This window comes from Mesorhizobium sp. A623 (assembly GCF_054489405.1).
This window is the reverse complement of the sequence record NZ_JBTMXB010000001.1, coordinates 335228-392082: the sequence shown is the minus strand read 5'-3', so window position 1 is coordinate 392082 and position 56855 is coordinate 335228. Positions and strand designations below refer to the sequence as shown.

Genomic DNA, 56855 nt, shown 5'->3' with positions numbered 1-56855 from the left:
TGGTCGTTCTTCAGCGTGGCGAGATAATCGCCGGCGGCAGCGCTGCTGCGCGCGCCCTGCTGTTCCACGATGGCGGCCAGCGCCGAATGCACGTCCGGAGCCAGCCTGGCGCCGTCGCCGCAGACATAGACATGCGCGCCCTCCTCCAGCCACGCATAGACGTCGCGCGCCTGTTCGGCGAGGCGGTGCTGAACGTAGGTTTTCGTGGCGGCGTCGCGGGAGAAGGCGACATTCATGCGCGAAAGAACACCGTCCTTCCGCAGTTCCTGCCATTCGGTCTGGTAGAGGAAATCGCTGTCGAAATTGCGCTCGCCAAAGAACAGCCAGGATTTTCCGGACGCTCCCCTCGCCTCGCGCTCCTGCAGGAAGGCGCGGTAGGGCGCAACACCGGTGCCGGCGCCAATCATGATGATCGGCTTGTCGTCGTCGGGCAGGCGGAAATGCGGATTGGCCTGAATATAGACCGGGATCGCGGCATTCGGCGCGGCGCGGCTGGCGAAATGGCCGGAGGCGACGCCTTCGCGCGGTTCGCCATGCAGATCGTAGCGCACCGTGCTGACCGTCAGATGCGCCTCGTCCGGCGCGTTGCTGAGGCTTGAGGCAATCGAATAAAGGCGCGGCTGCAGCGGACGCAGGCCGGCGGCAAACGTTTGCGCATCGACGCCCGTGACGGGAAAACGCCTGACGATATCAATGATATGACGATCGCGGAGAAAGGTTTTGCGCGCTTCGGCATTTTCCGCGCCGCGCAAGGCTTGCAGTTCCTTGGCCTCGCTCACGCCCGCCCAATGGTCGAGGAAACGCGGCGTGGCGGCCGTGATTTCAAGCGTATCGACCAGCGCCTCGCCGAGCGTCGTTGCCTGTTCCTTGATCGTCAGGGGCGCACCGGCATCCAACGACAGCGCTCCAAGCAAGGCCTCGACCAGCGCCGGATCGTTGCGCGGCATCATGCCAAGCGCATCGCCGGGCTCGAAGGTCAGCCCGGAACCGGCCAGCGACAATTCGATATGCCGCGTCTCCTTGCTGGAACCGCTGCCGGTCAGGACAAAATTGTCGATGACGGTCGCGGCGAACGGATTTTTCTTGTCGAACGCGGCTATGGCACCGGGCGTCGCGGCAGCGGCTTGTGCCGGCACGCCCGCCTGCGCGGAAGCCGGCGCAAGCAGTTCAAGCGCGGCCCTGGTCCACGCCACAGCGGGCTCGTCATAATCGACATCGCAATCGATGCGCTCGGCAAGGCGTTCAGCGCCCAATTCCTCCAAGCGGGCGTCGAGCCGCTTGCCCGCGCCGCAATAATGTTCGTAGGTGGAATCGCCCAGCGCCAGAACGGCAAAGCGCACGCCTTCCAGGCGCGGTGCCTTGCGTCCCTCGACGAATTCGAAGAAGCCGACGGCCGAAAGCGGCGCATCGCCCTCGCCATGGGTGCTGATGACGATCAGCAAATCCTGCTCATCCTTGAGCTTTCGCGGCTTGTAGTCGACCACATCGACCACGGTCGGCGACCCGCCTTGCGCGCGGGAAGCCTCGGCAAGAGCCTTGGCGACACCGGCGCTGTTGCCCGTTTCGCCGGCATAAAGGATGGTCAGCGTGCGCGACGCGACGGCAACGGGAGCAGCCACGGCCGGCTCGCTCAAGCGCAGCGGGATCGCGGTTTCGCCGTGCAGCGCACGCGCATGATCGATGCCGGCGAAATAGCCGCTGATCCACAGTGCCTGCCCCGGTTTCAGCGTGGTCGCCAACCCGTTCAGGCGCTCCCACTGTTCTGCGGAAAACCCAGGTCCGGGAAATTCTAGTGCCGTCATCTGATCGCTTCCTCCGGGCTCAAAGCGCGGTGCGTTTCATCTGGTTAGGCAGGTTTTTCAATTGCTTGGAAGGCGCGCTCTAACCGCTGCGGCGCGACCTTTGCATCGCAGGTTAGAGCGTTTCAAATGAATGATATTGCTAGATACCAATAATAAATTTGCACTGAGAAAATGTTGAAACGCCCATCCTAAAGGCTGGCGAAAGCACGAAACGATCCTTCCAGGAATGGCTGAGACCGTGGTTGAAACGTGCGATTTTGCGAGTACATTTTTTTGTCGGGGCAGCGGCCAAATCGGCCGATGCTACGCGGGACGACGGCCTCCGAACGACAATTCCATGCGGAATTCGGGCTACCGCCGAGAATGAGTGCCCCGACGTAGGCGGCTCAGCCTCTCACTCCGGCAAGCCTAGCCGAGCGAGAACGGCCACCGTGAGGCGCTCGCACCGCTTGCCGGCGAAGGGAAACGCATCGAGCATGACCGGGCCGATCTGTTCGTCCAGGCATCTGCGGATAAGCTTGCGGGCGCGGTGCAATCGGGTCTTCACCGTCTCGGGCTTGATGCCCAGCAGATCGGCCGTCTCGTCTATGCTCAAGCCTTCGATGACACGGGCGACGAACACCGTTCGGTAGAGGTCGGGAAGACCATCGGTTGCTCGCTCCACGATTTGCAGGATTTGCCTTTGCGCCATCGTACGCTCCGGATCGTTGGTGTTTGCATTGAGGGGGAATCGAATGATCTTGGCCTGCAGCACGGGATCATCGGACATCGACACTTCGACGGCCCGGCGCTTCTTGCGCAGCCGTCCGAGCGCCTCGTTGATGACGATGCGCGAAAGCCAGGTGGAGAGCGTGGAATCGCCGCGAAAACTGCCCAGATGCGTGAATGCCTTGACATAGCCTTCCTGGACGATGTCTTCGGCCTCGCTGTCGTTGCGCACCACGCCGCGCGCCAGCCGGTAGAGCCGCTGGTTATGCGCTTTCATGATCGCTCTGAATGCACCGCCGTCGCGCGCCAGCGCCCTGCGCACGAGTTCCGCATCGCCCTGAGGCAGGGCAATCGCGGTGGCACTGTTTGCAGCATCGACCATATCATTACTCCCGGGGCCAGGACCTACACCCACGATAGGATGCCGTCCAAGATTAAAGGTTCCCGAAAGGGAGAAGAAAGAGCGTAGGTTCGAAGCCACCGGATGGAACCTTTTCGAACCTGGCGCATCAGATTGGGCAACAGGCCTTGACCTGCGAGGATCGCCAACCAACCCAGGGAGAGCATGAATGGCCACGCATGACACTCAGGATACCGGCCCCGACCTGACCGGCGGCATTCCCGTTTCCGCTTTCGGCCGCCGAAACCTGCTTCTGGGCCATGTCGGCGACGAGCCGGTCGTGCTGGCGCGCGTGGGCGACGAGATTTTGGCGGTGGCAGCCACCTGCACGCATTACAGCGGGCCGCTGGCACAGGGCCTCGTCGTCGGCGATACAATCCGCTGCCCCTGGCACCACGCCTGTTTCAGCCTGCGTACCGGCGAGGCGCTCGGCGCGCCGGCTTTCGACCCCTTGGCGAAATGGAAGGTGGAGCACAGGGACGGAAAGGTCTTCGTCACCGGCAAGGCGGAAAAACAGGACGCTAGCTCCTCACGGCGCGACACCGCAAAAGACCCCAAAAGGATCGTCATTGTCGGGGGCGGCGCTGCCGGCTTCGCGGCAGCCGAAATGCTGCGACGGCGCGGCTTCGACGGGGAACTGACCATGTTCAGTTCCGACGAGGACGCACCCTACGACCGCCCCAACCTATCCAAGGACTATCTGGCTGGAGCCGCCGAAGAGGCCTGGATGCCCCTGCGTTCGCCCGATTTTTATGCCGACAACAGGATCGACCTGCACCTGCGCACCACCGTCTCCGGCATCGATGCCAAGGCCGGAAGCGTCGCCACCGACGACGGGCGCTCCGTTTCCTTCGACCGCCTTCTTCTGGCGACCGGCGCCGAACCGGTGCGCCTTAAAATTCCGGGGGCCGAGCGCGGCCATGTGTTTACCCTGCGGTCGATGGCGGACAGCCGCGCCATCATCGAGCGGGCGAAGGACGCGAAAACGGCGGTCGTGCTGGGTGCCGGCTTCATCGGCCTCGAAGTCGCGGCATCGTTGCGCGAACGAGGCATCCGCGTGCATGTCGTGACGCAGGATGCCCGCCCTTTCGAGACGGTTCTCGGCCCCGACCTCGGCGACTTCATCCGTTCCGTCCACGAAGAACACGGCGTCGAATTCCACCTGAACACCACCATTGCCACCGTCCATGACGACAAGGTGCTGCTGGCCAATGGCCGCGAACTCGACGCCGACCTCGTCGTCATCGGCGTCGGGGTACGCCCGCGCGTGGTGTTGGCGGAAAAGGCGGGTCTTGTCACCGACCGCGGCATCGTCGTCGACGAATATCTGGAAACGAGCGTGCCAGGCATCTTTGCCGCCGGCGACGCCGCCCGCTGGCACGATCGCAACAGCGGCGAACGCCGGCGCGTCGAGCACTGGGTCGTGGCCGAGCGACAGGGACAGGCGGCGGCCGACAACATGCTCGGCGTGCGCCGGGCTTTCCTCGATACCCCGTTCTTCTGGAGCGCGCATTACGACACGACCATCCGCTATGTCGGCCATGCGCAGGCATGGGATGCGATCGAGATCGACTGCAGCCTTGCCGCCCGCGATTGCGCGGTGACTTACAAAAAGGGCGGCAAAACCGTCGCGGTCGCCACGATAGGACGCGATGTGCAGGCGCTCGAGTGCGGAGCCTCGCTGGAGGCCGCGCATCGGGGATAGGCCTTTGCCACATACCCATCCCGGCGCGCGGATGAAAGCGCACGTCACCCGGTCGGCGTTGCAGCGTTGCGACATCGGTTGACGCCTCGCGCCCTTTTCCATGTCCTTATTTCGTGCATTGTGCCGCAAACGAACGACTGCCTGCGAGGTGGCGTGCCAATTTGCAGAGGAAATTGCCGTGACGATTGGCTGGAACGACCTGACGAAAGACGAACAGACCGCGCTCAAGCGCATGAACCGCGGTCCCTATCCCGAGCTTGATGCCGAGATGGCGCAGCGGCTGATTGAGCTTGGCCTGGCTGAAGACCGGCCTCGCGGTGTCGGCATCAACCGCACCGGGCGCGACCTCGTCATCACGACGCTGCTTGCCGCGCGCGACAATGTGAGCGGCTAGACCACCACTTCCTTCAAGCCGCGCAGAGCGTGCATGACGTCCGGCCGCGCGCTGCTTGCCTCCGGATAGATCGCATAGGCTGGATAGGTGAACTCAGGCGCGCCTTCCACGATCTCCAACTCGCCGCTTGCGATATGAGGTGCGACCGCGCCGCGCCGGAAATAGCCCATGCCGCCCGCCCGCAGAATATAGCTCAGGCCGAGCGGCCCCAGCCCAACCAGCAGCCCCGGCTCGCCGAAGGCGGCGGAACTGACATCATGCTGCGCGGCAAACAGCGGCCCCCAGTCGACATAGACATAGTCGTCGGCGTCCGCCGTCTCGGTCTCGCTACGCCGGGTTTTCACCAGAACCAGTTGCTCTTCCTGAAGCAGTTCCACCCTGAAGCCGGGCAGCAGCTTGGGCGCATAAAGCACCGCGACGTCGAGCACGCCGGTCCTCAATTGGTCGATCAGCTGGTCCGGCACGCCGACATGCGCGTGGATGGCGATTTCGGGCTGGGCTTTCTTCATCCAGACCAGCCAGTCCAGCAGCAGCGGATTCCACAGGCTCAGTTCGCCGCCGAGCGCCACCACGCTTGTTCGGCCGGCGGGAATTGCCAGTTGATGCCGCGCGCGCTCCCATATCTGCACGAGGGATTGCGCGAAGCGCTCGAACTCCCGGCCTGCCGGCGTCAGATGGGCGCCATTGCGGTTGCGCACGAACAACTGGCGGCCCAACTCGTCCTCCAGCGTGCGGATGCGGGCGCTGACCGTGGTCTGGGTAACATGCAGGCGGTCCGCTGCGCGCATGAAACTGCCGGAATGAACGATTTCAAGAAACGTGCGGGCGCGGTCGATGTCCAAGGCTGCCTCCTGGTTTAATGCAATAATATTGCACCAATAGAGCATTTAATTCCGTTTGCCTTCTTCTTTCAAGCGGGTCACCCTTTGCGGCACACAAAGCAATGGCCGCACAAGCCGCAGGACAGCGCAAGCGATGTCTGACGAGAACGATTCACAACCAAAACCGCAGGAATACGCGTCGCCGCCCTGCTTCATGCACGAACTCGATGCCGGCGTCATGGCCAAGCCCAGCCTGCAGGACGGCTGGGCCGACGTTGCCCGCTGGCGCAAGGCGGAACGGAAGCGGTTGCTCGGCGCGCGGCTTGCGATGACCCCACAGGCCCGCCAAGCGAGTTCCGAGCGCATCGCCGCAACCCTCGACCGCACCATAGGCAAGGTCAGCGGCCGCATCGTCGGGAGTTATTGGCCCTTTCGCGGCGAGCCGGACCTGCGCAACTGGTCGATCCGCGTCGTCGAACGCGGCGGCCGGATAGCGCTACCCGTCGTCATCCGGAAAGGCTGGCCGCTCGAATTCAGGGTGTGGTCGCCGGGCGAACCGCTGGAGCGTGGGATCTGGGACATTCTTGTCCCCTCGCGCGGCCCCTCCGTCCAGCCCGACGTGGTGATCGCGCCGCTGGTGGGCTTCGATGAGGCGAATTACCGCCTCGGTTATGGCGGCGGCTTTTTCGACCGAACCCTTGCGGTGCTGCCGAGACGAGCCTTCGTCGTGGGCGTGGGCTTTGCCGCCGCACAGGTCCAAACCATCTACCCGCAACCCCACGACATCCCGATGGACGTAATCGTCACGGACAAATGAAGATCCCATAGGCAAGGCCGCGTTCCCCCTTGCAACGACAATCGGCCGTTCAGCACCGGAACCGTAGCACACCTAAAACAAGAGGCAGGGCACGACATGTCGATTTCCACAACCGTCCCGGTAGATCACAAGCCAAGTTTCATCAACCGCTGGATGTTCTCGACCAATCACAAGGATATCGGAACGCTTTATCTGATCTTTTCGATGATGGCCGGCATCCTGGGCACCGCGTTGTCGGTGCTGATCCGGATGGAGCTTCAGGAACCCGGGCTGCAGCTGTTCGGCGACCCCGCCGTCTACAACGTCGTGCTCACCTCGCACGGCCTGGTGATGATCTTCTACGTCATCATGCCGGCGATGATCGGCGGCTTCGGCAACTGGTTCGTGCCGATCATGATCGGCGCGCCCGACATGGCCTTCCCGCGCCTGAACAACATCTCGTTCTGGCTGCTGGTGGTGTCGTTCGTGCTGTTTATCACCTCGCTGTTCGTGCCGGGTGCGCCGGGCGTGAACGGTCACGGCGGCGGCTGGACCATGTATCCGCCCTTCGCGGAATCCGGCCAGCCCGGCCCGGCGGTCGATCTCGTCATCTTCGCCATTCACCTGTCGGGCGCTTCGTCCATCCTAGGCGCGATCAATTTCATCACCACCATCTTCAACATGCGCGCGCCCGGCATGACGATGCACAAGATGCCGCTGTTTGCGTGGTCGATGCTGGTCACGGCCTTCATGCTCTTGATGGCGCTGCCGGTGCTTGCAGGCGCCATCACCATGGTGCTGACGGACCGCAATTTCGGCACCACCTTCTTCATCCCCGACGGCGGCGGCGATCCGATCCTTTATCAGCATCTGTTCTGGTTCTTCGGCCATCCGGAGGTCTACATCATGATCCTGCCGGGCTTCGGCATCGTCAGCCACGTCATCTCGACCTTCTCCAAGAAGCCGATCTTCGGCTATCTGGGCATGGCCTACGCCATGGTGGCGATCGGCCTGATAGGCTTCGTGGTGTGGGCGCACCATATGTTCACGGTCGGCCTGACGGTCGATACGCAACGCTATTTCGCCTTTGCCTCGATGGTCATCGCGGTGCCGACCGGGGTGAAAGTGTTCTCCTGGCTCGCCACGATGTGGGGCGGATCGATCACCTTCAAGACGCCGATGCTGTGGGCGACGGGCTTCGTGCTTCTGTTCACCATCGGCGGCGTCACCGGCGTCGTCATCGCCAATCCCGGCGTCGACCGCATGATGCACGACACCTACTATGTCGTCGCCCACTTCCACTACGTACTGTCGCTGGGTGCGGCTTTCGCCATCTTCGCCGGTTTCTACTACTGGTTCCCGAAGATGACCGGCTACATGTACAATGAAGCGCTGGGCAAGCTGCATTTCTGGCTGATGTTCGTCGGGGTAAATCTCGTTTTCTTCCCGCAGCACTTCCTCGGCATGGCCGGCATGCCGCGCCGCTACGCGGACTATCCCGATGCCTTTGCCGGCTGGAACTTCGTCTCCTCGATCGGTTCCTACATTTCCACCGTCGGCCTGCTCGTCTTCTTCATCATGATAGCGGAGGCGTTCGCTCGTAAGCGCGTGGCCGGGGCCAATCCCTGGGGCGTCGGGGCAACGACGCTGGAATGGACGCTCCCGTCGCCGCCGCCCTACCACCAGTTCTCTTCGTTGCCGCGTATCCCGTAACGCGTTTCATGGCGAACGAAAAAGCCCGGCGACAGCCGGGCTTTTTGTTGAGCAAAGAACAGGCTCAGTCGAAGCGATCTCCGATCAGACGGGACCAGGATTCGCCCGCATAACCGTTGAAGAAGGCCCTGCCGCTCACGAACGGCTCCACCAGCGTCGGGTCCTGCGCATGGACGGCGGTCGAGCAGGTATGAAGAAACATGAAGCCGCGGCCGAGCATGGCTTCCAGCAGGGCAGGCATCGTGCGGCCGCGCAACGCCACCATGCCGCGCTCGCCGGCATGAACGAGCAGGCTGTCGATTACCGCGCCGGCCTGGCCGGGTGCCGACAATATCTGCATGACGCGGCCGATCCGGCCTGGGTCGCCATGATAGACGAACATCCCGACCGGATGGCCGTCGCGCCCCGTTACCATCCGGCGCACCATGGTTCCGTAAAGCGACTTCTGCCCCGACTCGATCACCCTGTAGCGAAGGCCGGCGGCGCTCCACAATGGCCTGGTCGTGAAATTTTCCGTCAATTGCGCGATCAGCGCGGCTGCCGCATCGTCGTCTATAGCCTCGCTTGCAAGCGCCCTCGCGGGCAGTTTGTGGCCGACATTGAACCATCGCGGCTCAGCAGTGCTGCGCCGGATCAACGCATCGACGGGCCGGGCCAGCGGTGCAAGCAGGCGCGCCGGACCGGCCGCATAGGCGGCCAGTTCCACCGTCAGGCCAACCGGCCTGATGATACGAAGCCATTCGAGGCTGTAGGACGGTAAAATGACAGCGTTAAGCTTGCGCAGCATGGCCGTCGAAACGTGATTGGCGGTTTCGGTCAGCGAGATGTCCTGCGGGCCGGCAAGAAAGGCCCGCATCAGCCGCGCACCGGCAAAGGGATCGTCGGCACGGTCCGCCATCAGCGCCACGGCGATGGCGCCGCGCACCCGCCTGCCCTCGATCAGCATCGGCAAGGGCAGCGCGCCGATGAACCCGGAAACGGCACCGCTTTTTCCGACATGGACCTGGGAATTTATCTCAGAGTCGTGGTCCGGCCCATCGAGAAAGAGGCTTGAAAGATAGGCCTCAAGTGCTGGCGTGGCTGGTCGGCGCGAGTTCCGCAAAAGCCGCTGAAACAGGCTGGCTACGGTCGCAATATCCGCTTTTTCAAACTGCCGAATTTCACCCATGCGCGATTGCCGGGTTCCCCGGCAGTTCTCCCCCCGTGCTTTCCAGAGCCCGACAAGCCGTCGCCGGCCTGACCGTACCCGTGTAGAAAGCCTGCTTCTCCCTCCTCGCTGATACCGTATTTGCGCGGAGGTTGCATCGAATTTCAGCCTTAACCTTACTCACCCGTTCCTGGCTCCAGGTGGTGGGCTCAGTTCGGCGGCGTGCCGTTCTCCGCCAGGACCAGACCGGCCAGATAGAGCGAGCCGCAGATCAGGATGCGGGGCGGCGCTTCCCTGTCGTCCCATGTATCGTGCAGCAGCATGAGCGCGCTGGCGACCGAACTGACAGGCTCTGCCGACAGACCGGCTTCGACCGCACGCACCGCCAGTTCGTCATTGGATACACCGGCATCGCTGAAGCTGCCCGGCACAGTGTAGACATGGCGCGCCAGTCCCTTGAAGGCGCTGAAATAGCCGCTCTGGTCTTTGGTATTGATCATGCCGGAAATGAGAAACAGCGGCCTTGGATTTTTCTCCTCCTGCTCGGCCATCGCCTCGGCGACGACCAGGCCGGCACCCGGATTATGGCCGCCGTCCAGCCAGATTTCGGCGCCCTCAGGGGCCATATCGACCAGCCTGCCCAGGGTCAGCTTCTGCATGCGGCCCGGCCAGACGACCTTGGCCATCGCTTTTTCTGCCGCACGCGCGTCAATTTCGAAGCCCGCCGCCTTGACTGCCGCAATCGCCGCCGCCGCATTGGCGAACTGGTGGCGGCCGGGCAGGCGTGGCGGCTGCAAATCCATCAGTCCGTCCTCGTCCTGATAGACCAGGCGGCCATTTTCCCCGTAAGCAAGGAAATCCTGTCCATAGACCGATACCGGGCAGTCCAGCCGCTCGGCTGTCTCGACCAGGACAGCGAGTGCCGTCTCGCTCTCCTGCGCGCCGACGACGACCGGGCAGCCGCGCTTGATGATCCCGGCCTTTTCCGTGGCAATCAGTTCCACGCGGTCGCCAAGATAGGCCTGATGATCGAGCGACACCGGCATGATTACCGATACGGCCGGATTGGAGACGACGTTTGTAGCATCGAAGCGCCCGCCGAGCCCGACCTCGATGACGGCTGCATCGGCGGGATGTTCGAAAAACAGGAGAAAGGATACCGCCGTGAGGATTTCAAAGACGGTGATCGTCTCGCCGCCATTGGCCCTGGCGACCCGCGCGATGGCGTCGGCGAACACTGCGTCCTCGACGAAACGGCCGCCGCCATCGGCCGCAAGCCTGTAGCGCTCATGCCAGTGGACCAGATGCGGCGACGTGTGGACATGCACGCGGTAGCCGGCTGCTTCCAGAAGCGCGCGCGAGAAGGCGGCGCAGGAACCCTTCCCGTTGGTGCCCGCAATGTGGATGACCGGCGGCAACCGGTCTTGCGGATTGCCCAGCCTGTCGAGCAGGCGTGAAATCCGGTCAAGCGACAGGTCGAAGCCCTTCGGATGCAGGGTCAGCAGATTTTCGATCTCGCGGTCGGCGGCAAGCGTTGTCATGATGCAGTCCTATGCGCGCCGCGTCGCGCGCAACGCGGTTCCAACCGCGCCGTTTCGTGTCAGGCTTGCGGCCGGCTTTCGGGAGCGGCAGCGGCCGGGGGCAGGATTTCCGGCGCCAGCGGCTTTTCTTCTTCTGGCAGCTTGAGCAGGATTTTCAGCAGCCGCGCGATGGTTGCGCGCAGTTCCAGCCGCGACACCACCATGTCGACCATGCCGTGCTCCATCAGATATTCGGAGCGCTGGAAGCCGTCCGGGAGCTTTTCGCGGATGGTCTGCTCGATGACGCGCGGTCCGGCAAAGCCGATCAGTGCGCCGGGCTCGGCAATGTGCACATCGCCCAGCATGGCATAGGAAGCGGTAACGCCGCCCGTGGTCGGATTGGTCAGGACCACGATATAGGGCAGGCCCGCTTCCTTCAGGCGGTCGACGCCGACCGTGGTGCGCGGAAGCTGCATCAGCGACAGGATGCCTTCCTGCATGCGCGCGCCGCCGGAGGCCGCGAACAGGATCAGCGGCCGCTTGCGCTGGCGCGCCACCTCGAAGGCATGGACGATGGCCTCGCCGGCAGCCATGCCCAGCGAGCCGCCCATGAAGGCGAAATCCTGCACGGTCGCCACCACCGGCAAGCCCTCGACGGAACCCAGCGCGTTGAGGATGGCGTCTTCCATGCCGGTCTTGGACTTGGCGTCCTTCAGCCGGTCGACATAGCGCTTTTCGTCGCGGAATTTCAGCGGGTCCTGCACGACCTTGGGGTTTTCCAGCGTCTCGTATTTGCCGTCGTCGAAGAAGAATTTCAGCCGCTCCTTGGCCGAAATCTTCATGTGATGGCCGGAAGCCGGAATGACATACTGGTTTTCTTCCAGATCCTTGTGGAAGACCATCTCACCGCTCTCGGGATCCTTGATCCAGAGATTTTCGGGCATGTCGCGCCGACCCAGCATCGAATTGATCTTGGGGCGGACGTAGTTGGTGATCCAGTTCATGACTTCGCTTCCCGTTTGTACGGAAGATGGGGAATTTATTCGACGCCAGCAAGGCGGGCGGCGCGGACGCCTTGCGCCAGCCCGGTGACCAGCGTGGCGACGGCCTCCGCCGGGTCGGCGGTGCGCTCGCCGTTCGGGCCCAGCACATTGGCGACGGCGTTGACGATGGCCGTGCCGACGACCACGCCATCGGCGGACGCCCCGATGACCCGCGCCTGCTCGGCGGTCTTGACGCCGAAGCCGACGCAGACCGGCAGGTCGGTGTGGCCCTTGATGCGTTTCACCGCGTCGGCGACCTTGCCGGTGTCGGCGAGAGCCGAGCCGGTGATGCCCGTCATCGACACGTAATAGACGAAGCCCGACGTATTCTGCAGCACCTTGGGCAGCCGCTTGTCGTCGGTGGTCGGCGTGGCAAGACGGATGAAATTGATGCCCGCCTTCACGGCCGGAATACACAGTTCCTCGTCCATTTCCGGCGGCAGGTCGACGACGATCAGCCCGTCGATGCCGGAAGCGACGGCATCTTTCAGGAAACGGTCGACGCCGTAGATGTAGATCGGGTTGTAGTAACCCATCAGCACGATCGGCGTCTCGTCGTCGCCCTGGCGGAAGTCGGCCGCCATTTTCAAGGTTTTAACCAGCGTCTGGCCGGCTTTCAGCGAGCGCAGGCCAGCCGCCTGGATCGCCGGGCCGTCGGCCATCGGATCGGAAAACGGCATGCCTAGTTCGATGACGTCTGCGCCCGAGCGGGCCAAGGCCTTCATGATCGACAACGAGGTGTCGTAATCCGGGTCGCCGCCCATGAAATAGGTGACAAGCGCCGGACGGCCTTCTGATTTAAGCTTCGCCATGCGGCGGTCGATGCGGGTGTCGGTCATTTCAGATCTCCATGCCCATCATCGAGGCCACGGTATGCACGTCCTTGTCGCCGCGGCCGGACAGGTTGACGATCATGATCTTGTCCTTGCCCATGGTCGGCGCGATCTTCATCGCATGCGCGATGGCATGCGCCGATTCCAGCGCCGGGATGATGCCTTCGACACGGGTGGTCAACTGGAAGGCTTCCAGCGCCTCGTCGTCGAGGATCGGCACATATTCGACGCGGCCGCTATCGCGCAGCCAGGAATGCTCCGGGCCGACGCCGGGATAGTCGAGACCGGCCGAGATCGAATGGCCGTCCATGATCTGGCCGTCGTCGTTTTGCAAAAGATAGGTGCGGTTGCCGTGTAGCACGCCCGGCTTGCCGGCGTTCATCGAGGCGCAATGCTCGTCGCCGTCCAGCCCGCGCCCACCGGCTTCGATGCCGATGATCTTCACATCCTTGTCGTCCAGGAAGGGATGGAACAGGCCGATGGCGTTGGAGCCGCCGCCGACGGCCGCGATGATCGTATCCGGCAGGCGGCCTTCCTGCTCGAGGATTTGCGCGCGCGCCTCGATGCCGATCACCGACTGGAAGTCGCGAACCATCTCCGGATAGGGATGCGGGCCGGCGGCTGTACCGATCAGGTAATAGGTGTCTTCAACGTTGGTGACCCAATCGCGAAGGGCTTCGTTCATGGCGTCCTTCAGCGTGCCGTGGCCGGCGCTGACCGGCTTCACTTCCGCGCCAAGCAGCTTCATGCGGAAGACGTTGGGGCTTTGGCGGGCGACGTCGGTCGCGCCCATATAGACCACGCAAGGCAGGCCGAAGCGCGCCGCGACGGTGGCCGAGGCAACGCCGTGCTGGCCGGCGCCGGTTTCGGCGATGATGCGCTTCTTGCCCATACGCCTGGCCAGCAGGATCTGGCCGAGGCAGTTGTTGATCTTGTGCGAACCAGTGTGGTTCAAATCCTCGCGCTTGAAATAGATTTTCGCACCGCCCAAATGCTTCGTCAGGCCTTCCGCGAAATACAGCTTGGACGGCCGCCCGGCATAATGAGTCGACAGGTTCTGCAACTCGGCCTTGAAGGCCGGATCGTCCTTGACCTCGCTCCAGTTCTTTTCCAGTTCGAGGATCAGCGGCATCAGCGTTTCGGCAACGAAACGACCGCCGAAAATGCCGAACATTCCCTGTTCGTCGGGTCCGGTGCGGAATGAATTTGGCATCGCCGGCTGGTTCATCGCCGATCTCCTACAAAAGCCGAAAGTCAGGCGGCACGGTTGTCGGTTGCTGCGGCAACGGCCCGGAAGAATTGTTCGATCAACGCCGCGTCCTTGACACCCGGCGCGCTTTCCACGCCCGACGAGATGTCGATGCCGCGCGGGTTGGCAAGCCGGAGAGCCTCGCCGATATTGGCGGCGTTGAGCCCCCCGGAAAGCATGTAATCCAGCGTAGCGTCAAGGCCCGCCAGAATGCGCCAGTCGAATGCGACGCCATTGCCGCCGGGAAGCGTGGCGTCTTTCGGCGGTTTTGCATCGAACAGGAAGCGGTCCGCAATGCCGACGAATGGCCCGATTCGCTCCAGATCGGCGGCCTCGCTGATCGCCAGCGCCTTGATCGCCGGCAGGCCGTAGCGCGCCTTGACCTCGGCCACGCGCTGCGGCGTTTCAGCTCCATGAAGCTGCAGCATGTCGGGCTGCATTTTTTCGACGATTTCGTCCAGCGCTTCATCGGTGGCGTTGACGGTTACCGCAACCGCGCTGGCCTTGCCGCGCGCCGCCTGGCGCAAGCGGCCTGCCTCGGCCGGAGCAATGTTGCGGGGGCTTTTCGGGAAGAAAATAAAGCCGACATGGCTGGCGCCGCCGGAAAGGGCAGCGGCCACGGCCGCATCGGTTTTCAACCCGCATATTTTTATGTCGAGAGCCATGCGGCGGGATTGGCATGAAACGGCAAAAGAGTCGAGGAAAAGCATGTCGTTGCCGTTGTCGCCAAAGGCGCTATCTGTATCCTTCAACAAGGAAGAGGCACCCATGGCTGAAGAAACCGCCGACCAACTCAGGAAGAAGCTCGAGCAGGCCCATCAGGTCATCGCGCAGCTCATGGACAAGGCTTCCTGCAGCGGCGCGGAGGCGCACCGCGCGCTGGGCTATTTTGCCGGTAGCGACTTCGATGAAAATTTCCTGCCCTGGCCACGCGGGGACGACGAAGTTTTGCGGCCGGATGAATTGAGTGCCGCAAACGACGGTTGAATATGTAGATCACTCGAAGGCAATGGCCTGCAACGCGCTGCCGTTGCGTTTCAGCCAGGCCTTGCACCGCTCGGTATCCGGGCAGAGTTCCCCGCACAGCTTCCAGAATCCCGGACCGTGGTTCATCTCCTTGAGATGCGCCACCTCATGCGCCACGAGGTAATTGATTACCGCCGGCGGCGCCATCATGATGCGCCAGGAAAACGACAGCGTTCCGTCCGAGGTGCACGAACCCCAGCGGCTCGACGTATCGCGAAAACGGATCGCCTTGGCGTTTCTCCCCACCGTTGCGGTATGGCGGGCGACAAGCGCGTCGATCTCGCGCTTTGCCTCGCGCTTGAGGAAATCGGCGACGCGGCGCGGCAGATGCAGGCGGTCGCCATGGACGGCCAGAAACGGGCCGGAACCGTCGTGCCCGACCGAAACCATACCGCGCCTGCCCGGTTCGTGAACGATCAGGTGGGGCAGACCCCGGAACGGGATTTTGATGCCGGGGCGCACCTGCGGCCGCTCAGGCACCTTGGCCAGCCGCTGCTCCAGCCAGCCCCGATGCCGGTCGAGAAACTTTTCCACCTCGCCCCGGCGCAGGCCCGGCGGCACGGTGATGCGCAAGCCCTGCCCACCGGCGTCGATGCGCAGCGTGAGCCGGCGCGCGCGCTCGTTCTCGACGATCCGCAACGGCAGCGTGCGCCCCGCGACCGTGTGTTCGCGCGCTTCGACAGGCGACGGCGCAGGTTTTTGAAGGGTGCGGAAGAAGCCGAAGGACATGGCCGCAAGATACGCGATTCGAGGGGTTTAAGAAGAACAAAAAAGAAACGGCGCCGCTTGGTGCGGCGCCGTCTCTCTTGCCGGGATGGCCCGGATGGATCAATCGTCCAGCAGGCCTTCGGACGGCTTGTCGCCCTTCGGCTTGCGGGTGGTAGCCGGCGCGGTCGGCTTGTTGCGGTTGGCCATGAAGCGGTCGAACTCGTCCTGGTCCTTGGCGCGGCGCAGTTCGCGGGCGTACTCGTCGAACTGGTCGAGCATTTCGTCCAGCTTGCGGCGTTCCTCGTTGAGGCGCTCAAGTTCCTTTTCGCGCCAGTCGTCGAAGGCGACGTTGCCGGTGCGGGCCGAGCCGCGATTGCCCCAGCGGGCAGCCTTGTCCGAGCCACGACGGCAGCCGGCGAAGATGCCGTCGGTGGCGCGGTTCACGTCACGCTTGAAGCCGTCGAGGCGGTCGCCCCAGATGATGTAGGCGAGCATGGCGAAACCCAGCGGCCAGAACACCATGAAACCAACCACCATCAGCGCAATGGTCGCCGGGGTCCATGCCGGGCGGATCAATGCAGAAGTGTTCATTTCTACCGTTCCTTCAATTGGAGGCAGCCACGCTGGCTGCTTGGATTCGAGATGGGAACGCAAAAACGGCGATTCAAGACAGCGGCCGCCAAAACCCGACAAGTCCCTGAAAGTGCTATCGCTTTTTGAGGCCATCGAGCAGAAGGACAAGCAGGCCGCCGACAAGACCCCAGAAGGCTGAGCCGATGCCGAACAGCGTCAGGCCCGATGCGGTGACCGCAAAGGTGATGGTCGCGGCCATGCGCTCGTCCGCATCCTTGAGCGCTATCGACAAGGCATTGGAAAGCGACGCGATCAGCGCCAGGCCCGCCACCAGCACGATCAGGCTTTGCGGCAGGACGGCGAAGATCGCCACCAGCGAGGCTCCGAAAATCGCGAAGATCAGATAGGCAAGCGCGTAGAATGGCCCGGTCTTCCAGCGCTGCGCCGGGTCCGGATGCACGTCCGGCCCCGTGCAGATCGCCGCCGAGATCGCGGCGAGGTTGGTGGTGGATGCCCCGAAAGGCGCGCTCAGCACCGAGAAAAGGCCGGTGACGCCGATCAGCGGACCGGGTGCCGGATCGTAGCCGTCCGCCTTGAGCACGGCGAGGCCCGACAGGTTCTGCGACGCCATCGTGACGAGGTAAAGCGGGATCGCCAGGCCGATGACCGCAGACGCGGAGAACTCCGGCGCAATCAGGGTCAGCGTCGACAGTTCCGGCGTCGGCAGGCCGCCGACCCGGCCCGTCAGGAAGGCCGCCACGCCACCGCCGATCAGCACCACCAGCACCGAAAGCGCCGGGTTGAACAGGCGGATGACAAAGAACGCCGCAATCAGCGGCAGGATCAGCCACGGGTCGGCGGGAATGGTCTTGACCGCGCCGATGGCGAAGGTGACGACGATGCCGGCCAGCATGCCGGACGCCACCGACCCCGGTATTTTCGCGATCAGCCGCGTCAGCGGCTTGAACAGGCCGGTAACGACAAGAAGAACGCCGGTAACGAGAAAGGCACCCACAGCCTCGCCCATGGAAAAGCCGGTGCTGGCGGCGATCAGGGCCGCGCCCGGCGTCGACCAGGCGGTGATGACCGGCATTTTCGTGCGCCACGACAACCATGCCGTTTCGATGGCCATGGCGAGGCAGATTGCCGTTACCCAGCTTGCCGTCTGAAGCTGCGTTGCGCCGACGGCATCGGCGGCAGCAATGATGATGGCCAGCGTACCGCCGAAGCCGACGATAGCCGCGACGAAAGCGGATACGGGAATGGAAATGCGCATGCTATGCCCCTTGTCGCACCAGGGCCTCGACCGCGCGCACCAGCATGTCGAGATCCTGCGGCCGCGAAAGACGGTGATCGCCCTCGGGAATGAGCGAAAAGGTCACGTCATTGGGAGGGAGCAGGCTCGCCAGCTTTTGCGCATGGCTTGGCGGAACGTCCGGATCGGCCAGGCCCTGCATGATATGGACGGGGCAGCGCGGATCGATCGGCCCGGTCATGACGCGGTTTGCCCGCCCGTCCTCGATCAGCGCGCGCGTATAGATATATGGCTCGCCGGAATAATCGGACGGTTCCTCGAAATAGCCGTTTTCGGCGAGGTCGCGCTTTTGTGCGTCGGTCAAAGCCGGTTCGACCAGTTCGCTGGTAAAATCCGGCGCCGGCGCCAGCAGAACCAGCCCCGCGATCCGGCCTTCGCCGGACTTGAGCAATTCCTGCACCATGCGCAGCGCGATCCACGCCCCCATGGACGAGCCGACCAGAACCTGCGGACCTTTGGTGAAGTGGCGGAAGACGGCAAGGCTTTCGCCCAGCCACCGGGAGATGGTGCCGTCGGCGAAAGCGCCGCCCGACTCACCATGGCCGGAATAATCGTGCCGCAGATATTCGCGGCCCTGCGCTTGCGCCCAGACGGCCAGCGTTTCGGCCTTGGTGCCCAGCATGTCGGACTTGTAGCCGCCCAGCCAGACCACACCGGGGGCTGGGTCAGCGCCGGGGCCGGGACCTACGCCCGGTTGATGCCGGACCGCGATTTTGCATCCGTCGACGTCCATAAACTCGGCTTGCGTGGCGGCCATGGCAGTTTTTTCTCCGTGCCGGGTCCTTTTGGCACAGGCCCGCGCGCGACAAAAGTACCCGGCCAGGTCACTTTCTTGGCCCAGATAGGTATCGGCGAGTGGTGATTTTCGGTTAGGCTTGTGCTATTGACATCGACCGCGCGCCCACCACATTTGCGCGTCCGCATTCCTTAACTTCAAAACACTGAACGAAACGGCCAAGGAGACCACGACCATTCGCAGACCTTTCAAAGCCGCCGCGCCTACCAAGGACGGGCCGCGCGCCAATACCGACATTCGAGTTCCCCGTGTCCAGCTCATCGGCGTCGACGGTGAAAATCTGGGCGAAGCCTCCATCAACGATGCATTGCTGCTCGCCGAAGAGGCTGGGCTCGACCTCGTCGAGATTTCACCCAACGCCAACCCGCCCGTCGCCAAGATTCTCGACCTCGGCAAGCTGAAATACGCCAGCCAGAAAAAGGCCGCCGAGGCCCGCAAGAACCAGAAGGTCGTCGAGATCAAGGAGATCAAGATGCGCCCGAACATCGACGATCATGATTACGAGACCAAGATGAAGGCGGTCCGGCGCTTCTTCGACGAAGGCGACAAGGTCAAGCTGACCCTGCGTTTCCGAGGCCGCGAGATGGCGCATATGGAGTTGGGCATGCAACTCCTGAACAAGGTGCGCGAAGAAACCGCCACCATCGCCAAGGTCGAGGCGGAGCCGAAGCTGGAAGGCCGCCAGATGATGATGGTCCTGGCACCGCGCTGACCCTTCCCATCCCTGTAAAACAGGCGCCGGCGAGGCGCCTGTTTTTTTATCAACCAAGCGGCCGTCGCCAGGCGCTCCGCGAAAGCTTCCGACGATCGGATCCGCAATGGATGACAAGGCCAAGGAATCGCTCGGCACCTACCAGCGCATGCGACGCCTGGTGCTGGCCGTGGTCATCGTGGCCATGGTTGCCACACTGCTGTTTGGCCAGTCGGCCTTCGCGCCGGAGACCCCGGCTCACGAATCCATCGAAATGGTCGGCGTGCTGCTGATCTTCCTCGGCATCGTTGGTCGCTTGTGGTCGACGCTCTATATCGGTGGGCGCAAGTCCGCGGAGGTCGTCACCAGCGGGCCCTACTCCATCACCCGCAATCCGCTCTATCTGTTCTCATCGATCGCTGCCGCGGGCGTCGGTGCCCAGATGGGGTCGATCCTTGCCACCGTCGGTTTCGGCGTGTTTTGCGCGCTGGCCTTTCATTTCGTCATCCTTCGCGAGGAAAAATACCTGAAAGTGGCGCTTGGCGAAGACTACCGCGCCTATCTGGCCAAGGTGCCGCGCTTCTTTCCGAAGCTCTCGCTCTACCGGGAAGGCGACACCGGCAGTTTCAAGCCGCGCCTGCTGCTGCAGACGCTGCTCGACGGGCTGATCTTCCTGGTCGCCATGCCGGTGTTCGAAACGATCGACGCCGCCCAGACGTCGGGTCGCTTGCCGGTTCTGTTTCATCTGTTCTGAAAGACGGCAACAGGCAGGAACGGGTGTTGCACGCCACGCCTTTGTGCCGTATAGACCCCGCGTTCCTAAAAAACCGCCCGGCAGGGCATGCCGTGGCGGTTTCATTTGCTTTTCGGGCTTTGGTCGGCCTGGAGACAATTTCGGCGTAATCGTGCGCCCACCGTATAAGGATAAGCAAAATGCCCAAGATGAAGACCAAGTCAGCCGCTAAAAAGCGGTTCAAGATCACCGGTACCGGGAAAGTCCTGTCGGCAGCCGCCGGCAAGCGCCACGGCATGATCAAGCGTTCCAACAAGTTCATTCGCGATGCACGCGGCACCATGGTTCTGGCTGAACCCGATGCCAAGAAGATCATCAAGAATTTTCTGCCTAACGGCGGCGGCATCTGAGCCGGTTGAGAGCGATATTAAGGAGATCATGACATGCGCGTAAAAAGAGGCACTACCGGCCACGCCAAGCACAAGAAGGTCCTAAAGGCCGCCAAGGGCTTTTACGGTCGTCGCAAGAACACCATCCGCATCGCCAAGCAGGCGGTCGAGAAGTCGCTACAGTACGCCTATCGCGACCGCAAGAACCGCAAGCGCAATTTCCGCGCTCTGTGGGTCCAGCGCATCAACGCGGCGACCCGCGAGCACGGCCTGACCTATGGCCGCTTCATCGACGGCCTCAACAAGTCGGGCATCGAGATCGACCGCAAGGTCCTGTCCGACATGGCCATCCACGAGCCGCAGGCATTTGCAGCACTGGTGGCAAAGGCCAAGGTCGCGCTCGAATATTTGAAAGATACGACGCCGAACGCTTTTGAAAGCGCTGTCGCTTAAAGACCAGCGCTTCCCAAGCATTCTTGGATACTTGATTTGGGGAACCCGCGCTGGCACGGCTGGCGCGGGTTTTTCTTTGTCACCAATGTAACCAAATTGGTTCCAATCTATAACCAAAACGGCACCAGTCGCCGGAACGAGAGAATTAGCCGTGGACGCCAACGTTGGAAATCTTGAAGCTCTGGAAAGCTCTTTGCTGGCAGAGATCGCATCGGCTGGCGACGAGCCGGCCATCGAGGCTGTGCGGGTCGCCGCACTCGGCAAGAAAGGCTCGATCTCCGAGCTTTTGAAGACGCTGGGCGCGATGACGCCGGAGGAACGCCAGATCAAAGGGCCGGCGATCAACGGCCTGAAAATCAGAGTCACCGAGGCGTTGACCGCGCGCAAGATGGAACTGAAGGACGTCGCCATCACGGTGCGGCTTGCGGCGGAAAAGGTCGACGTGACGCTGCCGGTGCGCCAGTCGCCAGCCGAGCGCGGCCGCATCCATCCGATCAGCCAGGTCATCGACGAGATCGCCGCCATCTTCGGCGACATGGGTTTTTCGATTGCCGAAGGCCCGGACATCGAGACCGACCATTACAATTTCACCGCGCTGAATTTCCCGGAAGGCCATCCGGCGCGCGAAATGCATGACACCTTCTTCTTCCAGCCGGACGAGAAAGGTGAGCGCAAGGTGCTGCGCACCCACACCTCACCGGTGCAGATCCGCACCATGGAAACGCAAAAACCACCGATCCGCATCGTCATTCCCGGTAAGACCTACCGGCAGGATTCGGACGCCACCCACTCGCCGATGTTCCATCAGGTCGAGGGGCTGGTGGTGGACAAAACCGCCAACGTTGCCAACATGAAATGGGTGCTGGAAGAGTTCTGCAAGGCGTTCTTCGAAGTGCCGAGCGTCAACATGCGCTTCCGGCCATCCTATTTCCCGTTCACCGAGCCCAGCCTTGAGGTCGACATCCAGTGCGACCGCTCACGGCCGGGCGAAGTGCGCTTCGGGGAAGGCTCCGACTGGATGGAAATTTTGGGCTGCGGCATGGTGCATCCCAACGTGCTGCGCGCCGGCGGGCTCAATCCCGACGAGTATCAGGGCTTTGCCTGGGGCATGGGCATCGACCGCATCGCGATGCTGAAATACGGCATGCCGGATCTGCGCGCGTTCTTCGACGCCGACGTGCGCTGGCTGTCGCATTACGGTTTCCGCCCGCTCGACATGCCGACGCTGTTCGGCGGGTTGAGTTCGTAAGGCAGGAGAAAGAAAATGAAATTCACGCTCTCCTGGCTCAAGGATCACCTTGAAACCGACGCTTCGCTGGACGAAATCGTCGCGCGGCTGACCTCGATCGGGCTCGAAGTCGAATCCGTCGACGACAAGGCCAGCCTGAAACCCTTCCTCATCGCCAAGGTGCTGACGGCGGTGCAGCATCCCGATGCGGATCGGCTCAGGGTGCTGACCGTCGATACCGGCGACGGCCGCCCGCCGGTGCAGGTGGTATGCGGTGCGCCCAATGCGCGGGCCGGCCTGATCGGCGCGTTCGCAGCACCCGGAACCTATGTTCCCGGCATCGACGTCACCCTTTCCATCGGCAAGATCAGGGGCGTGGAAAGCCACGGCATGATGTGCTCGGAGCGCGAGCTTGAGCTTTCCGACGAGCATGACGGCATCATCGATCTGCCCGCGGACGCACCTGTCGGCGCGAGCTATGCCGCGTACGCGCATCTCGACGATCCGGTCATCGACATTAATCTGACGCCGAACCATCCCGATGCAACGGGCGTCCACGGCATCGCCCGCGACCTGGCGGCTTCGGGGCTGGGCACGCTCAAGACGGCACCGGTCGAGCCGATTGCCGGCCAGGGCGAATGCCCGGTCAAGGTGGTGATCGAAGCGCCCGAGCTTTGTCCCGGCTTCGCGCTGCGGCTTGTGCGTGGCGTCAAGAACGGCCCGTCGCCGAAATGGATGCAGCAGCGGCTGATCGCCATCGGCCTGCGCCCTATCAGCGCGCTGGTCGATATCACCAACTACGTCACCTTCGACCGCGGCCGGCCGCTGCATGTCTTCGATGCGAAGAAGGTTGCCGGAAACCTGACCATTCGTCGCGCGCGCGACGGCGAGAAGGTGCTGGCGCTGGACGGCCGCGAATACACGCTAACGCCTGAAATGTGCGTCATCGCCGATGAAAATAGCGTCGAATCCGTCGCCGGAATTATGGGCGGCGAGCATTCGGGTTGCGACGAAAACACCACCGACGTGTTGATCGAATCCGCGCTGTGGGACCCGATCGCCACCGCCCGCACCGGCCGTTCGCTCGGCATCATCACCGATGCGCGCTACCGCTTCGAGCGCGGCGTCGATCCGGAATTCATGGTGCCGGGACTGGAACTGGCAACCAAACTGGTGCTCGACTTGTGCGGCGGCGAGCCAAGCGAGAAAGAAATCGTCGGCTATGCCGGCCATACGCCGAAAATCGTCTCGTTCCAGCTGGCGGAAGTGAAGCGGCTGACCGGCCTCGACGTGCCGGCTGCGACCAGCCTCGACATTCTTTCCGGCCTCGGCTTCCAGCCGAAAGGGTCAGGCGAAGTGGTCGACGTGGCTGTGCCTTCGTGGCGGCCCGATGTCGACGGCAAGGCCGATCTGGTCGAGGAGGTGATGCGCATCCACGGTGTGGATGCCATCCTGCCTGCGCCGCTGGCCAGCCACGACGCCGTCAACGGCAAGATCCTGACGGTGCTGCAAATCCGCACCCGCGCGGCGCGCCGGGCGCTTGCCGTTCGCGGCATGATGGAGGCCATCACCTGGTCGTTCATCCCGGCCAAGCACGCCGAACTGTTCGGCGGGGGTCAGAGCGCGCTGAAACTTGCCAACCCGATTGCCGCCGACATGTCCGACATGCGGCCCTCGCTGCTGCCGGGACTGATCGCCGCCGCCCAGCGCAATGCCGACAAGGGCATCGGCGACGTGGCGCTGTTCGAAGTGTCGGGCACCTATGAAGGCGATACGCCCGAAAACCAGCGCCGCGTCGCGGCGGGCGTGCGGCGCGGCACCGCCAGGCTTGAAGGCTCTGGCCGCAACTGGTCCGGCAATGCGCAACCTGTCGGCGTGTTCGACGCCAAGTCGGATGCGCTGGCAGCACTGGAGGCCTGCGGCGCGCCAGTGGACCGACTGCAGATCGAGACCGGCGCCCCTGGATGGTATCATCCGGGCCGTTCCGGCGTGATCAAGCTCGGCCCGAAAGTCGTGCTCGGGCATTTTGGCGAATTCCATCCGAAGACGCTGGAAGGGCTGGACGTTTCCGGCCCGCTCTGCGGCTTCGAGGTGTTCGTCGATGCCGTGCCGGAGCCGAAGGCCAAGCCGACGCGGACCAAGCCGAGACTGGAACTTTCCGCCTTCCAGGCGGTGAAGCGCGATTTCGCCTTCGTCGTCGGCAAGGAGATCGAGGCCGGTACGCTGACCAAGGCAGCGCTTGCCGCCGACAGGAAGCTGATCAACGGCGTCAACGTCTTCGACGTGTTCGAGGGCGCTTCGCTTGGCGCGGACAAGAAGTCCGTCGCCATCGAAGTGTCGATCCAGCCGGTCGAAAAGACGCTGACCGACGAGGATTTCGAGGCGCTGGCCAAGCGCATCGTCGACAACGTGCAAAAACAGACCGGCGGCGTGCTGCGGGGCTAAACCCGCAGCACCAACATTTACCGGTTCGTCTGTGCCATCATGGCTGCGCCATAACGCGAGCCGGCGATCTGGTCCGGCGTGATCAGGCCGCCGATTTCGGCCAGTTCCGCCGCGTTCAGTGAAATTCCGGCAGCGGCCACGTTCTGCTCCAGATTGGCGATTTTGCGCGAACCGGGGATCGGCACGATGAAATCGCCCTGATGCAGCACCCAGGCCAGCGCCAGTTGCGCGGCGCTGGCATTCTTTTCCGATGCAAGCTTCTCCAGCCGGGCGACGGCGGCAAGGTTCTTCTCGATGTTTTCCGCCTCGAAACGCGGCAGGCCACGGCGGAAATCGCCTTCGCCGAGTTGATCCGCAGAGCGGATCGCGCCCGCGAGAAAACCGCGCCCGAGCGGGCTGAACGGCACGAAGCCGATGCCGAGTTCGCGGCAGGTTTCCAGCACGCCGTCCTCCGGGTCGCGCGTCCATAGCGAATATTCGCTCTGTAATGCTGCAATCGGATGCACCGCATGCGCCTTGCGCAGCGTGGCGACGCCAACCTCTGACAGACCAAGCGCGCGTACCTTGCCTTCGCGCACCAGCTCGGCCATTTCGCCGACCGTCTCCTCGATGGGAATCTCGGGATCGGGCCGGTGCTGGTAGAACAGGTCGATCACCTCGATGCCGAGCCGCTTCAGCGACGCTTCGGCAACAGCGCGTGCATGGCCGGGCTTGCTGTTCAGGCCGGGCAATGTCTTCGGCCCTTCCGGCGTCTCAATGACGTTGAAGCCGAATTTGGTGGCGATGTTCACCTTGTCGCGCAGCGGGCGCAACGCCTTTCCGACCAGAATCTCGTTGGTGAGGGGGCCATAGACCTCCGCCGTGTCGAAGAAATTCACGCCGAGTTCGACGGCGCGGTGCAGGGTACGGATCGCCTCGCTTTCCTCCTGCCCGCCATAGGCGTGGCTCATCCCCATGCAGCCAAGCCCGACGGGAAAGAGGGACAGTTCGGTTCCAAGCTTGCGCTCTTTCATGGTGTTTCCTTTTTGGAATTGGGCAATGTCGTTGCCGGTGCGGTGCACGGCCTGCCCGATGCGACCTTGGCATAATCCGCCTTTTAGGGCAAAGCTTCGCGCCATCACGATGCAGGGAGAAAGCCGGATGTTTCGCTGGGGTGTTTTGTCGACCGCCAAGATCGCGCGCGATCATCTTATCCCGGCTCTGGTCGATACCGAGAATGGCGTGCTCGCCGCCATTGCCAGCCGCGATCTCGGCAAGGCGCAGGCGCTTGGCCAGCGTTTTGGTGCACGCCATGCCTTCGGCTCCTATGAGGAACTTCTGGCCTCGCCTGAGGTGGACGGCGTCTATATCCCGCTGCCGACCGCGCAGCATGTCGAATGGGCGGCCAAGGCCATGGAAGCCGGCAAGCATGTGCTGGTGGAAAAGCCGCTGGCGCTGTCAGCCTCGGATATTCTGCCGCTGATCAAGCTGCGCGACGCGAAGAAGCTGCTGGTCTGCGAAGCCTTCATGGTCACCTATCATCCGCAATGGATCAAGCTGCGCGAGCTGATCGCCGATGGCGCCATCGGACGCCTGCGCCACGTGCAGGGCGCGTTTTGCTACTACAATGTCGATCCGGACAATATGCGCAACAAGCTCGAACTCGGCGGCGGCGCCTTGCCCGATATCGGCGTTTATCCAACCGTTTCGACACGCTTCGCCACGGGCAAGGAGCCGCTGCGCGTCCAGGCCACGATCGAGCGCGACAAGACCTTCGGCACCGACATCAATTCCTCGGTGCGCGCCGATTTCGGCGATTTCGAGCTTTCCTTCTATGTCTCGACGCAGATGGCGTTGCGGCAATCGATGGTGTTCCACGGCGACCGGGGTTTCATCGAGGTGGCGTCGCCCTTCAATGCCGGGCTTTACGACCATGCCCGCATCGAACTGCACGACCAGAAGCATACGGAAGCGCAAGTCTTCCGCTTTCCCGGTGCGTCGCAATACCGGCTGCAGTTCGAAGCATTCGCGCGGGCTGCAATGGGCGGCAAGGACCGCGTCTTCACGCTGGAAGAGTCCGTGCTCAACCAGAAGGTCATAGACGCCATTTACCGCGCCGGCGAAAAGGACGGCTGGGAGGCGGTGTAAAGCATGTCTCCCGAAAGTGGAAACCGGTTTCGGGGCAAAGACATGCGAAAAAACAAAGACCTAAAGCACGGCAAGCGAATCTGAAAGATCGCGACGTGCTTTAGCGCGCAGTCTATGCTTGATAGAGCAGTCCCTGCGGATCGATCTCCGGCTTGCGCCCGGCAACCAGATCGGCCAGGAATTTCCCGGAACCGCAGGCTAGGGTCCAGCCAAGATGGCCGTGGCCGGTATCGAGATAGAGGTTCTTGAAGCGCGCCTGCCCCAGCACCGGAACGGAATTGGGCATCATCGGCCGCAAACCCGCCCAAAGCTCGGCCTTTTTCTCATCGAACGCGCCGGGGAAAAGCTCGTGCCCCGCCCTGAACAGGGAGGCGAAGTCGCGCGGCTTGAAGCTGCGGTCGAAACCGGTGAGTTCGGCCGTCGAGCCGATCCGCAGCCGATTTCCCAGCCGCGAATAGGCGACGTACCGATCCTCGTCGACGCCGCCCATGGTCGGGCCTTTGCTTTCGTCTTCCAGCGTCACCGTCGCCGTATAGCCCTTGACCGGATAGATCGGCAGGTCAATGCCGTAGCGGCGGCCAAACGGGCCGCTTTCAGGCCCCATCGCGAGAACCACGGCATCGCCGCTCAGTGGGCCGGCGGAGGTCATCACGGACCGCACCCTGTCGCCCTCGATGTCGAGGCTTTCGACCGTGGTGTCGTACAGAAATTTTACGCCGAGCTTTTCCACCGCATAGGCGGCAAGCGCCTCGACCAGTTGCCGCGAATCGCCGGTCTGGTCCATCGACGAATAGACGCCGCCGGCAATGTCGGCCCTGGAGGCGGCCAGGCCGGGCTCCAGTTGAACCAGCCGGTCGCGGTCGACGACCTGGACGTCCAGCCCGCGCTCGCCCAGGTACAGGTAACTTTGCGCACCCGCATCAAAGGACTGTTGCGTGCGGAAAAAATAGACGATGCCCTTCTTGCGTTCGTCGTAGGCGATGCCGGTTTCGGTTGAGAGCGCGTTGATGCATTCGCGCGAATAAAGCGCCATGCGCAGCTTGACGTTGGTATTGGCGCGGACGCGGCCCGACGTGCATTGGCGCAGGAAGCGCAGGCTCCAGGCGAGGAGATACGGATCGGACAAAAGCCTGACCTTGACGCCGAGCTCATGATTGAAAATGCCGCGTACGAAAGTCTTCAGCGCCGCCGGCGAGGCCCATGCGGTGGCGTCTCCCGGCGAAACCAGCCCCGCATTGGAATAGCTGGTGCCGCGCGCAGCCATGGCGTGCCGTTCGACGACGGTGACTTCATGGCCGTCTTTCGCCAGATAGAAGGCGGCAGCCGTGCCGACCACGCCGGCACCCAAAACGAGTATCTTCATGCTACATCCCCTGCCCGCCGGAGTGGCGCCGACGACTCGACACGCCGTGCGTCGAAGCTGCCTCCATAGCGCTTACGCAACAGCGCTTCGACCCCTCAAACCCATCCAGCTTTAGGGCCAGTCAGCCGCGCGCGAAGAATTCTTGGCCGTCAGGATACGCTCCCACGCCAGCGCGTCCGTCACGATCCGGGTCAGGTCGTCGTGCTTAGGCACCCAGCCAAGTTCGCTGCGGGCGCGATCGGAATTGGCGACGACGGCGGCGGCGTCGCCGGCACGGCGGACACCCATGACGACCGGAAAGTCGTGACCGAAGACGCGGCGCACGCTGTCGATCACCTCGATCACCGAATAGCCGTGGCTATAGCCGCAATTGGCGATCATGCTCGCGCCCCCGGCGCGCAGCCGCTGCAAGGCCAGCCGGTGGGCCGCCGCCAGATCGCTGACATGGATGTAGTCGCGGATGCAGGTGCCGTCGGGTGTCGGATAATCGGTGCCGAACACCTGCATCGAGGCGCGTTTTCCAAGGGCTGTTTCGCAGGCGACCTTGATGAGATGGGTAGCGCCTGGCGTCGATTGACCGGTGCGGCCTTTCGGATCGGCGCCGGCGACATTGAAATAGCGCAGCGCCGTATAGCGAAGACCGTGCGCGGCCGCCGCATCGCGCAGCATCCATTCGCTCATCAGCTTGGACAGGCCATAGGGCGATTCCGGGGAAAGTTGCGCGTCTTCGCGAACCGGCTCCAGCCCGGCCCCGCCATAGACGGCAGCGGTCGAGGAAAAAATGAAGTTGGCCACGCCTTCGCGCACCGCCGTCTCGATCAGCGCGCGTGTCTTGCAGGTGTTGTTCTCGTAGTAGGCGAGCGGATCGGCGACCGATTCCGGCACCACGATGGAGCCGGCGAAGTGGATGATGGCGTCGACGCCATGATCGCGAATGATCTGGCCGACCAGTTCCTTGTCCGCCACGTCGCCAACGACAAGCTTGGCCTCGGGGGCCACCGCCCATTCGAAGCCGGTCGACAGCCGGTCGAGGACAACGACGCTTTCGCCGGCATCCAGCAACTCCCAGACCATGTGGCTGCCGATATAGCCGGCACCCCCCGTTACCAGAACCGTCATGCGATACCCTCTGTTACGCTGGAAACAGCTTGGACTTTAGGATTGGTGCACTGTCCGCCGCAAGCGGTTAAAATCCCACGGAGGGACCGGCGGCAAACAACCTATTTGAGACTGGATTGTTTCAAAACAAAGACCAGATCCTTTGACCGTGGTTGTTCACGGTTAGGAAAAGGCGTGGCATTTTGACCAAACGGGTCCGGTGGACGCGGAAACAGCCAGTGGTTATGATCCGCGCAAAATGTGGGACGCAAGCATGAACTACCAGCGGTTCTTCGAGGATGCCATCGACCAGCTCCACGCAGAGCGGCGATACCGGGTCTTCGCCGACCTCGAGCGCATCGTCGGAAAATTCCCGCGCGCCATCTGGCGCGCCAACGGGCGCGAGCAGGAAATTACCGTCTGGTGCTCGAACGACTATCTCGGCATGGGGCAGCACGCCGACGTGATCGCCGCATTCCAGAACGTGGCCGGCCGTATGGGTTCGGGCGCGGGCGGCACCCGCAACATTTCCGGCACCAGCAATCCGCTGGTCGAACTGGAGCTTGAACTGGCCGATCTGCACGGCAAGGAGGCCGGGCTTGTCTTCACCTCCGGTTTCATCTCGAACGAGGCGTCGATCTCGACCATCGCGCGGCTGTTGCCCAATTGCCTGGTCATTTCCGACGAACTGAACCATGCCTCGATGATCGAGGGCGTGCGCCGTTCCGGCGCGGAGAAGAAGATCTTCCGCCATAACGATGTCGCGCATCTGGAAAGCCTGCTGCAGGCAGCCGGACGCGAGCGCGCCAAGCTGATCGTTTTCGAGAGCGTCTATTCGATGGACGGTGACATTTCGCCGATCCGAGAAATCGCCGACCTAGCGGAAAAATACAACGCCCTGACCTATATCGACGAGGTCCATGCCGTGGGCATGTACGGGCCGCGCGGCGGCGGCATCACCGAGCGCGAGGGGCTGGCCGACCGCATCGACGTCATCGAAGGCACGTTGGCCAAGGCGTTCGGCACGTTGGGTGGCTACATCACCGGCACCAGCGCCATCATCGACGCCGTGCGCTCCTATGCGCCGGGCTTCATCTTCACCACGGCTCTGCCGCCGGCAATCGCAGCCGCGGCGACAGCCTCCATCCGGCACCTCAAGACCTCGCAGACCGAGCGCGACGCGCAGCAACGCCAGGCGGAGCGCACCAAGCACATCCTGGCCGCCGCCGGTCTGCCGGTGATGGCCTCGACCACCCATATCGTGCCGATCCTGGTGGGCGACCCCGAGCTTTGCAAAATGGCCACGGACCGCCTGCTTGGCGTACACGGCATCTACATCCAGCCGATCAACTATCCGACCGTGCCGCGCGGCACCGAACGCCTGCGTATCACGCCAACGCCTTACCACTCGGACGAACTGATCCTGGAACTGCAAGGCGCGCTGGTCGAGACGTGGGACGTGCTGGGCATTGCCTATGGCGGGGCCGGACGCCCGGCCGTTGCGGAAAGCGAACGCGTCATACCGCTGCTCGTTCCTAAGTCTGGCGGCTGAACCAGCCCTTTCAGGCTTCGCCGCTATTTTTTATCGTCCTGCGCGACCCGGTTGGCGGAACGGCGCGCTTCCTGTTCGGCATCGTCGCGCTGGACGCGGCCGGTGGTAAGCAACACGATCGGGCCGCGACATTTCTGCAAGACGGTGGTCGCCGTGTCCCCGAAGAACAATTTGTCTCCAGGCCGCTGGGTAACGCCCATCACGATCAGCGCAGTGCCTCTTGCCGCTTCCTTGCGGATGGCTTCTCCGGCCCCGCCGTGCATTCGCATCGCCGTCAGCACGGACACGCCGTAGCGCTCGCCCAGTTGGACGATGTCCTTGAGGACGGCTTCCTCATGCTGGTGCGAAATCGACGTTTTCCGGCTCGACGTCCCTTCCTGCGATACATAGAGCGCCTTGACGCGGGCACCGTTGGGACGCGCGACCGCCAGCGCAAGCTCGGCGGCGCGGCGTGAGGCGTCCGTGCCGTTGACGGGCACGAGAATGGTTTCGCCCGCGCGCAGGGCGGGCATCCTGCCGGTTGCGCCAGCCCCCTTCATGACGATGCAGAGCGGGCCGTCGAAGCCGCTGGCCAGATCGCTCATTCGCGCGGTGAAATCGCCCTTCTGGTTCAGGCTGCTGTTCAGGCCGATAAGCAGCATGTCATAACCCTTGCGGGCTTCCTCCTTGATCGTCTCGCCGGTAGCGCCGGCTTCGCTGCGCGCACTGAGATGAACCTTCTCGACCGGCGTGTCGTCGCTTTCCTTGGCCGCTGTGGCGCTGGCCTCGGCGCCCTTCCTGATCGTGTCCATGTGCTTTTGCGGCCCCTTCCTGGCGGACGCGCTGGCCGACGCCTGGCCGGTCAGATGCAGGAACGTTGTCGGCGTACCCCTGCCGCCACCGATCAAACCCGCCAGATAGGCACTGAACTTGCCGATCGCGCTGTCGTCGGCGGCCAGCAGCAGGCGCTCGAGTTTCGACACGAAGCCGCGCTGGTCGAGTTCCTCGCGCTCGACGCGCTCTTTTTCCTTTTCGCCCATGGGCAGCCGCGCCAACGCCCAGCGCAGCATCGGCGGCATGGCCAGCGTGGTGAGCACGGCCATGGTGACGATCATGGTGAACAGGTTCTGCGACAGGATGCCCATCGACAGGCCAATGCTGGCGACGATGACCTCTGTCGAACCGCGCGCATTCATGCCGCAGCCGATGGCGGTTGCTTCCTTCCAGGACAGGCCGGCAAATTTGCCGCCCATGAACGCGCCGCTGAATTTGCCGACGCTGGCGATGACGACAAGACCGAGGGTAAGCAGGGCCAGCGTCGGGTCGACAAGCACGGTAAGATCCGCCGACAGGCCGGCCACGCCGAAGAAGATTGGCATGAACAGGGCCGTGATGATGCCACGCAACTGGCTTTCGATGTGATCCGAAAGAATCGGTGATTCGCCGACCAGGATGCCGGCGATGAACGCGCCGAGCACCGTATGAACGCCGATCAGGTCGGTGATCAGCGCCATGACGCCCATGATGATGAGGATCATGGTGATCACCGCATACTCGCTGCGGAAAACGTCGTTGGTCCAGCGGATAAGGGTGAAGACGATGCGCCGGCCCAGCGTGAAGCTGAACACCATGAACGCCGCCACCGCGAGCACACTGCCGAGCAGCGGCAGCACCTCGACCTTGCCATGGGTCGCGATGCCGAAGGTGACGGCGATAATCAGCCAGCCGACCGTGTCCTCGATGATGGCGGAGGAGACGATGATCTGGCCGATATCGCGGCGCATGAAGTTCATTTCACGCACGACCATGGCGACGATCTTGACCGACGAAATCGACAGGGCGGTGCCGAGGAAAAGCCCGGCGACGATGCGCTCGTCCGGCTCGGGCAGCAGGTCCGGGGGCAGGAATTGCGCCAGCGCGAAGCCGCAGGCGAACGGCACCAGCACGCCGGTCGTCGAAATCGAAACGCAGGCCGCGCGCACGCGGCGCACCAGTTTCAGATCGGTCTCCATGCCGGTCAAAAGCAGAAGCATGAGGACACCGAGCTGCGCAACGGCGTCGATCATGCTTTTCTGGACGGGATCGCTGGAAAACACGAAATGCTGCGCCGAAGGCCACAGCCAGCCGAACAGGGACGGTCCGAGTGCGATGCCGCCGATCAACTGGCCCATAACGGCGGGCTGTCCCAGGCGTTGCAGGATTTCACCAAGCCCGCGCCCGACGACCAGCAGAAGGACGATACCGGCGACGAAGGCGGTTTCGCTCGGTTCGGAAAGGCTGGAACCAGCGGCCCCGCCTTTTTCCGCCCAGGCGCGGCCCGCGGCCAAAAGCAACAGCGCAAAACCCAACCCGAAAATGAAAACAGAGACCCGCCGTCCGTTGCCTGCACGATGCATTGAGCCTCTTATCCCCCGCAATTCTTCGACTGAAACGCCTGGAAGTGGATTTACGTTGCGTTGAACCCTATTCTTTTCCGATGATCCGATCACCCCCTGCTGCAGGCGTATACCGTGTCTGTCCGCTGTCCCTTCGGCCAAATTTCGGAACCGTTGTCCCCCATGTCCGTTGAAGATGGCGCCCGGCATACCAGCCAATCTCCTTCCCGAGCAAAACCTGACCGTATGCCCGATCGTTCGCAGACCCTTCCCCATTCCCTTGCCAGCGCGTTTCGCCGGAAAGCGCCGGGCTTCATCGATTTCGAAAGCGACGCGGCCTGCACGACGATTGCTTCCTATAACGTCCACAAATGCGTCGGCACCGACGGAAAATTCGATCCGGCCCGTATCGCCCGTGTCCTCGGCGAACTCGACGCCGACATTGTCGCGCTGCAGGAGGTCGACGAGCGGACCGGCGCGCGGCTGGGCCTGCTCGACCTGAACGCGCTGCAACGCGATACCGATCTCGTCCCCACGCATACGCCTGAGCACCATGGCAGCCACGGCTGGCACGGAAATCTCATCCTGGCGCGCCGCGGCATCGTACAGGACGTGCGCCAGGTCAGGCTGCCGGGATTCGAGCCCCGCGGCGCCATCATCGTCGATCTGGAGCTGAAGGGCGTCGCGTTGCGCGTCGTGGCGGCGCATTTCGGCCTGTTGCGGCGCTCACGCTCGCAGCAGGCAAGCGCGCTGGTCGAGGCGACGCAGTCGGTGCTGCGGCCTACCATCCTGCTTGGCGACCTCAACGAATGGCGCGTGCGCAACCGCTCGTCGCTGCTGGCGCTGCTGCCGCATTTCGGCCCGGTCCACGCGGTGTTGCCGAGCTTTCCATCGCGCTTTCCGCTTTTGGCGCTGGATCGAATCCTGGCCCGGCCAGCCAGCCTCATCACCCGCATCGAGGTTCATCAATCGGCTCTCGCCCGCCTCGCATCCGACCATTTGCCGATCAAGGCGCGGCTGAACCTCGACGGCATAAGGCAGGCGGCCACGCAACCAGACCGCGCCTGAACAGTTCTTGCTGCAGCCTGAATGCGCCCAACCTGAATGTGCAAAACACATGCTGCGTGAATGGGAAAAGGATGGACCTGGCGGTTTCGCGACTTGCAAAAGACAAGATCAGGACTGGCAATACCGGCCTGCTCCTGATCGCGGACAATTATGACGCCTTCGCCGCGCGTATCCTGGCCACGCGAAGCGCTACGCGCACGCTCGACTTGATGTATTACCTCTGGCACGACGACCATACCGGGCGCCTGCTGATGCAGGAGGTCGTACGGGCGGCGGAGCGCGGCGTGCGCGTACGCATCCTGCTCGACGACATCAATTCTCCCAACAGCGACAGCGCCTATCAGGCGCTCGATGCCCATCCCAACGTCGAACTGAAGCTGTTCAATCCAAGCGGCATGAGGAACGGCAGCCTGCTGCGCGGGCTCGAGCTGGTCTTCCGCCTGTTCGCGATGACGCGACGGATGCACAACAAGGCATGGATTGCCGACGATACCATCGCCATTGTCGGCGGACGCAACATCGGCGACGCCTATTTCGACGCGGCAGAGACGAATTTCCGCGACCTCGATCTGCTGCTGGTGGGGCCGGCCGTTTCGCAGGCTACGCGGATATTCGAAGCCTTCTGGAACTCTTCCGCCGTCATGGGCATCGGCGCGCTGCATCCGGGTGAGCCTGCCGAAGTGGCGGGCTTCGTCTCGCAAATCGACCGCACCGAGGATACGGCATTGCTGGACGGCCTGCGCAGCCTCAACTCGATCACCGAGTTCATCGCGGCGGGCGGCGGCTTTCACTGGACCACGGCGGCCCGCGTCATCTCCGATCCGCCGGAGAAGGTTCGCGGCGAAAAAACGCGAAGCTGGCTGATGCGGGAATTGCTGCCGATCCTGCAATCCAGCGCCAAAAATCTGGAAATCGTCTCGCCGTATTTCATCCCCGGCAGGAAGGGCACGGCCATCTTTTCCCAACTGGTGGCAAAGGGTTCGACTGTCACCGTGCTGACCAACTCGCTCGCCGCCACCGATGTCGCAACCGTGCACGGCGCCTATGCCAACTACCGCAAGCGCCTGCTGAAAGCCGGCATCCGGCTATTCGAACTGCAGCCGTTCAGCCGGCAGGCGAATATCTCGGTCTTCGGCTCCAAGGGCGCCAGCCTCCACACCAAGGCCTTTACGGTCGACGGGAAAATCGGCTTCGTCGGTTCCTTCAACTTCGACCCGCGCTCTATATCGCTGAATGCGGAGATGGGCGTGCTGTTCGAGGACGAGTGGCTGGCGGCGGAATTGCGCCGGCGCTTCCGCCACGAGATCCTGCCGCAGACAAGCTATGCCGTGACCCTGCGCGACGGCAGGCTGGTCTGGACCGGCATCGACCAGGGCCAGATGCACCAATATACCACCGAACCGGAAGCCAGCCTGTCCCGGCGCGTGCTGGCAAAGCTGGTCCGCTGGCTGCCGATCGAGTCGCAGCTGTAATTGACGGGCCGGTCTTGCGGGGATACCCGTTGCTTTGCTGTGAGCGCGTGCGCCGATCCGGCCTACGCCCGGTTACCCGTTGCCGTCGAGGGATTCTTCCCTGCGCTGCACGTCGTTGGAGATCGCCCTTGGCCCTTCCCCTTTTCCTGCAGCTTAGCCATCGGGATGTCATCTCCGAGAAGGAGAAAACGGAACTCTTCGCGCTGTTTGCGCGGGAGAAATCCTATCTGGCCGGCGAAGAGATCGTGCGTGAAGGCGCCCGCCCGAAGGTGAGCCTGCTTCTTGTCGACGGCCTGTGCGGCCGCTTCAAGGTACTGGAAGACGGCGGCCGCCAGATTGCGGCGTTTCACGTTCCAGGCGACTTTCTCGACCTGCACGGCTTCCTGTTGAAGGTGCTGGCGCATGGCGTCGTTGCCCTGTCGGACTGCACGCTGGTTCAGGTCGAACACGAGGCGCTGAAGAAGCTTACGGAAACGTCCCCTCATCTTGCACGGATGCTCTGGCTCGATACGCTGATCGACGCATCGGTACACCGCGAATGGCTGGTTGCCATGGGGCGCAGGCCTGCAATCGGCCAGCTGGCGCACCTCATGTGTGAACTTTATACGCGCCTGAAGATCGTGGACCAGACCAAAGGGTTGAGTTTCAAGCTGCCATTGACGCAGAACCAATTGGCGGATGCGCTCGGGCTTTCCCTCGTCCACGTCAACCGCACGCTGCGAGACCTGCGGCAACGCGGCGTCATCACCTGGGAGAACGACCGCGTGCAGATCGATGATTGGGACGGTCTGGTGGAGATCGCGGAATTCGATCCCACCTATCTCAGCCTGCAGAAGGAGCCGCGCTGAGCGCTATATTCGGCCAAGCACGACGAGAACGACGACGATAATCAAGATTAGGCCAAGTCCGCCGCCGCCGTAATAGCCGGTGCCGTAGAAAGGGCCGCCGCCAAAGCCGCTGAAGCCGCCAAGCAGCGCCAGAACCAGAATGATGATAAGTATGGTGCCCAAGCCCATGATGTGACCTCCTAGACTGTCGGCGCCACTGCGGCGTCGATTGCGTCAGGAGAGAACGCGCAGAGCCGTCTCGCGTTCCATGGGGCGCTTGAGACCGGCAGCGTGGCGTTAAAGGCTGTCTTCGAGGATAGGCTCGATGGCGACCGAGTTTTCGCCACGGCTGAAGGCGACCGCCAGGCGAAAGCTGTGGGCGATGCGCAGCGCGCGATCCATGAACAGCGCCGCCACATCGGGCGGGCAAAGGCGCCGCACGGTTGCGCGAAACAATGTCAGCCAACGCCGGAAATGCGCCTCGCCAAGCCCCGGAATGGCCAGATGCGGCGGCAGCGGCCGCCCGTCATAGCGGCCCGTGCGCAAAAGCATCGAGGACCAGAAGTCGCACATTTTTGCCAGATGAACGGGCCAGGCCTCCGGCGCGATTCGGCTGTTGAAGACCGGCCCCAGCAGCGCGTCGCGGCGGATCTCGTCATAGAACCCGTGAACGACGGCATGGACCATCGCCTCGTCGAGAACCTCCGGCAACGGAACACCGTCGATGATGATCGTCTCCCGACCTTTTCGAATTTGCGTCATGCTTCCTGTTCCGTCTTCATTCCACGTCCTGGAGACTGTTTGGAAATTCTACCCTGCCGGTCATCTGGCGTGGTTTTCCGCGCTTCCGGTGCTTACATACGCGAATTATCAAACCGTCTCTCATGACCGTCATAGAGCAGGCAGGTAATTCGTATTTGCGATAAAGCAAGCTGGCGCTCCGACAAAGCCCGCCGTTCCCGGCAAAGCCTGCTGTTAATGTCTCGTGTAGAGCGCTTGCGTGCCGCCAAGCCTGTTCTTATATACCCGGCAAGCCGTTCGCTGCCCGGACATGAGCCGGTTGTAGCGACGGAAATTCTTGTGAACAGGGGTTTTCCACGGAACGCCTGATGGGTCCGGAAAACCTGCTTAGCGGAGAGAACGAAAAAAAATGGCAAAAGTAATCGGTATCGACCTCGGAACGACCAACTCCTGCATCGCCATCATGGACGGCAAGGAGCCGAAGGTCATCGAGAATGCGGAAGGCGCGCGCACGACGCCTTCGATCGTCGCTTTTTCCAGCGACGGCGAGCGTCTCGTCGGCCAGCCGGCCAAGCGCCAGGCGGTCACCAATCCTGAAAACACCGTCTTCGCGGTCAAGCGTCTCATCGGCCGCCGCTACGACGACCCCGTCACCTCCAAGGACAAGGATCTCGTCCCCTACACGATCGTCAAGGGCGACAATGGCGACGCATGGGTGGAAGCCGGCGGAGCCAAGCAGTCGCCCTCGCAGATTTCGGCCATGATCCTGCAGAAGATGAAGGAAACGGCGGAAGCCTATCTCGGCGAGAAGGTCGAGAAGGCGGTCATCACCGTTCCGGCCTATTTCAACGACGCCCAGCGCCAGGCCACCAAGGACGCCGGCAAGATCGCTGGCCTTGAAGTCCTGCGCATCATCAACGAGCCGACCGCGGCAGCGCTCGCCTACGGCCTCGACAAACGGGAAGGCAAGACCATCGCCGTTTATGACCTTGGCGGCGGTACTTTCGATATTTCCGTGCTGGAAATCGGCGACGGCGTGTTCGAGGTCAAGTCGACCAACGGCGACACCTTCCTCGGCGGCGAGGATTTCGACATGCGCCTGGTCGAGTACCTGGCGGCCGAGTTCAAGAAGGAACAGGGCATCGACCTGAAAACCGACAAACTGGCCCTGCAGCGCCTCAAGGAGGCTGCGGAGAAGGCCAAGATCGAACTGTCGTCGACCACACAGACCGAGATCAACCTGCCCTTCATCACCGCCGACCAGACCGGCCCGAAGCACCTGACGCTGAAGCTTACCCGCGCCAAGCTCGAGCAGCTGGTGGACGATCTCGTCCAGCGCACCATCGAGCCCTGCAAGGCGGCGCTCAAGGACGCGGGCCTCAAGGCCGGCGAGATCGACGAAGTGGTTCTGGTCGGCGGCATGACGCGCATGCCCAAGATCCAGGAAATCGTGAAGCAGTTCTTCGGCAAGGAGCCGCACAAGGGCGTCAACCCGGATGAAGTGGTGGCGCTTGGTGCGGCCATCCAGGCCGGCGTGCTGCAGGGCGACGTCAAGGACGTGCTGTTGCTCGACGTGACGCCGCTATCGCTCGGCATCGAGACGCTGGGCGGCGTGTTCACACGCCTGATCGAGCGCAACACGACGATCCCGACCAAGAAGAGCCAGGTGTTCTCCACCGCCGAGGATTCGCAGAGCGCGGTGACCATCCGCGTCTTCCAGGGCGAGCGCGAGATGGCGCAGGACAACAAGGCGCTCGGCCAGTTCGACCTGGTCGGCATTCCGCCGGCGCCGCGCGGCGTGCCGCAGATCGAGGTCACCTTCGACATCGACGCCAACGGCATCGTCAACGTCTCCGCCAAGGACAAGGGCACCGGCAAGGAGCACCAGATCCGCATCCAGGCCTCGGGCGGCCTTTCCGACGCCGACATCGACAAGATGGTCAAGGATGCCGAGGCCAATGCCGAGACCGACAAGAAGCGGCGCGGGCTGGTCGAAGCGCGTAACCAGGCCGAAGCGCTGGCGCATTCTTCGGAGAAGTCGCTGAAGGAGTATGGCGAGAAGGTTTCGGAGGACGACCGTAAGGCGATCTCCGATGCGATCGCAGCGCTCAAGACTGCCGCGGAAGGCGATGACGCCGCCGAGATCGAGGCAAAGAGCCAGGCGCTGGCTGAAGTTTCGATGAAGCTGGGCCAAGCCATGTACGAGGCCAGCCAGAAAGAAGCCGCCGAAGCCGACGCCCAGGCGGATGCCGCCAAGGACGACGATGTGGTCGACGCCGATTTCGAGGAAATCGACGAGGACGACGACAAGAAGAAGTCGGCGTAAGCGGCCTGATTGCAGGTAAAACGGAAAGCCCGGCGCAAAGGCCGGGCTTTTTTGCAACCAATTCCGGAAATGTGCGATGAACGCCGCGGCAGCTATGGCGCCCCGGCCTTTCAATTCCTAAATCGAACGCATGGAGCCGGCAAATGACGCAACAATGCTTCAAGACATTGAACATCCGGGCAGCGGGACAAAATGAAGGCTGATTTCTACGAAACGCTGGGCGTGCAAAAAGGCGCCGACGAGAAGGAACTGAAAGGCGCTTTCCGCAAGCTTGCCATGCAGTTCCATCCGGACCGGAATCCGGGCGACGACGCCTGCGAGCACAAGTTCAAGGAAATCAACGAAGCCTATGAAACGCTGAAAGACCCGCAGAAGCGGGCCGCCTACGACCGCTTCGGCCACGCGGCTTTCGAACAGGGCGGCATGAACGGCGGCGGCCAGGGCTTCGCCAGCGGCGGTTTCGCCGACATCTTCGAAGACATTTTCGGCGACATGATGGGCGGCGGCAGGCGGCGCTCCTCGGGCGGGCGCGAACGCGGCGCCGACCTGCGCTACAACATGGAAATCACGCTGGAAGAAGCATTTGCCGGCAAGACCGCGCAGATTCGCGTGCCTGCTCCCATTTCCTGCACCGAATGCTCGGGTACCGGCGCCAAGCCCGGCACCCAGCCGGTCACCTGCTCGATGTGCAACGGCCACGGCAAGGTGCGCGCCAGCCAGGGCTTCTTCTCCATCGAGCGCACCTGCCCGCAATGCCAGGGTCGCGGCCAGACGATCAAGGACCCATGCCCGAAATGCGCCGGCCAGGGCCGCGTCATCGAGGAGCGTTCGCTATCGGTCAATATCCCGGCCGGCATCGAGGACGGCACCCGCATTCGCCTCGCCAACGAAGGCGAAGCCGGGCAGCGCGGCGGGCCTTCAGGCGATCTCTATATTTTCCTGGCGGTAAAGCCGCACGAATTCTTCCAGCGCGACGGTGCCGACCTCTATTGCAAGGTGCCGATCTCGATGACCACGGCAGCGCTCGGCGGCCAGTTCGAGGTGACGACGCTGGACGGCACCCAGACCCGCGTGAAAGTGCCGGAGGGCACGCAGAACGGCCGTCAGTTCCGCCTGAAGGGCAAGGGCATGCCGGTGCTGCGCCAGCCGAATATCGGCGATCTCTACATCCAGACCGCTGTGGAAACGCCGCAAAACCTGTCGCGCCGCCAACGCGAATTGCTGGAAGAGTTCGAAAAGCTCTCGTCCACGGACAATTCTCCACAGTCGAGCGGCTTTTTCTCTCGCATGAAGGATTTCTTCGAGTCGTTCGGAGAGCAGTGAGTGCGACTTTTTTTGTTTCGATAACGACATTTCCGCGTGATTTTTGGTTGATGCCCCGCCGGTAGATGCTACATAGCGCGCGGGGGACGCACGGGAGATGCTTGCATGATACGTGGTTCCGAATTGCGCAAAGCGCTTGCGGAAAAATTCAGCGACGAAGTCAGCTTTTTCAAAGGCTGGATGGACAAGCCCAAGGCCGTCGGTGCTATCGTGCCTACCAGCTCCGTGACGGCGCGGCGGATGGCGTCTGTCATCGATACCGGTTCGAACCTGCCGGTGCTGGAGGTCGGCCCCGGAACTGGCGTCATAACGAAGGCGATCTTGGCGCGCGGGGTAAGGCCAGAAAGCCTCTACGCTATCGAATATTCCGCGAACTTCGTTCGCCATTTGCGCCGGCTCTACCCAAGCGTCAACATCATCGAGGGCGACGCTTTCAATATCGATCATACGCTCGGCGACAAGCGCGACACGATCTTCGATTGCGCGATCTCGGCCGTCCCGCTGCTCAACTTCCCGGTGGAGCGCCGCGTTGCCTATCTGAACGATCTTCTGGCGCGCATTCCGGCCGGGCGGCCGGTGATCCAGATCACCTATGGGCCGATGTCGCCTATCCCCGCCGGCAAGGGCGACTACACGGTGAAGCATTTCGATTTCATCATCCGCAACATCCCGCCGGCCCATCTGTGGATTTACCGGCGTCCTGCTCATTGATCCCGACTGTACGATTGATTTGGCCAGCACTTTGCCTATAGCTGCGGTCTGACCGAGTACCGGAACAGACCGAACCCGTTCCGTGGTCGATCCGATGCCCGAACAGGAGCGCCGTGTGCCCGTCACCCCGAGAATTCTCGTCTTCGCCGGATCGGTTCGCGTCGGCGCCTATAGCGGCAAGACCGCCGACGTGGCGCAAAAGGAACTGGCGATCCAGGGTGCCGAAGTGACGCGCATTTCACTTGGGGACTATCCGCTTCCGATCATCGACGAGGATCTGGAGAAAGAGCATGGCGTTCCCGAAAACGCGGTCGGGCTGGCGCGCCAGATCGCCGCTCATGACGGACTTCTGATCGCCACGCCCGAATATAACGGCTCCATCCCGCCGCTCCTGAAAAACGCCATCGATTGGGTAAGCCGGGTGCGCACCGACGCCGGCCGGCCGGTCCGGCCGCTGTCCGGCAAGGCCGTTGCGCTGTGCTCGTCCTCCAGCAGCCCGTTCGCCGGCATCCGCTGCATCAACCATCTGCGCGCGGTTCTGGTACGCTGCCAGATGGAGGTGATTTCGCCGGAATGCTCCGTGCCGGCGGGGGCGGAAGCCTTCGACGAGGCGGGCGAATTCAGGAACCGGCGGCAGCACCGCGCCATGGAAACGGTTGCAACGGCGCTCATCGAGCGCGCCCGGATGCTCTCGGAAAGGATCGAACCATGAGTGACGAAATGATGGGGATGCAGCAGCGGCTGATCGTCGGCCTCGACGTGCCGAGCGTCGCGGACGCCGAGACCGTGGTGCGCGAACTGGAGGGCATGGTTTCCTTCTACAAGATCGGCTACCAGCTTGCCTTTGCCGGAGGGCTCGACTTCGCCCGCGAACTGGCGTCGGGCGGCACAAAAGTATTCCTCGACATGAAACTGCTCGACATCGACAACACCGTCGCCAAGGGTGTCGAGAATATCGTGCGCATGGGCATGACCATGCTGACCCTGCACGCCTACCCGAAAACGATGCGCGCGGCGGTGGAAGCCGCCAGAGGCAGCGACCTATGCCTGCTCGGCGTCACCGTGCTGACCTCGATGGACGAGCAGGACGTGATCGACGCAGGCTACGAATACGACCCGCACACGCTGGTGTTGCGGCGCGCCGAACAGGCGCTGCATGCGGGCATGGGCGGCATCGTCTGCTCGGCCAGCGAAGCGGAAGCGGTGCGCCGCATCGTCGGGCCGGGCATGGCGGTGGTGACGCCCGGCATCCGGCCCGCAGGCGCTGACCATGGAGACCAGAAGCGCGTGGTCACGCCCGGCCAGGCGATCCGCAACGGCTCCAGCCATCTCGTCGTTGGCCGGCCCATCGTCGGCGCGGTTGACAGGCGGGGGGCGGCGCACGCTATTCTCGACGAGATGCGCGCCGCGTAACTCGTGCGCTTGGGAGAGAAAAGATGGCCAAGGGATACTGGATCGCCCGTGTCGATGTTCGCGACCCCGAGCACTACAAGGATTATGTTTCGACCGCCAAGCCGGCCTTCGAGCGCTTCGGTGCGAAGTTTCTGGCGCGTGGCGGCGAACACGAAAACGTGGAAGGGCCGGGGCGCGCGCGCAACGTCATCATCGAATTCGAATCGCTGGCGGTCGCGAAGGACTGCTACAACTCGCCCGAATACCAGGCTGCCAAGGCGATCCGCCAAAAGGTGGCCGATGGCGAGATCGTGCTGATCGAAGGCGCCTGAGGCATGTCGCCCGAAAGTGGGAACCGGTTTCGGGGCAACGACATGCATCAAAACAAGGACTTGAAGCGCACCGCGTAAATCCATCCAGGCGCGAAGCGCCGGGGGGGCGCCCGATCACAGCCGCCAGAGTTTCCTTGCATTGCCCGAAAGCAGCTTTGCCCGGTCGTCGTCGCTGACGCCGGCCAGCAGCGCATGCGTCGCCGCAATCCAGGGCGCAAGCCCGCCACCCAGCGTGCAGACCGGCCAGTCGCTGCCCCACACGACGCGATCCCAGCCGAACGCGCCGATCGTATGCTCGACATAGGGTTTTAAGGTTTCCACCGCCCATGTGCCGGGGTCGGCATAGGCGACCACGCCGGAAATCTTGGCGGTAACGTTAGGCCGCCGGGCAATCTCCGCCATGTGCTCGCGCCATGGATGCTCGTTTGCGCCCTTGATGTCGGGCGCGCCGCAATGGTCGAGCACGAAAGAAACGTCGGGTGCGAGGTCGGCCAACGCGATGGCCTTGGGTATCTGGTGCGGCTGTACGACCAGATCGAAGGTCAGGTGCTGCCCTGCCATGCGGGCGATGTTTTCGCGAAACAGCGCGCCTTCGGAGAGGTCGTCGGGCACCACATGCAGAACGCGACGAAACCCCTTCACGAAGGGATCGGCCTGCTGGCGTTCGAGATGGGCGGCAAAACCTTTTTCCTCGGGGCGGCAGGAGGCGATCGCGCCCACCAGCAAGCTGCCCACCCGCGAGGCCAGCGCCTTGACACGCTCCGTCTCGGCATCGATGTCGGTGGGATCCACATCGACTTCCATGTGGAGAGCGGCCGCTATGCCGGCACGCTTGGCCTGAACCGCGTATTCCTCGTACAGGAAATCACGGTCCAGCGCCGGGACGCCGGCAAGCCAGGGGTAACGCAGGGCGGAGCGGTCGATCAGATGCAGATGGGTATCGACGATCATCCGTTCTGCTCCCCCTGCGCCTTGTTGGCCCTATGCCGCCTTCTTCGCCTCGCCTTTCGCGTAAGGGTCAAAGCGCTGGTAGAAGCTTTCGCCCTTTTCGGCCATGTCGAGAAGCAGCTTCGGCGCCTTGAACTCCGCCCCGTACTTCTTCTGCAACCGCTTGGCAATCTGGACAAATTCCTTCGCGCCGATGCCGTCGATGTAGGACAGCGTGCCGCCCGTATAGGGTGCGAAGCCGAAGGCGAGGATCGAGCCGACATCGGCCTCGCGCGGGTCGATGACGATTTTTTCTTCCATGACGCGCACGGCTTCCAGCGCGATGGTGACGAGGAGTCGTTGCTGCAATTCCTCGAAATCGACGTCGTCGGCCTTCTTTTGCGGGTACATATCTTTCAGGCCCGGCCACAGCTTTTTCTTGGCCGGCTTTTGCGGATAATCGTAAAAACCCTTGCCGTTCTTGCGACCGAAACGCTGATGCGTATCGACCAGCGCGTCGATGAGTTTCATCTGCTCAGGGTCTACCGCCTTGTCGCCCAGATCGCGAAGCGTCTGCTTCATGATCTTTTGCGCCAGGTCGACCGCCGTCTCGTCGGTCAAAGCCAGCGGCCCGACCGGCATGCCGGCGGCGCGCGCGGCATTTTCGATCATGGCTGCAGGCACGCCTTCGATCAGCATCTTGTAGGCTTCCGACATGTAGCGCAGCACGCAGCGGTTGACGTAGAAGCCGCGCGTGTCGTTGACGACGATCGGCGTTTTCTTGATGGCGCGCACGAAATCAATCGCGGTCGCCAGCGCCTTGTCGCCGGTCTTCTTGCCCAGAATGATCTCGACCAGCAGCATCTTGTCGACCGGCGAGAAGAAGTGGATGCCGACAAAATTCTTCGGGCGCGCCGAATTCTTCGCCAGCGACGTGATCGGGATGGTCGAGGTGTTCGACGCAAACACGGCCGACGATTTGAGCACCGCCTCGGCCTGTTCGGTGGCGGCCTTCTTGACACCTGAATCCTCGAACACCGCTTCGACCACCAGTTCGCAGCCGGCAAGCAGCGCATAGTCGGCCGTGGGCGTTATCAGGCCGAGAAGCTTTTCCTTGTCCTCTAGCGTAGCGCGGCCCTTCTTGATCAGGCCGTCCATCAAGCCTTCCGAATGCGCCTTGCCCTTTTCGGCCGATGCCGTGTCGCGGTCGAGCAGCACCACCGGGATGCCCGCCTTGGCAGTGACGTAGGCGATGCCCGCGCCCATGAAGCCCGCGCCAAGCACGCCGATCTTCTTGAACTTCGTTTCCGGAACGTCGGCGGGGCGGCGCGCGCCCTTGTTCAGTTCCTGCAGCGAAATGAACAGCGAGCGGATCATCGCCGCTGCTTCCCTCGTCTGCATGATTTCCGTGAAGTAGCGCAGTTCTATGCGCAGGCCGGTGTCGAACGGCACCAGCAGGCCTTCATAGACGCATTTCAGGATGGCGGTCGCGGCCGGATAATTGCCGTAGGTTTCGCGGCGCAGGATGGCGATTGCCGGCGGCCAAAGGTTCGCGCCAGCCGCCGAATAGATCGGGCCACCCGGCAGCCGAAAACCCTTTTCGTCCCAGGGTTGGATCGGCTTCAAGCCGCCCTTGATCATCGCCTTGGCGGCTGCCACCAGGTTGGCCGGCTCGACGATTTCGTGGATCAACCCCATCGCTTTCGCCTTCTTCGGTGTCAACGTCTGGCCGGAGGTCAGCATCTGCAAAGCCTGCTGCTGGTCGGTCAGGCGCGGCACGCGTTGGGTACCGCCGGCACCCGGAAAGATGCCGATTTTTACCTCGGGCAGCGCCATCTTCACCTTGTCCGAATCCGCAGCTATGCGGCCGTGGCAGGCGAGCGACATCTCGAACGCGCCGCCCATGCAGGTGCCGTTGATGGCCGAGACGAACGGCTTGCCGCAAGTTTCCAGCTTGCGGAACAGGCCGCTCATGAAGCCGGCCGTATCGAACAGTTTTTGGGTCGCTTTTTCGAGATTGCCCGCCTTTTCCTTGGCGAAGGTCTTCAACATCTTTTGCAGCATGGCGATGTCCGCGCCGCCGGAGAAAGTCTCCTTTCCGGAGGTGATGACCGCGCCCTTGATGGCCGCGTTCGAGGCGACGTGATCGACGATGGCGTCCAGTTCGCTTATCACCCCCTCGGTGAAGACGTTCATCGAACGGTCGGGCATGTCCCAGGTAATCAGCGCAATGCCGTCGGCATCGGTTTCGAGAGTGAAATTGGTGTAGGTCATTTTCCAGGCCCCCTTATACGCGTTCGATGATCGTCGCGGTGCCCATGCCTGCGCCGATGCACAGCGTCACCAGAGCGGTGTTGAGGTCCCGCCGTTCAAGCTCGTCCAGCACCGTGCCCAGGATCATCGCGCCGGTGGCACCCAGAGGGTGGCCCATGGCGATCGCGCCGCCATTGACGTTGATCTTGTCGTGCGGGATTTCGAAGGCCTGCATGTAGCGCAGCACCACGGCGGCGAAGGCCTCGTTCAGTTCGAACAGGTCGATGTCGGACAGCTTCATCCTGGCGCGCTTGAGCAACTTCTCGGTGACGTCGACCGGGCCGGTCAGCATCAGCACCGGCTCGGAGCCGATGTTGGCGAAGGTGCGGATGCGGGCGCGCGGCTTCAGACCCATCGCCTTGCCGGCCTTTCTGGAGCCGAGCAGCACGGCGGCCGCGCCATCGACGATGCCGGAGGAATTGCCGGCATGGTGGACGTGGATGACTTCCTCGACTTCCGGATGCTTCTGCACGGCGACCGCGTCAAAGCCGCCCATTTCGCCGGGCATGACGAAGGACGGGTTGAGCGCCGCCAGCGACTGCATGTCGGTGGACGGGCGCATATGCTCGTCATGGTCGAGGATGGTCAGGCCGTTCTGGTCCTTGATCGGAATGACCGAGTTCTTGAACCAGCCCTTTTCCCAGGCGTGCGCGGCGCGCTTCTGGCTTTCCACCGCATAGGCATCGACGTCATCGCGCGAAAACCCGTATTTGGTGGCGATCAAATCGGCCGAAATGCCCTGCGGCACGAACCAGCCGGGAAAGCCGACCGAGGGGTCCATGTACCAGGCACCGCCCGACGCGCCCATGCCGACGCGGCTCATGGATTCGACGCCGCCGGCGATGACGATCTCGTCCGCAGCTTGCGCGATCTTGGCCGCAGCGAGATTGACGGCGTCGAGGCCCGATGCGCAGAAGCGCGAAATCTGCATGCCCGGCGCCCTGTCGTCATAGCCGGCCTCGAAAGCAGCCGAACGCGGAATGACGGCACCCGCCTCGCCGACCGGGTCGACGCAACCGAAGATGATGTCGTCCACGGTGCCGGTGTCCAGGCCGTTGCGGTCGCGGATGGCTTCCAGTGTCCTGGCCGCAAGCCGCACCGCCGGAACCTCATGCAGCGCGCCGTCCTTCTTGCCGCGTCCGCGCGGGGTGCGGACGGCGTCATAGATGTAAGCCTCTGTCATTTTTCGACTCCTCGGTTTGCGGATCGACGCTAGAGCGAGCGGCCGATCAGCAATTTCATGATCTCGTTGGTGCCGCCATAGATACGCTGGACGCGGGCGTCGCGGTACATGCGGGCAATGGGATATTCATTCATGTAGCCATAGCCACCATGCAATTGAAGGCATTCGTCGACAACTTTTCCCTGCAAGTCGGACAGCCAGTATTTGGCCATCGAAGCCGTTACCGGATCGAGTCCGCCGGCAAGGTGGCGCTGGACGCAATCATTGTAGAAAACACGGCCGATAGTGATCTCGGTCTTCAGTTCGGCAAGCCTGAACTGGGTATTCTGGAAATCGAGGATCGCCTTGCCGAACGCCTTGCGTTCCTTGACGTAGTCTATGGTAAGCGCCAACGCACGCTCGGCCATGGCAATCGCCGTGGTGCCGATCATCAGCCGCTCCTGCGGCAATTGCTGCATGAGTTGAACGAAGCCCTGCCCTTCCTCGGACCCGAGCAGATTGGCGGTCGGCACGCGCATGTCGGTGAAGAACAGTTCCGATGTGTCGTTGGCCTTCAGCCCGATCTTGTCGAGGTTGCGGCCGCGCTCAAAGCCTTCTTGCCCGTCTGTTTCGATGACGATCAGCGACGTGCCCTTCGCGCCCTTCTCCGGGTCGGTCTTGGCAACGACGACCATCAAATTGGCAAGCTGGCCGTTGGTGATGAAGGTTTTCGAGCCGTTGATACGGTAGTGATTGCCGTTCTTCTCCGCTCGCGTTTTCACGCCCTGCAGGTCGGAGCCGGCACCCGGTTCGGTCATGGCAATCGCGCCGATCAGTTCGCCGGTGGCGAGCTTCGGCAGCCACTTTTTCTTCTGCTCCTCCGAGCCGTAATGGAGGATGTAGGGCGCGACGATGGCGTTGTGCAGGCCGATGCCGAAGCCGTCGACGCCGACATGGCCGATGGCTTCGATGATCGCGCTTTCATGGGCAAACGTGCCGCCCGAGCCGCCATATTCTTCCGGCATGGAGGCGCACAATAGGCCGGCGCTGCCCGCTTTTTCCCAGGCCGAACGGTCGACCATCTCCGCTTTTTCGAACGCGTCGTAGCGCGGCGCGATTTCCTCCGACATGAACCGGTGCGCCATATCGTAGAGCATGGCGACGTCTTCGCTGACCCAGCCGGGCTTGGGAAGGGAGAGGATTTCCGAGGGGTTGCTGGCCATGCCTTTGCTCCGTCAGAACGCCTCCGCCGGCAGCGCCATCATCGTATCCGCGCCACTGGATAGACGCGCCAGATGGGCCGAAGTTTCCGGCATCACACGCTCCATGAAGAAACGCGCCGTGACAAGCTTGTTGTCGTAGAAGGCCGCATCCGATGCGCCGGCCTTTGCCTGCGCGACCTTGGCCATCTGCCCCCACATATAGCCGAGCGCGACGAGGCCGAATAGGTGCATGTAGTCGGTGGAAGCGGCTCCGGCATTGTCGGGGTTCTTCATGCCGTTCTCCATCAGCCACAACGTCGCCGCCTGCAGATCGTTCAAGCCTTTCTTCAGGCCCTTGGTGAAAGGCATCATCTTCTCGTCGGCGCGGTTTTCCTCGCAGAAGTCGCCGACCTCGTTGAAGAAGGCCTGCACGGCGCGGCCGCCGTTCAGCGCCAGCTTGCGGCCGACGAGGTCGAGCGCCTGGATGCCGTTGGCTCCCTCGTAGATCATGGCGATGCGGGCATCGCGGACGAACTGGCTCATGCCATGCTCTTCTATATAGCCGTGGCCGCCGAACACCTGTTGCGCCATCACCGCATGGTCGAAACCCTTGTCGGTGAGCACGCCCTTGACGATGGGCGTCATCAGGCCGAGCAGGTCGTCCGACGCCTGCCGGTCGGCGGCGTCACCTGAGCGGTGCGCCACGTCGGACTTGAGCGCGGTCCACAGCACCAGCGCGCGGCCGGCCTCGTTGAAGGCCTTCATGGTCATCAGTGCGCGGCGAATGTCGGGGTGGACGATGATCGGATCGGCCTTGCCGTCCTTGTTTTTCGCGCCGGTCAGCGAGCGGCCTTGTAAGCGTTCCTTCGCATAGGCGACAGCGTTCTGGTAGGCGATTTCCGACAGGGATTGCCCTTGCAGGCCGACGCCCAGGCGCGCCTCGTTCATCATCGTGAACATGGCCTTCAGGCCGCCATTCTCCTCGCCGAGCAGCGTACCTTGCGCCTCGTCGTAATTCATGACGCAGGTGGCATTGCCGTGGATGCCCATCTTCTCCTCGATAGAGCCGCAGGAAACTTTGTTACGCTCGCCGGGGTTGCTTTTACCATCGAGCTTGAATTTCGGCACGATGAAAAGGGAAATGCCCTTGGTGCCTTCCGGCGCGCCCTCGATGCGGGCCAGCACCAGATGAACGATGTTGTCGGCCATGTCGTGCTCGCCGGCCGAGATGAATATCTTCTGGCCGGAAATCTGGTAGGTGCCGTCACCGTTCGGAACCGCCTTGGTGCGCAACAGGCCGAGATCGGTGCCGCAATGCGGTTCGGTCAGGTTCATGGTGCCGGTCCACGAACCCTCGATCATCTTCGGCAGAAAGGTCGCCTTCTGCTCGTCGCTGCCGTGGGTGACAATGGCCGCGATCGCACCCTGCGTCAGGCCCGGATACATCATCAATGCCATGTTGGCCGAAACCATATATTCGGCAACCGCGGAATGCACCGCATAGGGCAGGCCCTGCCCGCCATGCTCGGCGGGTGCCGCCAGCCCCATCCAGCCGCCTTCGCGATACTGGTCGTAGGCTTCGCAAAAACCTTTCGGTGTCGTCACCGAGCCGTCGTCGTGGCGGATGCAGCCTTCCATGTCGCCGACGCGGTTGAGCGGCAGCATGACGTTTTCGGCAAGCTTGGCGCCCTCTGCGAGGATCGCCTCGAGCACGTCGGGCGTCGCGTCGGAAAAGCCGGGAAGATTCGAATAGCGCTCGTACCCCAGGACTTCGTTCAGCACGAACAGGGTATCGCGCACTGGCGCCGTATAAATCGGCATGTCTTTCTCCACCTTGCAGTATTGGCGACAGGCACCCGAAAGCGTCGCGGATCGACGCCCATCCATTATCAAAAAGTGACGTTTGCGTAAACGTCACTAGCCACGAAGACCTATCGGGCCGCGCGCGCAGCAGCAGCCGTGCGCTCGGTCAGCATGATGCGGACCACCGACATCGATTCGCCAAGTTCGGCGATTGCTTCCTCGATGGCGGCACGCTGCTTCAACAGGCGGGCCATCTGCTTTTCCGATTTGTCGAGCGCCACTTTGAGCTGTTTCGTATTGGCGCTCGCCGGATCGTAGAGATCGATCATCTGCTTGACGTCGCGCAACGAGAAGCCAACCTTGCGGCCAAGCAGGATAAGCTTCAGCCGCGCCCTGTCGCGCCGCGTATAAAGCCGCGTCGCGCCCTCCCTTTTCGGATGGAGCAGGCCCTTGTCCTCGTAGAAACGCAATGTCCGCAGGGTTACGTCGAAGGCTTTCGCCATCTCGCCGATGCGGGTCAGGCCGTCATCGTCCTTCGAGCCACCAGCGCGAATTTCAGTTTGGCTGTCGACGTTCAATTCCATGGTCACCCTCCCCGTATCCACGGCGCAATCTGGATTGCCTTGCCCGTGCAGACCGCTTCCGGCTCGCCCTTCCGGATCGTGGACAGGGCAAATAGCGAGATTTGCGCGTCTGCTTCTTACGTTTACGTAAACGTATACGAAATTCGACCCCGGGTTGCAAGAGGCATCGCATCGCCTGACGCGCGAAGGGGAACCGGTTTCAAGACGACGCGATCATATCAAACGGGGCTGAGGCGCGCGTACCGCTCCAGCGACGCCCCACCTCCTCCGGTTGCTTCCGGCGGCCCGTTCCTGAACAAATCTTGAAGGTTCTTAAGTTTGGTTAACGCGTTGTTTACCATGTCGGGGGAAATGTGCGCATGTCGGTCACCGTGGTCACCCCTGTATCGAGTTTTTCACGGACTTCGAAGCGCTGAGCAGAACGGGCCATCAGGTCGCCTTTTTGTGAAGCCGCTGCGATCGCGACAGGAGTTGAGGGGAAACCGGCCTTCGCCGGTCATTTCGAAAACGGGCGTCCCGATGAACAGCAAGCGGTCCTATCTCGATACACTCAACGCCGGCCGGCAACGCAGGCCGCTCGGCTCGCTGGATCAACTCAACCAGTCGCTGGAGGCGCTGGAACGGCAGATCGCCCGGCCGCGCGACGCGGAGCCGCGCTATCCCGGCACGCAGCCTTACGCGCAGCGGCCGCTCGAAGAGCTTCGTGCGCAAAGCCGCGAACGGCCGATACCCTACCCGCAGCCCCGCTCTTACCAGGAGCCCCACCGTTACCCGGAACAACGTCCGGCGCCGCAGGCCGCGCCGCGTTTCGAGCAGAACTACCAGGCGCTTGCCCGCGACATCGACCGCGCTCGCAGCCAGGAAGACGGCATCGCGACGGTCGGCAAGATCGCCAGCGAACTGAGCAGCCTGCGCGAAGAACTTCGCCACCAGATGACGGCCGGCCTGCACCGTGAATTCGAATCGCTGCGCAACGATATCGGGCGCGCCTACAAATCGGCGCCGTCTTCCAAGGAAAGCGCGGAGCTTGGGCGCGAATTCGAGCGGCTTTCAGGCGCGATCCAGACGCTCGCCGACAAGGGCGACGACCGCAGCATCAACATGCTTCGGCTGGAAATGGAACAGATCAAGGGCGCGCTCGATCTTCTGGCGCGCGAGGAAAGCGTCCAGTCGGTCGACCGCCGCTTCGACGATTTCGACCGGCGCTGGAGCGCCTTCGAAAACCGGGTCGACGCCGCCGCAGGCTCGCGGGCGGACGGCCCCGGCATCGCCATGCTGGCCGAACGGCTGGAGCAGATCGGCAGCGCCGTCAACAATTTGCCCGAATCGCTGTCGCTTCGATCGCTGGAAGAGAAACTGCGCACGCTGGCCGGCGCCGTCGATCATTTTGCCAGCCGCGAGAACGATTTCGGCCACGATACGCTGGGCATGATCGACGAGCGGCTGGACGAGATTTCACGCGCCATCGTCGCCTCGAGCGTCGCCGCGCAGTCCAGCAATCTGGACCCGGAACTGTTCGAGCGCATCGAACACCGCATCGCCGCCCTTGCGCAGCAGATCGAGGAAGTGGCGGCCGAGCGGCCGGGCGGCGAGACGATCGACCGCCTCAACATGCTGTCGGCACGCGTCGACGACCTGGTAGCCAACGCCAATCTGCCGGAGCAGGCGATGGAGCGCCTCGGGCAACAGATCGCGATGATTGCCGACAAGATCGACCATGCGCCCGCCACGCCGGATGCCGACTATATCTTCCAGGGGCTGGAGCAGCGCTTCGATGCGCTTTCCGGCACGATGGAACGCCGCCAGGACGATGCGCTGGAACAAGGCAACATGCTGTTTCGCGATCTGGAGCGGCGGCTGAGCGAGGTTGCCGGCAGGCTGGACGAGCGTGCCTCGGGCGTGGACATCGACAGCGGCGGCATCATGGATGCCATCGACGCCCGCTTCAACTCGCTGGCGCAGCGGCTGGAGACACGTGCGCCGGATCCGGCAGGCCAGGCGGCGCTGCGCGGGCTGGAAAGCCGGCTCGAAGACATTTCGGCGCGGCTGGATGCTTCCGCGGCCCAGGTCGCCAATATCGATCCGGAACTGATCCGCAGCCTGGAAGCGCAGGTCACCGGCCTGTCCGCCCATTTTTCCCGCCCCGGCACGCCGCTGCCGGAGTTCGAGGACATCAGCCCCCGGCTGAGCGAGATCGAGCGCTCGCTGACCGGAGCGCATGACACGATCATCAGCGCGGCGCGCGAAGCGGCGGAGAACGCCGTGCGCTCGCTGGCCGGGTCGAGCGCCAACACGCAGGCCGTTTCCGGCCTCGCCGATGACCTCAAGACCCTTGAAAAGCTGACCCGGCGTTCGGACGAGCGCAACTCGAAGACCTTCGAGGCCATCCACGACACGCTGCTGAAGATCGTCGAGCGGCTCGGCTCGCTCGAGCACCGCGAGGCAGCCGAGCCGATCCCGGCGGCAAAGATCGCGATCCACGACGCGCCCTCCATGGATATCGACCAGCCCGCATCGCTGGCGGATGCCATGAGCACAGCCGACACAATGACCGCCGTCGATGACGTCGAGCCGGTGACGCGCACCCCGGCGCAGGCGGCCGCAGCTGCGGCGCTTGCAGCGCTCGGCTCGGACACCATGGTCGACCAGCCGGAGCGGACCGGGCGCAGAAAGTCCATGCTGGGCGGCCTCGCCCGTGCCTTCGCGAAGAAGGATGTCGACGCTGACGCGCCTGCCGGTTCCGCGCCGACAGTGGATGCGCCAAGCGTCGACCTTGACGAGCCGCTCGATCCCAAGCTTGCCAACCGGCCGCTGGAACCGGGTTCTGGCGCGCCGGACCTGAACGCCATCATGAGGCGGGTGCGCGACGAGCGTGCGCAACCGACCCGCCAAGGCGAGGTCGACGCCTCCAAGTCGGACTTCATCGCCGCCGCCAGGCGCGCCGCGCAAGCCGCCGCAGCCGAGGCCGATACGCTGAAGCGCCAGTCGAGCCTTGCCGGCACGACCGGCTCGCGCAAGCTGGGCGACCTGCTCAGGGCGCGCCGCAAGCCGATCATGATGGCCGCCGCCGCCATCATGCTGGCGCTTGCCGGCATGCAGCTCGGCAAGGCCTTCCTGTCCAATCCCGACCAGGCCGCCAGCAACGACGCGCCGCCTGCCGTGGTCGAACAGAAGACGGAAATCGCTTCGGCCGCTCCGACGCCTGTTGCTGTCGAAGACATGGGGGCCGCCGAAAATATCGGGGCCGTCGAAAAGGCGCAGAACACCGCCGGCACCGAACCGGTACGCGTCGTCGGCAGGCCGGATGCTTCCGATGCAACGACCGGCAGTGGCGCCGAAGAGCCACCCGCCATGACCGCCGGGTCGCATGACGAGGTATCGCCGGTCCATGCCGATCTGACCGGCACCGAGACGGCGACGCCCGAGATCGAACACGCATCCATCGGACAAGCGCCAGCAACGATCGCAGCCGACACCACCGGCGCGGTGATCCCCGCATCGGCCAAGCTTGCCGCAGCCGACCCTGCGCCGACCGCCATCGACATTCCGGCCGGGGCCGGCCCGGAGGCTTTGCGCCAGGCCGCATCGGAAGGCGACGCCAAGGCACTGTTCGAAATCGGCTCTCGCTATGCCGAAGCGCGCGGCGTCAAGGAAGATATGGCTTCCGCCGCCAAATGGTACGAAAAATCGGCTGAACTCGGTTTCGCGCCGGCCGAATACCGTATCGGAAATTTCTACGAAAAGGGCCTCGGCGTTGCCCGCGACATCCAGAAGGCCAAGACCTGGTATCAACTCGCAGCCGGACAGGGCAATGCCAGCGCCATGCACAATCTTGCCGTGCTGTTTGCGATGGCGGCCGACGGCGTGACCGACAATGAGTCGGCCGCGCGCTGGTTCCAGGCGGCGGCGGATCTGGGGGTCAAGGACAGCCAGTTCAACCTCGGCATCCTTGCGGCTAAGGGCGTCGGCATGCCGCAGAATCTCGAGGACGCCTATAAATGGTTCGCGCTCGTGGCCAAGACCGGCGACAAGGACGCCGCCTCCAAGCGCGACGAGATCGCCAAGGCGCTGCGCCCCGAGCAGCTTGAGCGCGCCCGCGCCACGACGGAGCTTTGGAAGGCCAAGCCCCTCGACCAGGCGGCCAACTCGGTCGACATTCCCGAATCCTGGCACGAGGGAACGCCTGCCGTGACGGCCAGCATCGACATGAAGAAGGCCGTGCAGAACATCCAGCGCATCCTGAACAAGAACGGCTACGATGCCGGCGGCGCCGACGGCGTGATGGGGCAGAAGACGAAGACCGCCATCATGGCCTTCCAGGGCGACAACGACATGAAGCCGACCGGCGAAGTCGACGAAAAGCTGGTCAAGGCGCTGCTTGCGCACAAATAACGGCGTCGGCGTCGTTTCCACGACGCCACGCCACAAATTTGCCTGTTAACCGCTTGAGATGTCTTTCGTTTCGACATCTGACCCGCATTGGGCCGTCACGGCAAGATCGGGTTAGCTTTTCGGTGTTATAGACAAGCAGCGGCCATGTCGGCCGACAGGCAAATTGGTTGAGACAGACGGGTGGGCATTTATCTCCCGATCGCGGAAATTTCCGTCAATGTCTTCGTACTGCTGGCAATGGGCACAGCGGTCGGCTTTCTGTCGGGCATGTTCGGCGTGGGTGGCGGCTTCCTCATCACCCCGCTGCTGATCTTCTATAACATCCCGCCGGCCATAGCGGTCGCCACCGGCGCCAACCAGGTCATCGCCTCATCCTTTTCCGGCGCGCTGTCGCACATGAAGCGCGGAACCCTCGACTTCAAGCTCGGCGGGGTGTTGCTGGCGGGCGGCGTCGTCGGCTCGACCGGGGGCATTTTCGTCTTCGGGATACTGCGCCGGCTGGGCCAGCTCGACCTGTTCATTTCGCTGCTCTATGTCGTGCTGCTCGGGACCGTGGGCGGCCTGATGCTGGTCGAAAGCGTCAATGCGCTGCGCAAGACCCGCAGCGGAGCTGCGCCCGTGCTGAAGAAGCCCGGCCAGCACAACTGGATCCACCGCCTGCCCCTGAAGATGCGCTTCCGCGCCTCGAAACTGTTCGTCAGCGTCATCCCGGTGCTGGGCCTTGGCGCGGCCATCGGCTTCCTGTCTTCCATCATGGGCGTCGGCGGCGGCTTCATCATGGTGCCGGCGCTGATCTACCTGCTGAAGGTTCCCACCAACGTCGTCATCGGCACTTCGCTGTTTCAGATCATCTTCACTTCGGCCTATACGACGCTGATCCATTCGGCGACCAACCAAACCGTCGATATCATCCTCGCCTTCATCCTGATGGCGGGCGGCGTCGCCGGCGCGCAATACGGCGCCAAGGTCGGGCAGAAGCTGCGCGGCGAGCAGCTGCGGGCGCTGCTGGCGCTGCTGGTACTGGCGGTCGCCATCCGCCTTGCCATCGACCTGTTCGCCCGGCCGCCCAACCTCTATTCGCTGTCAACCGTAGGCCTCAGTTGATGAGGGTCTTGCACAAATTCCTCTGTATGCTCGCGGCGCAAGGCACGCTAGCATTCGCTTTGGCCGCAGCAGCACAGGCGCAGCCACAGGCGCCGCGCGTGCAGACCCCCGCGCATCACGAAGGCATCCAGATCGGCCTGTCCACGGACAATGTGTCGATCACGGCGGGCTTTTCGGGCGCCGATCTCACCATT

Annotated in this window: 50 protein-coding genes (2 of these 50 running past the window's edge); 25 read left to right on the top strand and 25 right to left on the bottom strand. The window is 63.1% G+C overall.

Annotated features, from left to right (window positions below):
- Together ACX3P1_RS01980 and ACX3P1_RS01975 are read right to left on the bottom strand one after the other, a co-directional pair.
- Positions 1–1802, bottom strand: partial view of an assimilatory sulfite reductase (NADPH) flavoprotein subunit gene (locus ACX3P1_RS01980; RefSeq protein ID WP_459077839.1) — the 5' portion only. The gene continues 25 nt to the left of window position 1, outside the view; 1802 of the gene's 1827 nt are visible here — the first part of the coding sequence; its start codon is at positions 1800–1802; its stop codon lies off the left edge, out of view.
- Positions 1803–2196: 394 nt separating this feature from the next.
- Positions 2197–2892 (bottom strand): RNA polymerase sigma factor, encoded by a 696-nt coding sequence (locus tag ACX3P1_RS01975; protein WP_459077838.1) that lies wholly within the window; start codon positions 2890–2892, stop codon positions 2197–2199.
- 187 nt (positions 2893–3079) lie between these two features.
- On the opposite strand from ACX3P1_RS01975, the gene ACX3P1_RS01970 reads away from it, so the two are divergent.
- Both ACX3P1_RS01970 and ACX3P1_RS01965 read left to right on the top strand, forming a co-directional pair.
- On the top strand, positions 3080–4615 hold the full coding sequence (locus tag ACX3P1_RS01970; protein WP_459077837.1) for an FAD-dependent oxidoreductase: 1536 nt from the start codon (positions 3080–3082) through the stop codon (positions 4613–4615).
- A 178-nt stretch (positions 4616–4793) separates the two neighbouring features.
- A complete protein-coding gene (locus ACX3P1_RS01965) occupies positions 4794–5009 on the top strand; it encodes a hypothetical protein (protein WP_459077836.1) in 216 nt (71 codons plus the stop codon).
- Here ACX3P1_RS01965 and ACX3P1_RS01960 read toward each other — a convergent pair.
- Entirely contained in the window at positions 5006–5851 is an 846-nt protein-coding gene (locus tag ACX3P1_RS01960) for a LysR family transcriptional regulator (protein ID WP_459077835.1), read from the bottom strand. The genes ACX3P1_RS01965 and ACX3P1_RS01960 overlap by 4 nt on opposite strands.
- Positions 5852–5984: 133 nt before the next feature.
- On the opposite strand from ACX3P1_RS01960, the gene ACX3P1_RS01955 reads away from it, so the two are divergent.
- Both ACX3P1_RS01955 and ctaD read left to right on the top strand, forming a co-directional pair.
- A complete protein-coding gene (locus tag ACX3P1_RS01955) occupies positions 5985–6647 on the top strand; it encodes a 5-formyltetrahydrofolate cyclo-ligase (RefSeq protein ID WP_459077834.1) in 663 nt (220 codons plus the stop codon).
- Positions 6648–6743: 96 nt separating this feature from the next.
- The gene (gene ctaD, locus ACX3P1_RS01950; protein ID WP_459077833.1) at positions 6744–8339 is read left to right on the top strand and encodes a cytochrome c oxidase subunit I; all 1596 of its coding nucleotides are present in this window, start codon (positions 6744–6746) and stop codon (positions 8337–8339) included.
- Positions 8340–8403: 64 nt separating this feature from the next.
- On the opposite strand, the gene ACX3P1_RS01945 is transcribed toward ctaD, so the two are convergent.
- The 6 genes from ACX3P1_RS01945 to ACX3P1_RS01920 all read right to left on the bottom strand — a co-directional run bounded on the left by ACX3P1_RS01945 (position 8404) and on the right by ACX3P1_RS01920 (position 14796).
- The gene (locus ACX3P1_RS01945) at positions 8404–9507 is read right to left on the bottom strand and encodes a hypothetical protein (RefSeq protein ID WP_459077832.1); all 1104 of its coding nucleotides are present in this window, start codon (positions 9505–9507) and stop codon (positions 8404–8406) included.
- 188 nt (positions 9508–9695) lie between these two features.
- Entirely contained in the window at positions 9696–11027 is a 1332-nt protein-coding gene (locus ACX3P1_RS01940; protein ID WP_459077831.1) for a bifunctional folylpolyglutamate synthase/dihydrofolate synthase, read from the bottom strand.
- A 59-nt stretch (positions 11028–11086) separates the two neighbouring features.
- Positions 11087–12010 (bottom strand): acetyl-CoA carboxylase, carboxyltransferase subunit beta, encoded by a 924-nt coding sequence (gene accD, locus ACX3P1_RS01935; RefSeq protein ID WP_459077830.1) that lies wholly within the window; start codon positions 12008–12010, stop codon positions 11087–11089.
- 35 nt (positions 12011–12045) lie between these two features.
- The gene (trpA, locus tag ACX3P1_RS01930) at positions 12046–12888 is read right to left on the bottom strand and encodes a tryptophan synthase subunit alpha (protein WP_459077829.1); all 843 of its coding nucleotides are present in this window, start codon (positions 12886–12888) and stop codon (positions 12046–12048) included.
- A 1-nt stretch (position 12889) separates the two neighbouring features.
- Entirely contained in the window at positions 12890–14110 is a 1221-nt protein-coding gene (gene trpB, locus ACX3P1_RS01925; RefSeq protein WP_459077828.1) for a tryptophan synthase subunit beta, read from the bottom strand.
- A 26-nt stretch (positions 14111–14136) separates the two neighbouring features.
- The gene (locus tag ACX3P1_RS01920; protein WP_459077922.1) at positions 14137–14796 is read right to left on the bottom strand and encodes a phosphoribosylanthranilate isomerase; all 660 of its coding nucleotides are present in this window, start codon (positions 14794–14796) and stop codon (positions 14137–14139) included.
- A gap of 103 nt (positions 14797–14899) precedes the next feature.
- On the opposite strand from ACX3P1_RS01920, the gene ACX3P1_RS01915 reads away from it, so the two are divergent.
- The gene (locus tag ACX3P1_RS01915; RefSeq protein ID WP_459077827.1) at positions 14900–15118 is read left to right on the top strand and encodes a hypothetical protein; all 219 of its coding nucleotides are present in this window, start codon (positions 14900–14902) and stop codon (positions 15116–15118) included.
- Positions 15119–15127: 9 nt separating this feature from the next.
- On the opposite strand, the gene ACX3P1_RS01910 is transcribed toward ACX3P1_RS01915, so the two are convergent.
- From ACX3P1_RS01910 to ACX3P1_RS01895, 4 genes are all read right to left on the bottom strand, one after another.
- Complete coding sequence (locus ACX3P1_RS01910; RefSeq protein ID WP_459077826.1) at positions 15128–15886, bottom strand: M48 family metallopeptidase; 759 nt, start codon at positions 15884–15886, stop codon at positions 15128–15130.
- A 99-nt stretch (positions 15887–15985) separates the two neighbouring features.
- Positions 15986–16456: a DUF2852 domain-containing protein gene (locus tag ACX3P1_RS01905; protein ID WP_459077825.1), complete on the bottom strand. Its 471-nt coding sequence runs from the start codon at positions 16454–16456 to the stop codon at positions 15986–15988.
- Positions 16457–16571: 115 nt separating this feature from the next.
- Complete coding sequence (locus ACX3P1_RS01900; RefSeq protein WP_459077824.1) at positions 16572–17714, bottom strand: benzoate/H(+) symporter BenE family transporter; 1143 nt, start codon at positions 17712–17714, stop codon at positions 16572–16574.
- Between the two features lies 1 nt (position 17715).
- Positions 17716–18510 (bottom strand): alpha/beta hydrolase, encoded by a 795-nt coding sequence (locus tag ACX3P1_RS01895; RefSeq protein WP_459077823.1) that lies wholly within the window; start codon positions 18508–18510, stop codon positions 17716–17718.
- A gap of 214 nt (positions 18511–18724) precedes the next feature.
- Here ACX3P1_RS01895 and infC point away from each other — a divergent pair, with 214 nt between their 5' ends.
- From infC to pheT, 6 genes are all read left to right on the top strand, one after another.
- On the top strand, positions 18725–19261 hold the full coding sequence (gene infC / locus ACX3P1_RS01890) for a translation initiation factor IF-3 (protein ID WP_459077921.1): 537 nt from the start codon (positions 18725–18727) through the stop codon (positions 19259–19261).
- Between the two features lie 106 nt (positions 19262–19367).
- On the top strand, positions 19368–19994 hold the full coding sequence (locus ACX3P1_RS01885) for a methyltransferase family protein (protein ID WP_459077822.1): 627 nt from the start codon (positions 19368–19370) through the stop codon (positions 19992–19994).
- A 179-nt stretch (positions 19995–20173) separates the two neighbouring features.
- A complete protein-coding gene (gene rpmI / locus ACX3P1_RS01880) occupies positions 20174–20383 on the top strand; it encodes a 50S ribosomal protein L35 (RefSeq protein ID WP_459077821.1) in 210 nt (69 codons plus the stop codon).
- 33 nt (positions 20384–20416) lie between these two features.
- Complete coding sequence (gene rplT / locus ACX3P1_RS01875; RefSeq protein WP_459077820.1) at positions 20417–20815, top strand: 50S ribosomal protein L20; 399 nt, start codon at positions 20417–20419, stop codon at positions 20813–20815.
- A gap of 151 nt (positions 20816–20966) precedes the next feature.
- Positions 20967–22064, top strand: coding sequence for a phenylalanine--tRNA ligase subunit alpha (gene pheS, locus ACX3P1_RS01870; RefSeq protein ID WP_459077819.1), 1098 nt, complete (start codon positions 20967–20969; stop codon positions 22062–22064).
- Between the two features lie 15 nt (positions 22065–22079).
- Entirely contained in the window at positions 22080–24488 is a 2409-nt protein-coding gene (pheT, locus tag ACX3P1_RS01865) for a phenylalanine--tRNA ligase subunit beta (RefSeq protein ID WP_459077818.1), read from the top strand.
- A gap of 17 nt (positions 24489–24505) precedes the next feature.
- Here pheT and ACX3P1_RS01860 read toward each other — a convergent pair whose 3' ends face one another.
- A complete protein-coding gene (locus tag ACX3P1_RS01860) occupies positions 24506–25501 on the bottom strand; it encodes an aldo/keto reductase (RefSeq protein ID WP_459077817.1) in 996 nt (331 codons plus the stop codon).
- A 127-nt stretch (positions 25502–25628) separates the two neighbouring features.
- On the opposite strand from ACX3P1_RS01860, the gene ACX3P1_RS01855 reads away from it, so the two are divergent.
- A complete protein-coding gene (locus ACX3P1_RS01855; protein ID WP_459077816.1) occupies positions 25629–26615 on the top strand; it encodes a Gfo/Idh/MocA family protein in 987 nt (328 codons plus the stop codon).
- Positions 26616–26727: 112 nt separating this feature from the next.
- On the opposite strand, the gene ACX3P1_RS01850 is transcribed toward ACX3P1_RS01855, so the two are convergent.
- Both ACX3P1_RS01850 and galE read right to left on the bottom strand, forming a co-directional pair.
- Positions 26728–27978: a D-amino acid dehydrogenase gene (locus ACX3P1_RS01850; RefSeq protein ID WP_459077815.1), complete on the bottom strand. Its 1251-nt coding sequence runs from the start codon at positions 27976–27978 to the stop codon at positions 26728–26730.
- 111 nt (positions 27979–28089) lie between these two features.
- Positions 28090–29097: a UDP-glucose 4-epimerase GalE gene (galE, locus tag ACX3P1_RS01845; RefSeq protein WP_459077814.1), complete on the bottom strand. Its 1008-nt coding sequence runs from the start codon at positions 29095–29097 to the stop codon at positions 28090–28092.
- Between the two features lie 253 nt (positions 29098–29350).
- On the opposite strand from galE, the gene hemA reads away from it, so the two are divergent.
- Complete coding sequence (gene hemA / locus ACX3P1_RS01840; protein ID WP_459077813.1) at positions 29351–30628, top strand: 5-aminolevulinate synthase; 1278 nt, start codon at positions 29351–29353, stop codon at positions 30626–30628.
- 23 nt (positions 30629–30651) lie between these two features.
- On the opposite strand, the gene ACX3P1_RS01835 is transcribed toward hemA, so the two are convergent.
- Entirely contained in the window at positions 30652–33003 is a 2352-nt protein-coding gene (locus tag ACX3P1_RS01835) for a cation:proton antiporter domain-containing protein (protein WP_459077812.1), read from the bottom strand.
- A gap of 225 nt (positions 33004–33228) precedes the next feature.
- Between ACX3P1_RS01835 and ACX3P1_RS01830 the strand changes: the two genes are divergently transcribed.
- The 3 genes from ACX3P1_RS01830 (at position 33229) to ACX3P1_RS01820 (ending at position 36370) form a co-directional block, all read left to right on the top strand.
- Positions 33229–34050, top strand: coding sequence for an endonuclease/exonuclease/phosphatase family protein (locus ACX3P1_RS01830; protein WP_459077811.1), 822 nt, complete (start codon positions 33229–33231; stop codon positions 34048–34050).
- A gap of 71 nt (positions 34051–34121) precedes the next feature.
- Positions 34122–35522, top strand: a complete 1401-nt coding sequence (locus ACX3P1_RS01825) for a phospholipase D-like domain-containing protein (RefSeq protein ID WP_459077810.1) — start codon at positions 34122–34124, stop codon at positions 35520–35522.
- Positions 35523–35650: 128 nt separating this feature from the next.
- The gene (locus tag ACX3P1_RS01820) at positions 35651–36370 is read left to right on the top strand and encodes a Crp/Fnr family transcriptional regulator (protein WP_459077809.1); all 720 of its coding nucleotides are present in this window, start codon (positions 35651–35653) and stop codon (positions 36368–36370) included.
- A 3-nt stretch (positions 36371–36373) separates the two neighbouring features.
- Here ACX3P1_RS01820 and ACX3P1_RS01815 read toward each other — a convergent pair whose 3' ends face one another.
- Together ACX3P1_RS01815 and ACX3P1_RS01810 are read right to left on the bottom strand one after the other, a co-directional pair.
- On the bottom strand, positions 36374–36538 hold the full coding sequence (locus ACX3P1_RS01815) for a DUF3309 family protein (RefSeq protein ID WP_459077808.1): 165 nt from the start codon (positions 36536–36538) through the stop codon (positions 36374–36376).
- Positions 36539–36646: 108 nt separating this feature from the next.
- Positions 36647–37111, bottom strand: a complete 465-nt coding sequence (locus ACX3P1_RS01810) for a group III truncated hemoglobin (RefSeq protein WP_459077807.1) — start codon at positions 37109–37111, stop codon at positions 36647–36649.
- A gap of 388 nt (positions 37112–37499) precedes the next feature.
- Here ACX3P1_RS01810 and dnaK point away from each other — a divergent pair, with 388 nt between their 5' ends.
- The 6 genes from dnaK (at position 37500) to ACX3P1_RS01780 (ending at position 43174) form a co-directional block, all read left to right on the top strand.
- Positions 37500–39416, top strand: a complete 1917-nt coding sequence (gene dnaK, locus ACX3P1_RS01805; protein WP_459077806.1) for a molecular chaperone DnaK — start codon at positions 37500–37502, stop codon at positions 39414–39416.
- Between the two features lie 192 nt (positions 39417–39608).
- Entirely contained in the window at positions 39609–40739 is a 1131-nt protein-coding gene (gene dnaJ, locus ACX3P1_RS01800) for a molecular chaperone DnaJ (RefSeq protein WP_459077805.1), read from the top strand.
- A gap of 105 nt (positions 40740–40844) precedes the next feature.
- Positions 40845–41450 carry a phospholipid N-methyltransferase PmtA gene (gene pmtA, locus ACX3P1_RS01795; RefSeq protein ID WP_459077804.1) on the top strand — a complete coding sequence of 202 codons (606 nt, stop codon included), beginning with the start codon at positions 40845–40847 and terminating at the stop codon, positions 41448–41450.
- A gap of 115 nt (positions 41451–41565) precedes the next feature.
- Complete coding sequence (locus ACX3P1_RS01790; RefSeq protein WP_459077803.1) at positions 41566–42162, top strand: NADPH-dependent FMN reductase; 597 nt, start codon at positions 41566–41568, stop codon at positions 42160–42162.
- Positions 42159–42863, top strand: coding sequence for an orotidine-5'-phosphate decarboxylase (pyrF, locus tag ACX3P1_RS01785; protein ID WP_459077802.1), 705 nt, complete (start codon positions 42159–42161; stop codon positions 42861–42863). Before ACX3P1_RS01790 ends, pyrF begins: the two co-directional genes overlap by 4 nt.
- Before the next feature lie 23 nt (positions 42864–42886).
- A complete protein-coding gene (locus ACX3P1_RS01780) occupies positions 42887–43174 on the top strand; it encodes a DUF1330 domain-containing protein (RefSeq protein ID WP_459077801.1) in 288 nt (95 codons plus the stop codon).
- Positions 43175–43288: 114 nt separating this feature from the next.
- Here ACX3P1_RS01780 and ACX3P1_RS01775 read toward each other — a convergent pair whose 3' ends face one another.
- From ACX3P1_RS01775 to ACX3P1_RS01750, 6 genes are all read right to left on the bottom strand, one after another.
- Positions 43289–44125: an amidohydrolase family protein gene (locus tag ACX3P1_RS01775; RefSeq protein ID WP_459077800.1), complete on the bottom strand. Its 837-nt coding sequence runs from the start codon at positions 44123–44125 to the stop codon at positions 43289–43291.
- 30 nt (positions 44126–44155) lie between these two features.
- A complete protein-coding gene (locus ACX3P1_RS01770; RefSeq protein WP_459077799.1) occupies positions 44156–46375 on the bottom strand; it encodes a 3-hydroxyacyl-CoA dehydrogenase NAD-binding domain-containing protein in 2220 nt (739 codons plus the stop codon).
- 13 nt (positions 46376–46388) lie between these two features.
- A complete protein-coding gene (locus ACX3P1_RS01765; RefSeq protein ID WP_459077798.1) occupies positions 46389–47597 on the bottom strand; it encodes an acetyl-CoA C-acetyltransferase in 1209 nt (402 codons plus the stop codon).
- Between the two features lie 29 nt (positions 47598–47626).
- Positions 47627–48799 carry an acyl-CoA dehydrogenase family protein gene (locus tag ACX3P1_RS01760; protein WP_459077797.1) on the bottom strand — a complete coding sequence of 391 codons (1173 nt, stop codon included), beginning with the start codon at positions 48797–48799 and terminating at the stop codon, positions 47627–47629.
- 12 nt (positions 48800–48811) lie between these two features.
- The gene (locus ACX3P1_RS01755; protein ID WP_459077796.1) at positions 48812–50599 is read right to left on the bottom strand and encodes an acyl-CoA dehydrogenase; all 1788 of its coding nucleotides are present in this window, start codon (positions 50597–50599) and stop codon (positions 48812–48814) included.
- 110 nt (positions 50600–50709) lie between these two features.
- Positions 50710–51165: a MerR family transcriptional regulator gene (locus ACX3P1_RS01750; protein ID WP_459077795.1), complete on the bottom strand. Its 456-nt coding sequence runs from the start codon at positions 51163–51165 to the stop codon at positions 50710–50712.
- 519 nt (positions 51166–51684) lie between these two features.
- Here ACX3P1_RS01750 and ACX3P1_RS01745 point away from each other — a divergent pair.
- From ACX3P1_RS01745 to ACX3P1_RS01735, 3 genes are all read left to right on the top strand, one after another.
- Complete coding sequence (locus tag ACX3P1_RS01745; RefSeq protein WP_459077794.1) at positions 51685–55557, top strand: peptidoglycan-binding protein; 3873 nt, start codon at positions 51685–51687, stop codon at positions 55555–55557.
- A 180-nt stretch (positions 55558–55737) separates the two neighbouring features.
- Positions 55738–56661 (top strand): sulfite exporter TauE/SafE family protein, encoded by a 924-nt coding sequence (locus ACX3P1_RS01740; RefSeq protein ID WP_459077793.1) that lies wholly within the window; start codon positions 55738–55740, stop codon positions 56659–56661.
- Positions 56661–56855, top strand: the start of a protein-coding gene (locus ACX3P1_RS01735) for a TIGR02186 family protein (protein WP_459077792.1). The gene runs 633 nt beyond the window's last position; only the first 195 of its 828 coding nucleotides appear in the window; it begins with the start codon at positions 56661–56663; its stop codon lies beyond the right edge, outside the window. Before ACX3P1_RS01740 ends, ACX3P1_RS01735 begins: the two co-directional genes overlap by 1 nt.

Excerpts from the sequence above, each read along its gene's own strand:
- ACX3P1_RS01975 (WP_459077838.1), bottom strand. The coding sequence starts at position 2,892 with ATGGTCGATGCTGCAAACAGTGCCACCGCGATTGCCCTGCCTCAGGGC.
- ACX3P1_RS01970 (WP_459077837.1), top strand. The coding sequence starts at position 3,080 with ATGGCCACGCATGACACTCAGGATACCGGCCCCGACCTGACCGGCGGC.
- ACX3P1_RS01955 (WP_459077834.1), top strand. The coding sequence starts at position 5,985 with ATGTCTGACGAGAACGATTCACAACCAAAACCGCAGGAATACGCGTCG.
- ctaD (WP_459077833.1), top strand. The coding sequence starts at position 6,744 with ATGTCGATTTCCACAACCGTCCCGGTAGATCACAAGCCAAGTTTCATC.
- ACX3P1_RS01945 (WP_459077832.1), bottom strand. The coding sequence starts at position 9,507 with ATGGGTGAAATTCGGCAGTTTGAAAAAGCGGATATTGCGACCGTAGCC.
- ACX3P1_RS01940 (WP_459077831.1), bottom strand. The coding sequence starts at position 11,027 with ATGACAACGCTTGCCGCCGACCGCGAGATCGAAAATCTGCTGACCCTG.
- accD (WP_459077830.1), bottom strand. The coding sequence starts at position 12,010 with ATGAACTGGATCACCAACTACGTCCGCCCCAAGATCAATTCGATGCTG.
- trpA (WP_459077829.1), bottom strand. The coding sequence starts at position 12,888 with ATGACCGACACCCGCATCGACCGCCGCATGGCGAAGCTTAAATCAGAA.
- trpB (WP_459077828.1), bottom strand. The coding sequence starts at position 14,110 with ATGAACCAGCCGGCGATGCCAAATTCATTCCGCACCGGACCCGACGAA.
- ACX3P1_RS01920 (WP_459077922.1), bottom strand. The coding sequence starts at position 14,796 with ATGGCTCTCGACATAAAAATATGCGGGTTGAAAACCGATGCGGCCGTG.
- ACX3P1_RS01915 (WP_459077827.1), top strand. The coding sequence starts at position 14,900 with ATGGCTGAAGAAACCGCCGACCAACTCAGGAAGAAGCTCGAGCAGGCC.
- ACX3P1_RS01910 (WP_459077826.1), bottom strand. The coding sequence starts at position 15,886 with ATGTCCTTCGGCTTCTTCCGCACCCTTCAAAAACCTGCGCCGTCGCCT.
- ACX3P1_RS01905 (WP_459077825.1), bottom strand. The coding sequence starts at position 16,456 with ATGAACACTTCTGCATTGATCCGCCCGGCATGGACCCCGGCGACCATT.
- ACX3P1_RS01900 (WP_459077824.1), bottom strand. The coding sequence starts at position 17,714 with ATGCGCATTTCCATTCCCGTATCCGCTTTCGTCGCGGCTATCGTCGGC.
- ACX3P1_RS01895 (WP_459077823.1), bottom strand. The coding sequence starts at position 18,510 with ATGGCCGCCACGCAAGCCGAGTTTATGGACGTCGACGGATGCAAAATC.
- ACX3P1_RS01885 (WP_459077822.1), top strand. The coding sequence starts at position 19,368 with ATGGATGACAAGGCCAAGGAATCGCTCGGCACCTACCAGCGCATGCGA.
- rpmI (WP_459077821.1), top strand. The coding sequence starts at position 20,174 with ATGCCCAAGATGAAGACCAAGTCAGCCGCTAAAAAGCGGTTCAAGATC.
- rplT (WP_459077820.1), top strand. The coding sequence starts at position 20,417 with ATGCGCGTAAAAAGAGGCACTACCGGCCACGCCAAGCACAAGAAGGTC.
- pheT (WP_459077818.1), top strand. The coding sequence starts at position 22,080 with ATGAAATTCACGCTCTCCTGGCTCAAGGATCACCTTGAAACCGACGCT.
- ACX3P1_RS01860 (WP_459077817.1), bottom strand. The coding sequence starts at position 25,501 with ATGAAAGAGCGCAAGCTTGGAACCGAACTGTCCCTCTTTCCCGTCGGG.
- ACX3P1_RS01855 (WP_459077816.1), top strand. The coding sequence starts at position 25,629 with ATGTTTCGCTGGGGTGTTTTGTCGACCGCCAAGATCGCGCGCGATCAT.
- ACX3P1_RS01850 (WP_459077815.1), bottom strand. The coding sequence starts at position 27,978 with ATGAAGATACTCGTTTTGGGTGCCGGCGTGGTCGGCACGGCTGCCGCC.
- galE (WP_459077814.1), bottom strand. The coding sequence starts at position 29,097 with ATGACGGTTCTGGTAACGGGGGGTGCCGGCTATATCGGCAGCCACATG.
- hemA (WP_459077813.1), top strand. The coding sequence starts at position 29,351 with ATGAACTACCAGCGGTTCTTCGAGGATGCCATCGACCAGCTCCACGCA.
- ACX3P1_RS01835 (WP_459077812.1), bottom strand. The coding sequence starts at position 33,003 with ATGCATCGTGCAGGCAACGGACGGCGGGTCTCTGTTTTCATTTTCGGG.
- ACX3P1_RS01830 (WP_459077811.1), top strand. The coding sequence starts at position 33,229 with ATGCCCGATCGTTCGCAGACCCTTCCCCATTCCCTTGCCAGCGCGTTT.
- ACX3P1_RS01825 (WP_459077810.1), top strand. The coding sequence starts at position 34,122 with ATGGACCTGGCGGTTTCGCGACTTGCAAAAGACAAGATCAGGACTGGC.
- ACX3P1_RS01815 (WP_459077808.1), bottom strand. The coding sequence starts at position 36,538 with ATGGGCTTGGGCACCATACTTATCATCATTCTGGTTCTGGCGCTGCTT.
- ACX3P1_RS01810 (WP_459077807.1), bottom strand. The coding sequence starts at position 37,111 with ATGACGCAAATTCGAAAAGGTCGGGAGACGATCATCATCGACGGTGTT.
- dnaK (WP_459077806.1), top strand. The coding sequence starts at position 37,500 with ATGGCAAAAGTAATCGGTATCGACCTCGGAACGACCAACTCCTGCATC.
- dnaJ (WP_459077805.1), top strand. The coding sequence starts at position 39,609 with ATGAAGGCTGATTTCTACGAAACGCTGGGCGTGCAAAAAGGCGCCGAC.
- pmtA (WP_459077804.1), top strand. The coding sequence starts at position 40,845 with ATGATACGTGGTTCCGAATTGCGCAAAGCGCTTGCGGAAAAATTCAGC.
- pyrF (WP_459077802.1), top strand. The coding sequence starts at position 42,159 with ATGAGTGACGAAATGATGGGGATGCAGCAGCGGCTGATCGTCGGCCTC.
- ACX3P1_RS01780 (WP_459077801.1), top strand. The coding sequence starts at position 42,887 with ATGGCCAAGGGATACTGGATCGCCCGTGTCGATGTTCGCGACCCCGAG.
- ACX3P1_RS01775 (WP_459077800.1), bottom strand. The coding sequence starts at position 44,125 with ATGATCGTCGATACCCATCTGCATCTGATCGACCGCTCCGCCCTGCGT.
- ACX3P1_RS01770 (WP_459077799.1), bottom strand. The coding sequence starts at position 46,375 with ATGACCTACACCAATTTCACTCTCGAAACCGATGCCGACGGCATTGCG.
- ACX3P1_RS01765 (WP_459077798.1), bottom strand. The coding sequence starts at position 47,597 with ATGACAGAGGCTTACATCTATGACGCCGTCCGCACCCCGCGCGGACGC.
- ACX3P1_RS01760 (WP_459077797.1), bottom strand. The coding sequence starts at position 48,799 with ATGGCCAGCAACCCCTCGGAAATCCTCTCCCTTCCCAAGCCCGGCTGG.
- ACX3P1_RS01755 (WP_459077796.1), bottom strand. The coding sequence starts at position 50,599 with ATGCCGATTTATACGGCGCCAGTGCGCGATACCCTGTTCGTGCTGAAC.
- ACX3P1_RS01750 (WP_459077795.1), bottom strand. The coding sequence starts at position 51,165 with ATGGAATTGAACGTCGACAGCCAAACTGAAATTCGCGCTGGTGGCTCG.
- ACX3P1_RS01745 (WP_459077794.1), top strand. The coding sequence starts at position 51,685 with ATGAACAGCAAGCGGTCCTATCTCGATACACTCAACGCCGGCCGGCAA.